Source organism: Rhodococcus sp. WY5, assembly GCF_018588185.1.
GTDB classification, from domain to species: domain Bacteria; phylum Actinomycetota; class Actinomycetes; order Mycobacteriales; family Mycobacteriaceae; genus Rhodococcus_F; species Rhodococcus_F qingshengii.
In genome coordinates, this window is record NZ_JAAMPR010000001.1 from 4,370,858 (window position 1) to 4,428,528 (window position 57,671).

Sequence of the window (57,671 nt, forward strand, 5' to 3'; positions counted from 1 at the left end):
TGATGTTGTCGTGGAGAAGTTTTCCGACGCCGGCCAACTTGTCGACGCTGCCGCCGCACGCCTGGTCACGACCATCGTCGATGCCCAGAAGGCTCGCGGGTTTGCGTCCATCGTGCTGACTGGCGGTGGAACCGGCATCGCACTTCTCGAGAAGTTGCGTGAAGCTCCCGGCGACATCGACTGGTCGCAGATCGATCTGTACTGGGGCGACGAACGGTTCCTGCCGTCCGGCGATCCCGAGCGGAACGAAGTGCAAGCACGTGAGGCGCTTCTCGATCATGTGCCGGTCGATCCCGACAGGGTACATGCGATGGCCGCATCCGACGGTATCTACGACGGTGATCCACACGGGGCGGCGACGGCGTACGAACAACTGCTGGGCGCCCAGGCACACGGGAATCAGGTTCCGACGTTCGACGTGCACCTGCTCGGTATGGGCGGCGAAGGACACGTCAACTCGTTGTTCCCGCATACCGACGCTGTTCGCGAAGAAGCGCGTTTCGTAGTCGCGGTGACGGACTCCCCCAAGCCGCCACCGGTGCGGATCACCCTCACGTTGCCTGCTGTTCGGCGAGCCAAAGAGGTCTGGCTGCTCGTCTCGGGTGCTGCAAAGGCCGAGGCCGTTGCCAAAGCCGTCGGAGGTGCTTCGGCCGACGACTGGCCGTCCGCCGGCGCCACCGGTTTGGTTGCGACACGTTGGTTCCTCGATTCGGACGCTGCCTCGCAGCTTCCCTGATCTGATTTCACAGATCTGATTTCACAGATCTGATTTCACACCGGTCGGGAATCGTCTTCGGGCGATTCCCGGCTTGGTGGTACGTCGACGACTTCCTCACCGTGGCGACTTTCGACTACCCGCCGAGTCCGGATCCGATGCGAATTTCCTTTTGACGGAACGGAACTCAATCCCGAGATCCCGTTTCTCCAACCAGCACTGCGCCCCACACAACGATCCATCTCTCCCCTACCTCCTTCATCCGAGTGATTACTACCTTGGACGCCGCGAAGTAAGGTTCGGTTCCGCAGATCGCGTTCACTCTTGAACGAAGCAATCCAGGCGAGAACAATCGAACAATGTCGTGGACACCGAATCCGGACGCACTTCGCGGGCGAGTGGCTGTAGTTGCCGGGGCGACGAGGGGCGCCGGACGCGGAATCGCCGCGGCCTTGGGCGAGGCCGGTGCAACCGTCATCTGCACTGGCCGGAGCACATCTGCCGGAATTCTTCAGTCGGACTATCCGCGCGGAGAGACAATCGAAGAGACGGCAGAGCTGGTCACCGAGCTGGGCGGCGTCGGCGTGCCGATTGCCGTCGATCATCTCAAGAGCAAACAAGTGGCTGATCTCGCCGAACGCTTGCGAATCGACTATCACCATATCGACATCTTGGTCAACGACATCTGGGGCGCGGAATTACTCAAGGGTGGGCCGGCGGAGTGGAACACGCCGGTATGGGAACACGATCTGGACAAGGGGTTTCACATCTTGCGTCTGGCAATCGACACCCACATCACCACGTCGCACCACCTCCTGCCGCTCATGACTGATCGGCCAGGCGGACTGGTCGCCGAAATAACCGATGGCACTACCGAATACAACGCATCGAACTATCGCATCTCGGTGTTCTACGACTTGGCCAAGGTGTCCGTGAACAGGCTCGCATTTTCGCAAGGCCACGAACTTGCCCCGTTCGGCTGTACTGCCGTCGCCATCACTCCCGGGTTCCTGCGATCGGAGATGATGCTCGAGAATTTTGGTGTCGGCGAATCGAATTGGCGTGACGCTTTGTTGCCGGAGCGGGATGGTCCGACTGCGCCCGCGGATTTCGCACGCTCCGAGTCACCGAGATTCATCGGACGTGCGATCGCGGCCATCGCTGCCGATCCGAATCGACAGCGATGGAATCAGCGATCGGTCAGTTCAGGCGAACTCGGAACGGAATACGGGTTCACCGACGCGGACGGCAGCCGCCCCGATTTCTGGCGGACCAAATGAATCCGGCTGCGATTATGATCCGCGCATGGCCGAATTCGCGACGATCGACGAATACATCGCTTCGATTCCCACCGACGTGCAACCAGCCCTCGAGAGTATCCGCGAGACGATTCACAACACGGTTCCAGGCCTCGATGAGACCATCAGCTATCAGATGCCGACCATGACGGTGAACGGAAAGAACCTGATTCACTTCGCAGGCTGGAAAAACCACATCTCGATGTACCCGCTCCCGGCGGGTGACGCCGAGTTCGAGAAGTCCGTCGACCCTTACCGGGCTGCGAAATCAACGGTGAAGTTCCCGCTGAACAAACCGATCCCTCTCGATCTCGTGGCTCGGATCGTCGAATTGCTCGCGCAGCGCCACTAACGTCCGTTCTCGTCGGAGCCTTGTGAGAATGTATGGCCGTGCAGAGACAACCCATCCGCCGCATCAAGGCCGGGCCATCGTCGGGCGCCGACGTAGGCAGCTGGCCGATGACGGTGCCTGTAGTCGCGCAGATCGTTCAGCACGGTCTCGAGCTTCCACCGGGTGTCACCATTCTGGTCGGCGAAAACGGAGCGGGAAAGTCGACCGTCATCGAAATTATTGCCGCCGTTCTCGGTCTCAACGCCGAAGGCGGGTCGACCAATACGCGGCATCAGACTCGATCGAGTGAACCGGGCGGCCTCGACCTTGTGATCGAGCGGAGTCCCGGAGCATCGAAGTGGGCGTACTACCTCCGAGACGAAACCCTGCACGGTTTGTACACGTACTTGGAGGACAACCCCAATCCCAAGCGACCTGAACCGCTTTACCATCACCTCTCCCACGGTGAGGCGCTGCTCGAGATCCTGTCGTCGAGGACCGCCGACGGCGGCTTCTATCTCATCGACGAACCCGATGCCGCACTCTCCTTCCAGGGGACCCTGACACTGGCGGCGCTGCTCGGCGAGCTGGTGGAATCCGGCGCGCAGGCGGTGATCGCGACGCACTCGCCGATCATCGCGGCGCTGCCGAACGCCAACCTGCTCGAGATCGGCGAATGGGGAATCCGAGCCTCGAGCTGGGAGGACCTCGATCTGGTCTCGAACTGGCAGCGGTTCCTTCACGACCCGCACACGTACCTGCGCCATCTGATCTAACCTGGAACTCCACCCCAGGAGGCCTCCATGGCATACGACAAAGCGCTGGCTGAGCGTATCCGCGATGCGCTCTCGGGCGAGGACGACGTCGAGGAAGTAAAGATGTTCGGTGGGCTGAGCTTCATGGTGAACGGGAAGCTGGCCGCCAGTGCGAACTCACACGGCAACATCATGGTTCGGTGTGACCCCGATCGAGTCGACGAGCTTCTGACGCACAAGGGTGCAAGTTGGCCCGAGATGCGGGGTAAGCCGATGAGCAAGGGATGGATCGTCGTCGACCGAACCGGGACGAGTTCGAACGTCGAATTCAACGCGTGGATCAAGGAAGCTCTGGACTTCGTTCACTGACAGCTGGGGTGCGTTGCCGAAGATATCTGACGAGACTGGTGTGGCCGCGGGCTCTCGCGTCGATGAGAGACTGAACCGTGCCCGATCGACCTGAGATTGTCTGTATCTGCGGCTCTGCGCGATTCGCTGAAGAGATGCGGGAGGCGAACCGCGACCTGACGTTCGCGGGCGTGATCGTCGTCGCGCCGGTTGAAGCAGACGAGGCGGTCTCTGTCGAGCAGAAGAACCTGCTCGACGCGCTCCATCTGCGCAAGATCGACCTCGCCGATCGGGTTCTGGTCGTCAACCCTCGCGGATACATCGGTGAGTCCACGCGCCGAGAGATCGCGTACGCGCGCGCCGCCGGCAAACCAGTGTCGTTCACGACGCCGTTTGATCAGTAAGCGCCTCGTCGGTGCGGGCCGCAACGAATATTCTCACGCCGAGTTGCTCGAGCCCTAGCGCCGGTTCGATCAATTTCGCTCGATTCGGCAAAAGTGAACTGGGCGGCCCTTAGACTCCGGAAAAGCATTGGATTGGGCGGCTCGACGCCGCGGAGGAAAGGTGGTCCGTCGCGTGACGTTCACACCCAACCAGCCGGATCACCAACGCGCCTTCGGGTTTCAGACGCCGTCGACCCGCGCAATTCCCTCCCTCATGCCCGACCGTTTCGGACCTAGCCTCATCGGATCGCTCTGGGCGTGCGCCGGGATCGTCGCCGGAAGCCTCGGCCCGTGGACGTCATCCTCCGCACTGGACCACAGTGGTATCGACGAATGCGGAGTGATCACTCTCGTCCTCGCTCTCTGCGCGGTGACCGCGCTGATCACCCTCATGGTTCGAGACGTCACGCCCGAGATCAAGAATCACTGCACCGGCCCTTTGGTCGGAATCGCGGTCTTGATCGTTGCCGTCGGAAACGCCGCGTCCATCGTGCGACGTAGTACCGAGTTCGCAGGGCACACTGCCGGACCGTCCATCGGGTGGGGACTGTGGGTGGTCATCGCGGCCGCAGTGATCCTGTGCATCACGTCGTCGACTGTCGCGCACATGATCAGGTTTCAGGCAGCAATGATCACAAGGTCTTGATCAGACCGCCGTCGATCACGAAATCCGCGCCTGTCACGTTCCCCGCACGATCGCTGGCGAGGAACAACACCAGGTCGGCAACCTCTTCGGGGAAGGTGAACCGCCCAGTCTCGGCTCCGGCCGCGGCGCTTTCGACGATGTCGTCGGCGGCTGATCCACTCGCCTTCGCCAGCGTCGAGGCCACTCCGTGCTTGCCGAGCCACAACTCCGTTTGCACCGGGCCAGGGCTGACGGTATTGACGCGGATCCCCTGCCCGCCCAGTTCTTTCGACAACGACTTCGAGAAGTTGGTCAACGCCGCTTTGGCGGCGCTGTAGTCGATCACCGTGGGGTCAGGTAAGAATGCGTTGACCGAACTGATCGTCACGATGCTCCCGCCACCTCGGCGGATCAACTCCGGCAGCGCAGCGCGAACAGTGCGTACAGCCGACAAGAACGTCAGATTGAACGACGCCGCCCACTCTTGGTCTGTGATGGCCGCGAAACCGCTCGTTCTCGGGGTGACGGCCCCGACGTTGTTGACCAGGATGTCGACGCCGCCCCTCACTGCTGCAACCTCGAGCAGTCGGGTTGATCCTTCGACACTCGCGAGGTCGACGCCGACAAAGGTGACGGCGCCGCCGGACTGCAGCGATTCGAGTTCCGGCGAGAGCGTCCGCGAGCCCGCGACGACGTGGACTCCCTCGGCCACCAAGGCCCGAGTGATCGCCAACCCGATACCTTTTCCCGCGCCGGTAACGACGGCAGTTCGTCCGTCCAATTGCAGATCCACTGCGGTCCCCGTTCGGTCCGGTGCGCAGCGTTGGGTGTGCGTGCGACAGCTCTAGAGTCGCCGCACGCACACCCTGGTAAACCTGCAGAACCAGCCGCTGTTACCTAGCCACTGTTACGAAGCGCAGTGGCCAGGCCGTTCATCGTCAGCTGGATACCCCGACGCACCTGATCGCTCTCGTCGCCGGAACGGTACCGACGGATCAGCTCGACCTGTAGATGGTTGAGAGGTTCGAGGTACGGGAACCGGTTGTGGACCGAACGCTCGAGGCCCGAGTTGTCGGCGAAGAGGTTCTCGTTGCCCGTGATTGCCTTGTACATGCGAATTGTGCGTTCGTGCTCGTCGGTGATCATTCCGAAGACTCGATCGCGCAGTTCGGCGTCGGGCACGAGGTCCGCGTACCGGGCCGCCAAACCGAGATCCGACTTCGACATCACCATGGCCATGTTCGAGAGCACGGTTCGGAAGAACGGCCACTTCTCGTACAGGGCCGTCAACGTGGCAAGCCGAGTGTCGTCTCCGTCGATCCATCGTTCGAACGCGGCGCCGGTTCCGTACCAACCCGGAAGCATCACGCGAGACTGACTCCACGAGAGCACCCAGGGAATCGCTCGCAGGTCGGAGATCGCCTTGGTCTGCTTGCGAGAGGCCGGACGAGAGCCGATGTTGAGTGCCCCGATCTCGGCGACCGGTGTCGACGCTTCGAAGTACTGCACGAATCCTGGTGTGTCGTGCACTAATTCGCTGTACGCGGTGCGGGCGAGGGCCGCGAGCTCGTCCAGTACCGCGTAGGCAGCGTCGGCATCGCTGCCGAGTCCTTCGACGTCGAGCAACGTCGACTCGATAGTCGCGGCGATGAGTGTTTCGAGGTTGCGATGTGCCAGACGCGGTTCGGCGTACTTGGCCGCAATCACCTCACCCTGCTCGGTGATTCGCAGAGAACCAGCGACTGCACCGGGAGGCTGAGCCAGAATCGCTTCGTAACTCGGTCCGCCGCCACGTCCGACGGTTCCGCCGCGGCCGTGGAAGAGCCTCAACCTGATTCCGCTCTTACGCGCGGCATCGACGAGGTCGAGTTCGGCACGGTACAGCGCCCAGTTGGCTGCCAGGTACCCGCCGTCCTTGTTCGAGTCGGAGTACCCGAGCATCACTTCTTGACTGTCACCACGGGAACGGACGATCGCACGATAGATCGGGATGTCGAGCGTCGCCAGCAATATGTCGGCGCCGCCCTGCAGATCCTCGATCGTCTCGAACAACGGCACGATGCCGATCGGGCACGAGGGCTCGCTACCAACGCCCGGATCGAGCACCCCGACCTCTTTGAGCAGCACTGCAGCCTCGAGCATGTCACTGACCGAGGTACACATGCTGATGATGTAGTTGGGTACCGCACCCGCTCCGAGAACCCGCACTGCCTTGGCACCGGCCGCCATGATGGCCAGTTCCTTGGTGGTCAATTCGCTGAACTCGGCGTCCGGCGAAGTCAGTGGTCGCCGCGTCGTCAACTCGGCCGACAGCAATTCGACTCGATCGGCTTCCGGCAAGGACGCGTAGTCCGGGTGAACTCCGGCCCACGCCAGAAGTTCTGCGACGACGCTTTCGTGTACCTCGGAGTTCTGCCGCATGTCCAGACCGGACAGGTGAAAGCCGAACACCTCCACCGCTTCTCGGAGCCGATCGAGTCGATCGTCGGCGATGGTCTCGTCACCGAAACGACGCAACGAGGTGTCGATGATTCCGAGATCCCGCTGCAACTGTGCCGGGTCGGTGTACGCCTCGAGTCCGTCGTCGGACCCGTGGGCGGGCAACTCCCCCAGTACCGTCAGTGCTGTGGCGCTCAAGCGCCCGCGGATACCGCGAATCGCGCGACGGTACGGCTCATCGGCCCTGAAGGCAGAGTCGTCGCCGGAGGTAGACGCCAGCAGATCGAGTTCGGGCGTGACGGAAACCAGCCGCGCCGACATCGACAGTTCACGCTCGAGATGTTCGAGTTCCTCGAGGTGATGCTCGAGAGCAGTCGCCGCAGCGCGCGACGTGGCGCGCTGGACGATTTCGCCGGTCACGTACGGATTGCCGTCTCGGTCACCGCCGATCCACGAACCCGGCCTCAGGATCGGTTCCGGCAGGAGCCCGGCGTCCGGCCAACGAGTGCGCAGAGCTTTGCGAACCTCGGCGTTGATCTTCGGAATCACCTCGAACAACGCTGCGTCGTAGTAGCGCAGGCCTACCTCGATTTCATCCTGGATACGGAGGCGGCTGAGCCGGATCAGTGCCGTCTGCCACAGGGTCAGGATCTGACGGCGCAATTGCAGATCGACATCAGCGATTTCTGCGACGCTCAGCGCCGTGCGCTCGCGGTATCGCATCAACTCGGTGATCCGACTCTGCGTCTCGAACACCGTACGGCGTCGAGTCTCCGTCGGGTGAGCGGTGATGACGGGTGAGACCAGGGCGCCCCGCAGCGCTTCTTCGACGGTGGCCGAATCGATATCGGCTGCATCAAGTTTGGTGTACGTGGCCGCGAGAGTGCTGTCGCGGGGCGGTTCCCCCGCATTGACGTGGATGGCCCGTCGACGCTCGCGATGGATGTCCTCGGCCAGGTTGGCGAGCAGTGCGAAGTGACTGAACGCCCGGATGACGGGAATGGCGTCGTCCGTACTGATTTCGGCGAACAGCGACACCAGTTCGGCGCGATCGATCTCCGAACGACGGACTCGGAACGACTCGACACGGGCTCGCTCGACCAGATCGAACACATTGTCGCCGGCTTGCTCTCGCACTATTTGTCCGAGTATTCCGCCGAGAAGCCGGATGTCTTCGCGCAGCGGCTCGGTGGCCTCTCGCGGTGTTTCTCGATGCGACGCGGTTTCAGTCATCACACAATTATCGACCGAAACAAAGAACCCCGCTCGATAGGCGGGGTTCCGTGTCTGAAATTCGTGTGTGAAAAACTACCGGCTGTAAGTCATGAGCCGAGAATCAGGCGAACTTGATCTCCAGGCCGATGCCGACGATCGAAATGAGCCAGATCAACGCGGTGAAGACCGTCAACCGGTCGAGGTTCTTCTCGACAACAGTCGATCCGGACAGGCTGGACTGGACACCGCCACCGAACAGACTCGACAAACCGCCGCCCTTACCGCGATGCAGGAGCACCAAGGCGATGAGGAGCAAGCTGGTGATGACCAGCAGGATATCCAGGAACAGTTTCATGTCTGTCTACGTCCACCAATCCAATAGGGACAACTACAACCGATAACACCATACAGGCGCGCGCAGATAGCCTGACCACATACCCGCCTCGCACATAACTTTGCACCCGGCCAGGCACGACTCTTGGTCAGTGGCATCGATCACACTGTCGAGATACCGATTCAGTAGTTTTTCAGTTGACGCGACTCTACCTCCGAAAGGCCGGCTCCATGCTTTCCGACACTGCCCTGCCCGACACACCACGTCTGGCTTCGATTCACAACTTCCGCGACGTGGCCGGCCCCGGGTACGTCACGACCAGCGGACAGGCGATGAGCCGCGGAGTCTTCTACCGTGCAAACGTACTGACGCCCTCGCCCGAGGATCTTGCAATCGTGGAATCGCTGGGGCTGACCGCCGTCTATGACGTGCGCTCCGAAACCGAGGCGAACGAAACTCCCGACATCGTGCCGGCGCCGGCGATGTACGCCCACATTCCCATCCTGTCCGGAAACATCCACGCCGAAGCGATGGCTCTCCGAACAGCGGACGCTGCAACAGCTTTCATGCAGAACATCAATCGCAGCTTTGTCGCAGACCCCGTCACTCGGAACGGATTTTCGCAGTTGTTCGCCGCCCTGGCGACCACCGAGGGGCCGCAACTCTTCCACTGCACGGCGGGCAAGGACCGAACAGGTTGGGCGGCAGCACTACTGCAGACACTCGCTGGTGTACCGCGCGAAACGATCACGGCGGACTACCTGCTCACGAACACGTACTCGGCCGAGTACATCGATGCAACAGTCGCGAAGATCGCCGCTGCCACAGATGCAGACAAGGGCGAGGTGATCCGGTTGCTGCTTTCCGTCGACGCGAGTTACCTGGGCGCTGCCTTCGAGCAGGTCGAGCACCACTACGGGACCGTCGAGAACTATCTGACCGCCGGGTTGGAGCTTGCTCCCGAACTCGTCGGCGCTCTGGAAACCAAACTGGTGAGCTGACTCGCGAACAAAAAACTGCGGGTGTGTGACCTACTCGGTCACACACCCGCAGTCTTAGTCTCGAGCAGTTTCAGCTCAATACCCGATCATCACGGGAGTGGACCGCCTGCAGCGATCGCAGACAGTGTCGCGAACTCGTCAGCCTTGAGTGACGCGCCGCCGACAAGAGCGCCGTCGACGTCGGTCTGGCCGACGATCTCTCCGACGTTCTTCGAGCTGACGCTACCGCCGTACAGAACGCGAACGCCGGCCGCGACCTCGGCGTCGGCAAGTTCGGCCACTGTTGCTCGTACCGCAGCACACACTTCCTGTGCATCGGCGGCAGAAGCGACACGGCCGGTGCCGATGGCCCAGACAGGTTCGTACGCGATGACGATCTTGGAGATCTCCTCCGCGCTCAGGCCCGCCAACGAACCCTTGAGCTGGTCGACGTTGTAGGCGACATGCTCGCCCGCTTCGCGGATCTCGAGGCCTTCGCCGATGCACACGATCGGCGTGAGGCCGTTCTTGAGAGCAGCCTTCGTCTTCGCGAGGACGGTCTCGTTGGTCTCACCGTGAAGGGTGCGACGCTCGGAGTGACCGACCACGACGAAGGTGCAACCGAGCTTGGCCAGCATGGAGCCGCTGATCTCGCCCGTGAACGCACCCGAGTCATGAGCCGAGACATCTTGCGCGCCGTACGTGAGGAGGAGCTTGTCGCCCTCGATCAGCGTCTGGACGCTTCGGATGTCGGTGAACGGCGGGATGACCGTGACGTCCACTTTGTCGAAGTACTTCGCAGGCAAGGAGAAAGCGATCTTCTGCACCAGGGCGATAGCCTCGAGGTGGTTCAGGTTCATCTTCCAGTTGCCGGCGATCAACGGCTTACGTGCCATGTCGGATCAGCCTTCCAGTACTGCGATGCCAGGCAGCTCTTTGCCCTCGAGGTACTCGAGGGAAGCGCCACCACCGGTGGAAATGTGCGAGAAGCCCTCGTCCGGGATACCGAGCTGACGAACGGCTGCTGCGGAGTCGCCGCCGCCGACGACGCTGAAGGCGCCCTTCTCGGTTGCCTCCACGATTGCCTCGGCGACACCGCGGGTGCCTGCCTCGAACTTCGGGAACTCGAACACGCCCATCGGGCCGTTCCAGAACACCGTCTTGGCGCCGGTCAGGATCGCGGCAAAGCGCTTGACCGACTCCGGTCCGATGTCCAGACCCATCCAGCCGTCGGGAATCTTGTCGAACGGAACGATCTTCGACTCGGCATCGGCCGAGAAGGAGTCCGCGACGACAACATCCTGAGGGATGTGGATGACGTCGGCGTACCGGTCGAGGAGATCCTTGCAGGTCTCGATCATGGACTCTTCGCACAGCGAATTGCCCACGGACACACCCTGAGCCGCGAGGAACGTGTAGAACATTCCGCCGCCGATCACCAGAGTGTCGACCTTCGGTGCCAGTGCCTCGATGACGGCCAGCTTGTCCGAGACCTTGGAGCCACCGAGCACCACCGCGTACGGACGCGCTGCGTCCTGCGTGAGCTTGGCGAGCACCTCGACCTCGGCGCCGACCAGGTATCCGGCGTAATGCGGGAGCAGCTTCGCGACGTCGAAGACCGACGCCTGCTTACGGTGAACAACACCGAATCCGTCGGAGACGAATGCGCCGTCGTCACCGACCAGCTCGACGAGAGCCTCGGCGAGCTTGACCCGCTCGGCTTCGTCCTTGCTGGTCTCGCGAGGGTCGAAACGGATGTTCTCGAGCATCAGGACGTCACCGTCGGTGAGTCCTTCGGAACGAGCCAGCGCGTCCTGTCCCACGACGTCACCGGCGAGTTGCACGTTGCGACCGAGGATTTCGGCCAACTTCGCGGCAACCGGTGCGAGGGAGAACTTGGGATCGGGCTGACCGTCGGGGCGCCCGAGGTGCGCGGTCACGATGACCTTCGCTCCACCCTCGGCGAGTGCCCGCAGGGTGGGAGCGGACGCGACGATGCGACCCGGGTCCGTGATTTCTCCGCCATCCAACGGGACGTTGAGGTCGGAACGCACCAGTACGGTGCGCCCCTCGACCCCAGCGTCCAGCAGATCCTTCAGCGTCTGAACTGCCACTGTTATCGAAACTCCGCTCAGAGAGACTTGGCGACGAGGCCGATGAGGTCGGCGAGGCGGTTGGAGTAGCCCCACTCGTTGTCGTACCAGGAGACGATCTTGACCTGGTCGTCGATGACCTTCGTCAGACCCGAGTCGAAGATCGACGAGTGCGGGTCGGTGACGATGTCCGAGGAGACGATCGGTGCGTCGGTGTACTTCAGGATGCCCTTGAGGGGTCCTTCGGCAGCAGCCTTCATCGCGGCGTTGATCTCGTCGGCGGTGGCCGACTTCTTCAGGTTCGCGGTGAGGTCGGTGACCGAGCCCGTGGGGATCGGCACGCGCAGTGCGTAGCCGTCGAGCTTGCCTAGCAGCTGCGGGAGAACCAGGCCGATTGCCTTGGCTGCACCGGTACCGGTGGGAACGATGTTGAGGGCAGCTGCGCGGGCGCGACGGAGGTCTGCGTGCGGAGCGTCCTGCAGGTTCTGATCCTGGGTGTACGCGTGGATCGTGGTCATCAGACCCTTGACGATGCCGAACTCGTCGTCGAGAACCTTGGCGATGGGGCCGAGGCAGTTGGTGGTGCACGACGCGTTGGAGATGATGTTCTGGCTGCCGTCGTACTTGTCGTCGTTGACGCCCATCACGATGGTGATGTCTTCACCCTTGGCCGGAGCCGAGATGATGACCTTCTTGGCGCCGGCTTCGAGGTGTCCCTTGGCCTTTGCGGCGTCGGTGAAGATGCCGGTGGACTCGACGACGACGTCGACGCCCAGCTCGCCCCAGGGAAGTTCGTTCAACGGGCCACGGTGTGCGAGGGCTTTGATGCGCTGATCGCCGACGACGATCGTGTCGTCACCGTCGAGCGACACGTCGTACGGCAAACGGCCGAGGATGGAGTCGTACTTCAGCAGGTGAGCGAGCGTCGCGTTGTCAGTCAGGTCGTTGACTGCCACGATCTCGATATCGGTGGTTCCGAGCGCCTTCTGCGCATCCACCGCCCTGAAGAAGTTACGTCCGATACGGCCGAAACCGTTTACGCCAACCCGGACAGTCACAATTCGCTCCTTTGACCATGATTCTGGTGTGCAACTTGACCCACGCATACTCCGAATCCGTGTGTGCACGACGCGGACGTGGGGTTCATCGGTCGATGTGACTCATACCCTAATGCGCGTGGCCCGAACGTGCGCAGCCCACCCTGACGGAGGGCAGGTCACCCCTCTTCGAGTAGCTCCACATTCACTGCGGATTCGGTGTCGGGTATGCCAGTTTCCTTGGCCTTGCGATCAGCCATCGACAGCAGGCGACGGATACGTCCGGCAACGGCGTCCTTGGTCATCGGCGGGTCGGCCAACTGGCCGAGTTCTTCGAGGGACGCCTGCCGATGCTCGACGCGCAGTGCACCCGCCGCCGCGAGGTGATCGGGCACGTCCTCACCGAGGATCTCCAACGCACGCTCGACGCGCGCAGCAGCCGCAACGGCAGCGCGAGCAGAGCGTCGCAGGTTTGCGTCGTCGAAATTGGCGAGACGATTGGCGGTGGCGCGGACCTCGCGTCGCATCCGCCTCTCCTCCCACACCAGACGTGTGTCCTGGGCTCCCATTCGGGTCAGGAGATCGCCGATGGCCTCACCGTCGCGGATCACCACACGATCCGTTCCGCGAACCTCACGTGCCTTCGCCGAGATCCCCAGACGCCGAGCAGCTCCAACCAGAGCAAGTGCGGCTTCCGGGCCCGGGCAGCTCACTTCGAGCGCCGACGAACGGCCGGGTTCGGTCAGGGAACCGTGCGCGAGGAACGCACCGCGCCACGCTGCTTCGGCATCGCCGACACTTCCGCCGACGACCTGCGCAGGCAAGCCGCGAACCGGGCGCCCGCGAAGATCGAGCAGTCCCGTCTGGCGCGCGAGGGCCTCACCCTCCTTCGCCACACGCACGATGTAGCGAGCGGACTTTCGAAGCCCGCCCGCACTGAGTACGTGCACATCGGCACTGTAGGTGAACAGGTCGAATATCTCCCGGCGCAGACGTCGCGCCGTGGAGCCCAGATCCACCTCTGCTTCGACGACCACCCGGCCGCCGACGATGTGGAGCCCACCGGCAAAGCGCAGCAACGCGGAGACCTCTGCCTTGCGGCAGCTGACCTGAGTCACCACTAACCGGCTCAGTTCGTCCTTGACCTCCGCTGTCATTGCCACGAAGCGTTCTCCCTCTGTTCTTCGGATTGCTGTTCTTGCAGGGAAGACTGTGTCGAATCCCCTACTGCCGCACTGCTCGACAGTTCAGCCAGTACATCGGCCAGTTTTGCCGGATCGTGTACATGCGCTGCGCCCGGTGAGGTGTCCGCGACATCCGCGTACCTGACTTCGGCTGAAAATTGATCCGCCGCACGCTGCAGATGTTCACGTTCACGCCCGGCCGGTACCGACGCCGAGTCGACCACCACGTAGTCGACCCGGAAATCGGGCACGTGTTGGGAGAGTACGTGCAGGTGACGCTCCGCGGAGAATCCGGCGGTCTCCCCCGGCTCGGGTGCGAGATTGAGCACCAGTACCTTTCGAGCCTTCGTCGACGACAGTGATTCGACGAGTTCGGGTACCAGGACGTGTGGGATCACGCTCGAGAACCACGATCCCGGGCCGAGAACCACGAGATCGGCCCGATCGATCGCAGTCACGGCATCGGGGCACGCGGGCGGATTGGACGGGAGCAGTCTCACACGCCGAACCTTGCCCGGGGTCGTCGCGACGGCAACCTGTCCACGAATGCAGCGGCTGACGCGGGGGTCCTCTTCGAGTCCCTGAACGTCGGCTTCGATCTCGAGCGCGATCGGCGACATCGGCAGCACACGGCCACGGATTCGCAGCAGTCGCGCCATCTCGTCGAGCGCGACGACCGGATCGCCGAGCACCTCGGTCAGTCCGGCCAGGATGAGATTGCCCACCGAATGCCCGGCAAGTGCGCCGACACCGCCGAAGCGATGCTGAATGGTCCGAGTCCAGTCGACTATCTCGGGTTCGTCCGACGCGAGAGCTGCCAGCGCCATCCGGAGGTCTCCAGGCGGGATGACGCCGAGTTCGGCGCGCAGCCGGCCCGACGAACCACCGTCGTCGGCGACCGTGACCACGGCGGTGACGTCGACCGTCAAGCGTCTGACGGCCTGGAGCGTGGCGAACAATCCGTGCCCGCCGCCGAGCGCGACGATGGCCGGCCCCTCGGGTGTCTCCCGCGAGCGATGTGTCGGTTCACTCATTCGCGCCCCAGATCCCGGTGCACGATGCTGACCGAGATGTCGTCCTCGGAACCCAAACGCCTCGCGAGAGCTTCGGACATGGCCACGCTTCGGTGCTTACCGCCGGTGCATCCGACCGCAATTGTCATGTAGCGCTTTCCTTCTCGTCGATATCCGGCGATCGTCAAATCCACCAGATGTCGGTAGGTGTCGAGATAGTCTTCCGCGCCCTCGCGCGACAACACGTAGTCGCGGACGTCGGCATCCTGACCGGTGTGCGGGCGAAGTTCAGGGATCCAGTGGGGATTGGGCAGGAAACGAACGTCACAGACGAGATCGGCGTCCATCGGCAGGCCGTACTTGAATCCGAACGACTGGACCGTCACCTTCATCGTGCGGTTGGCATCGTTTCCGAACGCCGTTTCGATCTTCTGACGCAGCTGATGCGCCTTCAGTGCCGACGTGTCGATGACCAGATCGGCGGCCGCCTTCACCACGGCCAACTGCCGACGCTCGGCTGCGATCCCTTCGGACAACGTGCCGTCGATGCCGTCGTTCTGCAACGGATGACTGCGGCGCACCTGTTCGAACCGTCGGATCAACACGTCGTCCGACGCTTCGAGGTACAGCACCCGAGTGTGGATCGGTTCCGCCTCGAGTTCGGTGAGCACCCACCCGAGATCGCCGGTGAAGAGTCGACTCCGCACGTCGATCACGGCGGCGAGACGATCGACCGGCGGATCGGAGGTCAAGCTCAGACCGACCATTCGGGAAATGAGCTCAGGTGGCAAATTATCCGCGACATACCAGCCGAGGTCTTCGAGCACCTTGGCAGCGGTACTCAAACCTGCTCCGGACAATCCCGTCACCAGCAGGAAATCCATCGTTCGACTGTCTTTGGCGCTGTCGGTAGTCACTGTGCACTCGGCCCCGTCGTCGGCATGGACAATTCTCGCGACTCGGAGCCCTCGTCATCGCTACCGGATTTGGCGCTGGGCGCGTCAGCAGACGTAACAGACGATTCGGATTCCGTGTCCAGCTCATCATCCCCTACCGCGGCTGGCAGCGCTCGAGCTTCAGCGCCCGCGTCGGCTGCAGCCGAATCCGTGCCGAGTGCGGCCAGAACTGCTGTGGCGGTGGTCTCACCGATACCGGGGACCTGCATGATCTCCTCGACCGTTGCCGTTTTCAGCTTCGCCACGGAACCGAAGTGAGCCACCAGAGCGGTTCGACGAGTTTCACCGAGCCCCTTGACCGAATCCAGAGCCGAAGCCGTCATCCGCCTCGAGCGTTTGCTGCGATGGAACGTGATCGCGAAGCGGTGGGCTTCGTCTCGGATGCGCTGCAGTAGGTACAACGACTCGCTCGTCCGAGGGAGGATGACCGGATCTTCTTCCCCCGGTACCCATACCTCTTCGAGTCTTTTGGCCAACCCGACTACCGCGACGTCAGTGACCCCCAGCTCGTCGAGGACCGCCGCTGCCGCCGTGACCTGAGGGGCGCCGCCGTCCACGACGAACAGATTGGGCGGATACGCGAACCGCCGAGGCCGGCCCGTCGCCGGGTCGATCGCCGCTTCGGGAGCCAGGTCCCCACCGTCCGAGTCCATGGTCGACGCCGACGCCGCGAGGACGCCCAGGTCGCGGTTGTGGCGCAGGAACCGCCGACGCGTGATCTCGGCGATACTCGCGACGTCGTCGGAATGACCGTCGCCGGCAGCTTCCTTGATCGCGTAATGGCGGTAGTCCGACTTACGCGGGAGCCCGTCCTCGAACACGACCAGTGACGCCACGACGTCGGTTCCCTGGACGTGACTGATGTCGATGCATTCGATTCGTAGCGGAGCCGAGTCCAGGTCCAGTGCTTCCTGGATGCCCTGCAGCGCCGCGGAACGCGAAGTGAAATCGCCGGCGCGCTTGAGCTTGTGCTGCGCCAGAGCCTCTTTCGCGTTTCGCTGGACTGTTTCGGCGAGGTCTTTCTTGTCGCCGCGTTGCGGAACCCGCAGTTGCACTTGCGATCCCCGAAGCTTGCTCAGCCACGCCTGGATCTCGGTCGCGTTTGCCGGCAGAACCGGCACCAGAACTTCCTTGGGAACTGCGCTGATCCCGGCCTCGGAACCCGCTCCCGGGTCGAGGGCCGCCTGCTCCCCGTAGAACTGGGTGAGGAACTGCTCGACCAGGATCGGCAGGTCGGACTCGGCGTCGAGTGCGGCCCAGTCGATGGCGTCGCCTGCCTTCTCCACGACCCATCCACGCTGACCCCGCACGCGTCCGCCCCGCACGTGGAACACCTGAACGGCGGCTTCGAGATCATCGGTGGCAAAGGCGACGAGATCGGCGTCGGTGCCGTCACCGAGTACGACGGCCTGCTTCTCGAGCGCCTTGCGCAAAGCCCCGATATCGTCACGCAGACGGGCTGCGGTCTCGAAGTCGAGATCCTCGGAAGCCTGCTGCATGCGCTTTTCGAGATCTTTGACCAACTTGTCCGTGCGGCCGGCGAGGAAGTCGCAGAAATCTTCGACGATCTGACGATGCTCCTCGGCGCTGACTCGCCCGACGCAGGGCGCCGAGCACTTGTCGATGTAGCCGAGCAGACACGGCCGGCCGATCTGGTTGTGTCGTTTGAAGACTCCGGACGAGCACGTTCGTGCGGGAAAGACTCGTAGCAGCAGATCGAGTGTTTCGCGGATGGCCCAGGCATGGGAGTAGGGACCGAAGTACCGGACACCCTTGCGCCGCGGACCGCGGTAGACGAACAAGCGCGGGAACTCTTCGTTGAGCGTCACAGCGAGAACCGGATACGTCTTGTCGTCGCGGTACCGGACATTGAACCGCGGATCGAATTCCTTGATCCAGTTGTACTCGAGCTGAAGCGCTTCGACTTCGGTACTGACGACGGTCCACTCGATGCTGCCGGCGGTGGTCACCATCTGCCGAGTACGGGGATGAAGTGTCGTGACGTCCGCGAAGTACGAGTTCAAACGTGAACGGAGGCTTTTCGCCTTTCCGACGTAAATGACCCGACCATGCGGATCGCGAAATTTGTAGACGCCCGGCGCAGCCGGAATGGTTCCGGTAGCGGGGCGGTAAGTCGAGGGATCCGGCACGGTTTCAGGTTAGTCGCCGCCACCGACCGACTCGGAAACGCGCAGGATGCGGGCACCGAACCGGTCGGAAGACGTCAGTTGCTCTTGTGCGCGACCGGTGCGTAGCGGTCGGCCAGTTCGCGGAACTTACCGACCGTGTCGACGGCGTACTCGCGGTCGTTGGACTGGATCGCCATCACTGCCATGTACTCGTCGTCGGGCAATTCGATGCGTGCCCAGGCGGCACCGTCGGGGAACGAGAGTCCATCGAACAGATCCCAGTCGACGATCTTCTCGCCCAGGATGTTTCGTACGGCAATACCCTGCTTGCCCACCTTGACCCGGGGACGCGTCAACATCAGCACACCGAGAGCCAGAATGGTGCCGATGCCTGCCATCGCGATCTGGTCCGCGGCACGGAAGTACACGCCGGTGGACCCCTGGCGAAGCAGGAGTGCCAGTGTGACGTGAACGATCACCAGGAGGACAGCAACTCCGATCGCGTATCGCGTCGACTTACGCGGTGACGCAATCAGTTCCCAGTTCTCGTTGTCGCCGGGTGTACTCATCGAAACGAATCCTCGGTCCATGGTGCTCGGAGATGGCGCAGGGTCACTGCGGTGTCCAGTGCGGCGGCGCAGGCCTGTGCGCCCTTGTCCTCGACGCTACCCGGCAGACCCGAACGGTCAAGAGCCTGCTGCTCGGTGTCGGTGGTCAGGACACCGTTCCCCACGGGGGTGCTTTCGTCGAGCGAGACGCGTGTGAGGCCCGCGGTAACCGCGTCGCACACGTACTCGAAGTGCGGCGTGCCACCGCGGATGACAACACCGAGAGCGACGACGGCGTCGTGCGTGCGCGCCAATGCCTGCGCAACGACCGGCAGTTCGATCGCGCCGGCGACACGGACCAGTGTCACGTCCTTGATCTGTGCCTCCTGCGCGACGCGCTGCGCGCCCGCGATCAGAGCCTCGGAGATCGTCGCGTGCCACTGCCCGGCAACGATCGCCAGCTTCAGATCCTTGGCCTCGGCGATCGCGAGCTGCGGCTGACCTTCCCCGCTCACAGTGCGGTTCCCGGCTGTGCGGTGTTCTGGTTCGCCTCGTACTCGTCCAGTCCGATCAGATCGTGCCCCATCCGATCGCGCTTGGTGCGCAGGTAGGTGAGGTTCTCCGCATTCGCGCGCAACGGCATCGGAACACGATCGGTGATCTGCAGGCCGTAGCCGTCCAGACCCACACGCTTGGCCGGGTTGTTGGTCAGCAGACGCATCGACGAGATCCCCAGATCGACGAGGATCTGGGCACCGATGCCGTAGTCACGGGCGTCCGCCGGCAGGCCGAGTTCGAGATTGGCGTCGACGGTGTCGGAACCGGCGTCCTGGAGCTGGTAGGCCTGCAGCTTGTGCATGAGGCCGATGCCACGACCCTCGTGTCCGCGCATGTACAGAACAACGCCGCGGCCTTCCTGGGCGACCATGTCCAGTGCGGCGTCGAGCTGCGGGCCGCAATCGCACCGCAGCGAACCGAAGACGTCGCCGGTGAGGCATTCGGAGTGAACGCGGACGAGTACGTCGCTACCGTCGCCGTCGGGGCCTGCGATGTCGCCGCGCACCAGCGCAACGTGCTCGACCTCGTCGTAGATGCTGGTGTAGCCGACAGCGGTGAACTCACCGTGGCGGGTGGGGATGCGGGCCTCGGCGATACGCAGCACGTGCTTCTCGTGCTTGCGACGCCACGCGATGAGGTCCGCGATCGAGATCAGAGCAAGGTTGTGTTCGTCGGCAAATACTCGCAGCTCGTCGGTCTGAGCCATCGCGCCTTCGTCCTTCTGGCTGACGATTTCGCAGATGACGCCGGCAGGACGCAGGTCCGCCATGCGGGCGAGGTCGACTGCAGCTTCCGTGTGGCCAGGACGACGCAGTACTCCGCCTTCCTTCGCGCGGAGCGGAACGACGTGACCGGGGCGAGTGAAATCGTTGGCACCGGATTCGGGGTTGGCGAGCAGACGCATCGTCGCAGCGCGGTCCGACGCCGAGATGCCGGTACCGATTCCCTCACGGGCGTCGACGGTGACGGTGTACGCCGTGCCGTGCTTGTCCTGGTTGGTGGCGTACATCGGGGGCAGGCCCAGCCGATCGCAATCGTCACCGTCGAGCGGCACGCACAGGTAGCCGGAGGTGTACCGGACCATGAACGCCACCAGTTCCGGGGTGGCTTTCTCGGCGGCGAAGATGAGGTCGCCCTCGTTCTCGCGATCCTCGTCGTCCACGACGACAACAGCTTTACCTGCAGCGATATCTGCTACTGCGCGCTCGATACTGTCGAACCTGGTCACGTGCTCGCACTCCAAAGTCTTGACTTTTCACATCATCGAATACAACAAGTGCATCCGACGGATGCACTGACAACCCTACGACCAATCGGACGGGTCCGATCAGCCTGGTCCTACCGACCGGCAGAGTGAAGCCGCTCGACGTACTTGGCGATCACGTCCACCTCGAGGTTGACCGGCGTACCGACCACAGCGGTTCCGAGCGTCGTCAACTCGAGCGTTGTCGGGATCAGCGAGATCTCGAAGTACTCGAACCCGCGGTCTCCGCCCAGCGCGGAGACCGTCAGCGAGACTCCGTCGACGGTGATCGAACCCTTCTCCACGACGTAACGGGAAATGGAGTCGGGCAGTGCGATCCGCACTACCTCCCAGTTCTCGGACGGCGAGCGGGAAATGACGTGGCCTGTTCCATCGACATGCCCTTGAACCAGGTGGCCGCCGAGTCGGCTGTTCAGCGCCGCGGCACGCTCGAGGTTGACGCGAGAGCCGACATCCAATTTCGCCAGGCTCGAGCGGTTCAGGGTTTCCTGCATGACATCTGCGGTGAACGAACCGTCGGCAAGCACGTCGACCACCGTCAGGCACACTCCGTTGACCGCGATCGAATCACCGTGGCCGGCGTCGGAGGTGACCAGTGGCCCGCGCACCGTGAAACGTGCAGCATCGACCAGTTCTTCCTTGGCGACGATTTCGCCGAGTTCTTCCACAATTCCTGTGAACACGCGCCCTACTCCTCGTTCCCCGGAGCAGAACTCTCCGGAACCAGACTCAACAAAATATCGGGGCCGATCGTTACCGCGGACTCCAAACGGAATCGGTGGGCGTCGGTGATGGTGTGCACTCCGGCATCGACGAGTGCGGAGGCGCCCGCGCCGAGCAGGATCGGAGCGATGTATGCCTCTATGACGTCGACATATCCGGCGGCAAGGAATGCTCCGGCCAGACGGGGCCCACCCTCGAGAAGTACGTCCGTGTACTCCCCCAACGCCTCGACTACTTCGTCGACGTTGTCGGTGTTGAGCACCAGAGTCGGTGCGGTGTCGTCGAGAATGCTTGCCGTCGAGGGTATTTCGCGCTTTCCGACGACGACACGAACGGGCTGGTGCGCCGCGAGCTCACCGGTGGGCTGACGTGCGGTCAGCCACGGATCGTCGGCGAACACGGTGCCGGTACCGACCACGATCGCATCGATCTGCGCTCGCTGCGCATGCACGCGCGCCCTCGCCTGCGGACCGGTGATCCACTGACTCGTTCCGTCCTCGGCGGCGCTGCGTCCGTCCAGACTGGCCGCGTACTTCCACGTGATGTGCGGGCGACCGGTGCGCTGTTTGTGCAGCCAGGCCCGCAGTGGACCAGCTTCCACCTCGGGTGCTCTCAGTCCGGCCGTGACGCTGATTCCAGCGCGCATGAGCGTCGCTGCGCCGCCGGAAGCCTCGGGATTGGGATCACCGACGGCGTAGACAACCGCCGAGACTCCGGCATCGATCAATGCCTGTGAGCAAGGGCCGGTTCGCCCCTGGTGATTGCACGGTTCCAGTGTCACCACTGCCGTACCGCCACGCGCTGCATCGCCGGCCTCGTCGAGAGCCACGACCTCCGCGTGCGGTCCACCGGGCGGTTGCGTCATACCGACGCCCGCGATGGTTCCGTCGGCAGCGAGGATGACCGCGCCGACCGGTGGGTTGGGGCTGGTGAATCCGCGCGCGGAATCAGCTGCGGCCAGCGCGATCTGCATCGCGGCGTCGAGATCAGCCGTCGACGCCTGTCCACCCTTTGCCATCGAGCGGCTCAGACCGACAGCGTCAGGTGCGGCGACGCCGAGGCGGCCTGCGCGCGCAGCTTGCGCACCGCCTCACCGGGATCACTCGCTCCGTACACCGCCGAACCGGCGACGAAGCAGTCGATCCCTGCTTCAGCGGCCTGCTCGATCGTGGAAGCGTTGATGCCGCCGTCGATTTCGACAAGGAGCGTCAGCTCACCCGAGTCGACGAGCTTTCGAACTGCGCGTGCCTTGTCGAGCACCTGAGGCATGAAGGACTGACCACCGAATCCGGGTTCGACGCTCATGATCAAGAGGGTGTCGAAGTCCTTGAGGATTTCCAGGTAGTCGTCGATCGGGGTTCCAGGCTTGATGCTCAGCCCCGCCTTGGCACCAGCTGCACGAATATCGCGGGCAACCGAACGCGGATCGTCGGTGGCCTCGGCGTGAAACGTGACGTTGTACGCACCGGCCTCGGCGTACGGCGGCGCCCAGCGCTCCGGATTCTCGATCATGAGATGGCAGTCGAGCGGAATATCCGTCGCCTTCAGCAGACTCTCGACCACCGGCAGACCCAGCGTGAGATTGGGAACGAAATGCGCGTCCATCACGTCGACGTGAAGCCAGTCGGAGCCGGACACGGCAGTCGCTTCATCAGCGAGTCGAGCAAAATCTGCGGACAGAATGGACGGTGCAATCATCGGGGAAGCCACGACGCCGAGTTTAGCTGTGTCTCATTGCCGACCGTGCATGCACATCGGAGCCGGTGCAATCAGATCAGTTCTTGACGACGGTGTGGAGCTTTCGCACCTTGGCCGGTGCCTTGATCCGCCACGCGTCTTCGAGCATCTCACCCAACTGCACCTCGTCGATCAGTTCGAGGTGCACGAGGATCGAGCCGTGCCCGTGATAGTGATCGGTGGTGAAGAAAGCCGCCTCGCCACTGGCGAGTAGCGCCTCCTTCTCGTCCAGACCGCACATCACGACCAAAGCGCCCTCCGCTTCGGTGCGGAGCCGCGCAAAAGTCTTACCTGCCACCTTGAGTGCCGGGGTGTTGTACGAGGTCGACTCTTCCACGGAGGGAAGAGCCGAACCCAGTACTACAACCTGTTCCCACGTAACCATGTAGGCACCATACGACTACCGATGCCCAGAAGTCATCCGATCAGGCCAGCGGCTTGCGCAAAGCGGCCATGAACATCGCATCGGTCCCGTGTCGGTGCGGCCACAACTGAACCGACGATCCGTCGCCGACGTCTGGGACACCTGGCACCAATTCCTTGGTGTCGAGTTCCACGACGCCGTGACGTCGCACTGCATCGGCGACCACTGCCAGCGTTTCCGACAAGTGCGGCGAGCACGTGGAGTACAGCACCACTCCGCCGGGGCGAACCAGTTCGATTGCGGCAGCGAGCAATTCACGCTGTAACTTCACGAGCGGAGCCACATCGGACGGCTGGCGACGCCAACGTGCCTCCGGGCGCCGACGCAGCGCACCCAACCCGGTGCAGGGAGCGTCGACGAGGATGCGGTCGTATCCGGGTTCGAGCCCGGATTCGCGGCCGTCCGCCACGTGTACGTCGACGGGAAGTTCGCGAGTGGTCTTGCGGATCAGTTCGGCGCGATGTTCGACGGGCTCGACGGCGTCGAGTCGACCACCTTCAATGCCGGCAAGAGCACCGAGAAGTGCCGCTTTTCCTCCTGGACCTGCACAGAGGTCGAGCCAGCGTCCGGAGTCTTCACCTTCGAGAGGAGCAATGCTGAGGGCGCGGGCCACCAGCTGACTGCCCTCGTCCTGCACGCCCGCCAAGCCTTGGCGGACCGCCTCGAGCTGTCCGGGGTCACCGCCGTCGAGATGCACGGCGTACGGCGAGTACGGCCCGATCTCGCCGCCGGTCACCAGTGCAAGCTCCTCGGCGGAGATCTCGCCGGGGCGGGCGACGAGGTGTACTGCAGGGCGGGCGTCGTCGGCGATCAGGACGTCTTCGAGTTCACCGGCAGCAGCGCCGAGCGAGTCGGCAAATACCTGCGCGATCCACAGGGGGTGAGCGTGCTCGAAGGCGAGCCGGCCGACCGGGTCCTTCGGGGCCAGCAGCTCGACCCACTCCTCCTGGGTGCGTTCGGAAACACGGCGCAGGACCGCATTGACGAATCCTGCTCGGCCCTGGCCGTTTTCGGCGCGGACCAGATCGACCGAAGTTGCGACGGCAGCGTGCGGTGCGACACGAGTGCGCAGCAATTGGTACGAGCCGAGTCGGAGAACATCGAGCAGCGTTCCGTCGATCTCTTCGATCGGCCGACCCGCTGCATGCGCGATCACCGCATCCAGCAGTCCCTGAGCACGTGCCGCGCCATACGCCAGTTCGGTTGCCAGCGCAGCGTCGCGTGCGTCGAGTTTGCGGTCACGCAGGAGCCCTGGCAGAACCAGGTTCGCGTACGCGTCACGCTCACGGACCGCGCGCAGGACGTCACGCGCCGCCAGACGCGGTTGATCGAGCCCGGCGGTTGCCGGATCAGGCCGCTTGGCCTGCTTCGGCTTGGTGTTCTTGGCGCCGCCGCCGGTCTTGGCTCCGGGACCCTGTGTCCGCCGTGCCGGTCGTCGTGATTCGGTCACTGTGCTCGTACCTCCGCGTCGAGTCGGGCACCGCGTGCCCAGTCCCCTGCCGACATCAATTTCTTGCCCGGGGGCTGAATCTGCCCGAGTCGCACCGCGGTGGTCGCGGTACCGATGTACAGACCATCCTTGCGTACCGAGATCTCACCGACTGCCAGGGTCTCGTCCGTGACTGTGATCGGGCCGACCTTGACTCGAAGATCACCGATCATCGTCCATGCCCCGGGTGCGGGTGTGACGGCTCGGATATGCCGGTCCACTGTGCGAGCGGGCAGTTCCCACCGCACGCGGGCCGCGTCCACCGTCACCTTGGGGGCATACGAGACGCCGTCGGCAGACTGCGGAACCGCGTTGATCTCGCCGGCCTCGAGTCCGTCGAGTACCGATTCGAGGAGGGCAGCGCCGTTTTCCGCGAGACGTCCGAGCAGGTCGCCCGCCGTATCGGTGTCGCGAATCCGCTCGGTCATCACTCCGTACACGGGGCCGGTATCCATCCCGGCTTCCAAACGGAACGCGCTCGCACCCGTCACCTCGTCACCGGCACTGATCGCGGCCTGCACCGGCGCGGCGCCGCGCCACGCGGGAAGCAACGAGAAATGCAGATTGACCCAACCGTATTTCGGAATGTCGAGGACGTTCTGTGGCAACAGGTTTCCGTAGGCGACGACGGGTGCACAGTCCGGTTCGAGGCGGGCGAGTTCGGCCGCGAAGTCGGGATCGGACGCCTTGGCCGGCGTCAGCACCGGGATGCCGTGCTCGTCGGCAAGCAGACCGATCGGCGATCGGGTGACTTTTCGACCGCGGCCCGCCACAGCGTCCGGACGCGTGACGACGGCTACCACTTCGTGGTTGGCGGATTCGATGAGCCGACGCAGTGAAGGAACCGCGGGTTCGGGTGTTCCGGCGAACACGACGCGCATGTCAGCTCTCCCGTTTCGTTGGGCTCTTCGGACTCTGATCAGCCGATCGGCCTGTCGAACGCGGTGGACTGCAACTCACGAAAATGCTCCCGGATGTGTCGGTGGGTGGAACTGTCAGTCTAAGGACTGCGAGAGCTACGACCTACCTCGCGCCGCACCGAACCACTTTCTCAGCAATTTCTTTGATCAGAACCCTGCACATTCACCGGTCCTGGGTATTGACTGTTTCTGTCGTCGCCACTCGGCGGAGGCTGATACGGGATACACCGATCACACGGAGGAACTTAGATGGCAGGCATCGACAGTAAGTTCGACAAGGCCTACGCAGGAAAGTCCGTCGAAGAATTGGCGGACGCCCCGGTCGCGGCACTCAACGGCGTAAGCGATTCGGACGCAGAACATTTGAAGGCAGCGTTCAACATCAAGACCGTCCGCGACCTCGGAACGAACAAGTTCTTCCTGTGGGCGCAGGCCACTGCCAAGCTCGCCGAGTAAACATCCCGACCCACGTGATCTCGGTGCTCACGAGTTAGCAGCTCACGAATTTGCAGCTCACGAATTTGCGTCGATGACCACTTGCGGAATATCCGTGCCGAGCGGCACCACGCTGCACGAAGCGTGCCGCTCGGCATCGGGGTCGAGGACCGTCCGGATGACGTCGATCACGTAGGGGTCGTACGGCATGCGGAAGTGGCCGGTCAGGTTAGACGGGCACAGATCCTGGAGGACGATGTTTTCTGCACCGGCATCGCGGAGCGCGATGTTCGAGGACGGCTGGATCATCTCGTCGACAGTGGACCCGATGGTCGTGTAGCGCACTCCGGGAACGGTGTCGCCTCCGGCGTTGAGGGCGTTCAACATATCCGACCCTTGCATCTGCTCGCGGACAGCTCGCGAAAAGACGTCTTCGACAAAGTCTTCTCCGCCGGGGATCGCACGGACAATGGGAACCAACCCGAACATCACCCCACCGTAGGTCGGCGAAGCCAAACCGACCCAATGATCGACGTAGGCGTCGCCGCCCATCTTGTTGACGTAGTACCGCGTCACCGTCGCGCCTTGGGAGTAGCCGATCACGTCGACCTTGTCCGCTCCGGTCGCGGTCAGCACCTGATCGACGAAAGAACCGAACGCGGTGGCACTACCGACTATGTCGCCGACGCCGTAGGTCTCGTGTGCGACGTCCCCGTCTACTTCTTTGATCGCACCGCCGTAATTGAGGGCGAAGACGCAGTAGCCGTCAGCTGCCAGTGCCGGCGACAGGGCCGCCCAATCCGCGTACGCCTCGGTGTCGGTTCCGTGGGCGAGTACAACCGGTCGGGGATGCGTGGCGGAAGGCTCACAGCCGAAATCGTTCGATCCGGCAGGTGCGGATGCTGGATGAGCATGCGCATATGCCGTAGCAACGGAACGGGTCGCCTGACCCGGACCGACGTCGAGAGGAACGTCCATCGCGTCGGCACTCGCAGACGGAAGCGTCGGTGCGGCACCCGATATAGCCGGCGGTGCTCCGATCAGCAGCGCCACTGCTACCGAAAATGTCAGTCCCACAGACCGTTTGACGCCAGACATTGTTCCTGCTCCTGCTCTGATCCTACGAGGGAGCTGACCGTAACACCAGAAACTTCGAGGCGCATACCCTACCGAACAGTAGGTATCCGACGTCTCAATTGCCGCCTTCATCGGCGTCATCACCGGCAAGCACTCGGTAGAGCGATTTGCGCGCCTCGACAAGCACGTCGGCTGCGGCCTTGACCTGCGCTGGTGTGCCTACAGCAGCCACTTGACCGGCCGCGCCCATCAGCTGGCCGATCAGTTCTCGAAGGTCCTGCTCCGGCTCCCCTACGCTGAGACGAACGTCATCCCACGGCGCCCCGAGATCGGCGCGATGTTCCTCGACGTACGCGACGCCTTCTTCTGTCAGCTTGGCGGTCTTGCGGCCGGCAACCTTTTCGATGATCACCAGTCCTTCGTCCTCGAGTTGGGACAGCGCGGGATAAATGGAGCCCGGACTCGGCTTCCAGACGCCGCCGCTGCGCTCGACGATCTGCTGAATCAATTCGTAGCCGTGCATCGGCTCTTCCGCGATCAACAGCAGAATCGCAGCGCGCACATCTCCTCGACGACCTCGTCCGCCACGTCCTCGCCCGCGACCGAACTGAGCGCCCGGACCGAAGCCGGGGCCGGGTCCGCCGTCTGGACCGAAACGCCCCCGCCGATGGCCTCTGCGTGGCATGTCACCGAAGCCCGGCCGCTCGTGCGGTCGACCGCGTCGTCCACCGTCTCGATCGCCGGGACCATCGCCCGACGCGCCGTCGTCCGTCGGCACCCACATCACAAATGGTGGCCGTTGCTCACGGCCGAAACCGCCGAAGAAACCGCGCCGGCCGAACATCCCCTCGTTCGGGAAACTTGCATCCATCGTCGAACCTCCATCACTATCGTTGATAGTTCGACGATATATCGTCATATCGGGTAGCGCAAGGATTCCTCCGACAACTCGAAACTCAGCCGATGCGGCGTGGGTCGATCTGAATGCGGACCGGACCCGAAGACTTCCGCGCACTGCGCGCGGCCCTCGCATGTGCCAGAGCGTCCGCAAGGCCGCGACCGTCCTTGCGTGGAACGCGGACCAGCATTCGCTCCGGCGCGACACCGCTCTCGTCCTCACCGGAATACGGAAGCCTCTCCCCCGCAGGCAGTTCCACTGGTCCGAGCAGTACAGCACTTGCCGGCAGATCAGCTGAATCCACCAACTCCGCAATTGCCGCGGATCCACCGTCGATCGCAGCCATGTGAACGGCCGGAGGAAAGCCGACCTCGTCTCGCTCCTCGAATTGAGACTGTGCGTGCCCCACTGGATCCCATCGGACCAACGCCTGCACCGTCGGGATACCCGAGTCTGCGACAACCACAACTTCACCGCCTTCGGACAGCGGAATCACCATGGCAGCAGCCGACATCCAGCGTCTGAGTGTTTCCTCGGCGGCGCGAAGATCGGGCCGGCCGAGTAGTGCCCAGCCGTCGAGCAAGAGCGCGGCGCCGTAGCCGCCGGTCATCACCGGCTCCGCACCCACTGTCGAGACCACCAACGCGGGCCCGTGTGGCAGTTCCTTGACCACATCACTGCCCCCGGACAGAACAACTTTCACACCGGGAAACGCCCGCCCGAGTTCTTCGGCGGTCCGGCCGGCACCGACCACCACCGCGCGCAGCGCTTTCGCCCCGCACGCGTGACATCGGTAGGCGGCATCGGCAACCCCGCACCAGCGGCACGCCGGTGTCCCGGCGCCGTCGGGACCTGCCGCAGCGGGAAGAGCCAGTGGGCCGTTGCACCGACGGCACCGTGCCGGGGCACGGCACTTTCCGCAGGCCAGGGTCGGTACGTACCCCCGCCGAGGCACCTGTACCAGGACTCCGTTGCCCTCACCCAGAGCGCGCCGGGCGGCCGCGAATGCAATAGCGGGCAAACGAGCCGCTCTGGCTCCCGGATCGCGGGCCAAGGCTTGATCGCTGTCGGCGAGCGCGGTGATCTTGGGTGCGTGGGCACGAACGACGTCCCGCGTAGCGACCAGATCGTGCGCCCATCCCGAGTCGACGAGTACCTGCGCTTCTGCCGTACGGGAGAACCCACCGATCACGACGGCGCACCCGGCGACGTAGCCACGCAGGACGGCAACTTCGCGGGCATGTGGATACGGCGACCGCGGCTCGGACAAGTTGTCGTCGCCATCGTCCCAGACGACGACAAGACCGGTCTCGGGCGTCGGCGCAAAAACAGCACTCCGTGTGCCGACGACGATCCGGGCGGTCCCGCGCAGTGCAGCGAGCCACCTCCGATATCGCATGGCCGGCCCCAGGCCCGCGGACAGACCTACCACCGCATCCGCTCCGGAGAGTTCGGTACAAGCGGCGACGACGCGGTCCAGGTCGCGTTGATCGGGCACAACCAGGATCGCGGATTTACCACTTGCCGCTACGGCCCCGGCCAGTTCGGCCAGGCGCAGTGGCCAGTTTTCACCAGGCAACGCCTGCCAGACCGCACGCGGGCTTTTCGACTCGCGAATGGCGGACAGGAAGGCGTCACCGAATCTGTAGAGATGCCAACCATTTTCGATCGCTTCAGGAGCGGACGGTGACTCGGCGGGCTCCCACGGTTCCGCCTCGACCTTCGCGTGGCGCGGCGGTACCGCCAAACGGAGAACATCGGCGCGGGTTCCGGCATAACGCTCCGCCACACGATCGACGACTTGCGCGATTTCGGCCGTCAAGACCCGCTCGGACGAGATGACGCGTTCGAGCCAGCCGAACTTCCCCTGATGGTCACTGGTCGCCTCGCGCGAGACGATGAAACCGTCCACCAGACGACCAGCGAAGCGGATGCGCACCCGGACTCCGGGCTGCGCATCCGCTTCGAGTTCACGAGGAACGAGGTAGTCGAATTCACGGTCGAGGTGAGCGAGCGGGAGCATCGGCAGCACCCGGGCGACCGGATCGACTTCTGCCGCTACTCTTTCCGCGCCCACCCGCGCCCCGTCTGTACGTCAGTGATCAGAGACCAGCTGCGCTACGCAGCTTGTCGGCGCGATCGGTGCTCTCCCACGGGAGGTCGATATCGGTGCGACCGAAGTGACCATATGCCGCCGTCTGCGCGTAGATCGGGCGCAGCAGGTCGAGGTCGCGGATGATCGCTCCCGGACGCAGGTCGAAGATCTCGGTGATCGCCTTCTGGATCCGTGCCGGATCGGTCTTCTCGGTGCCGAAGGTTTCAACGAAGAGTCCGACCGGAGCTGCCTTGCCGATGGCGTAGGCGACCTGAACCTCGATGCGGTCGGCCAGACCTGCGGCAACAGCGTTCTTGGCCACCCAGCGCATGGCGTAGGCAGCGCTGCGGTCGACCTTTGACGGGTCCTTGCCGGAGAACGCGCCGCCACCGTGGCGAGCCATTCCGCCGTAGGTGTCGACGATGATCTTGCGGCCGGTCAAACCGGCGTCACCCATCGGGCCACCGAGGACGAACTTGCCCGTCGGGTTCACCAGCAGACGAACATCGGAGGTGTCGAGATCGGTGAGGTTGACGTCGGTCAGCACCGAGTGAAGCACCTTCTCGCGAAGATCGGGCGTCAACAGGTTGTCGAGGTCGATGTCAGCGGCATGCTGGGTGGAGATGACCACGGTGTCGAGACGGACAGCCTTGTCACCGTCGTACTCGATGGTGACCTGGGTCTTGCCGTCCGGGCGCAGGTACGGCAGCACGCCGGACTTACGGACCTCGGTCAACCGGCGAGAGAGACGATGAGCCAGCGCGATGGGCAGCGGCATCAGTTCCGGCGTGTCGGTGGTGGCGTAGCCGAACATCAGGCCCTGGTCGCCCGCACCCTGACGGTCGATCTCGTCGTCGCTGATTCCGTCGACGCGAGCCTCGTGCGAGTGATCGACACCCTGCGCGATCTCGGGCGACTGGGCGCCGATCGCGACGTTGACGCCGCAGGAGTTACCGTCGAAGCCCTTTGCGGAGCTGTCGTAGCCGATTTCGAGGACCGTGTCGCGCACGATCTTCGGAATGTCCGCGTACGCAGTGGTCGTGACCTCACCGGCTACGTGAACCTGGCCGGTGGTGACCAGTGTCTCGACGGCCACGCGGGCGCGCGGGTCCTGGGTGAGCAGCGCGTCGAGGATCGAGTCGCTGATCGCGTCACAGATCTTGTCCGGGTGCCCCTCGGTGACGGACTCGCTGGTGAATAGCCGACTGCCGGACTTGCTCACAGATCTCCCTCTCGACGACTGAGTTCTTGACTACAGCTTATTGAAGTATCCGAATCACCGTTCGGTGACCGTTTTGTCATGCTTTGTTAGCTGGGGGCTGAGCCGACGATAACGGTTGGACCGCCTGCGCAACACCCTTGTACTCACCCGATTATCGTGGGGTAACTCTCACCACCGGGCGCGTGTCGCTACTCGGGAAAGAGCTTGACCAGGGCGTCGAGTACTCGACTGGCCATCAAAGCCTTGGATCCGTGTTCGAGAGCGGACTCCGAGCCGTCGGAACCGAGCAACCAACCGTCGTTGTGATCGACCTCGAACGCCTTGCCCTCGCCGACCGCATTGACCACGAGGAGATCGCAACCTTTGCGGGCAAGCTTGGAGCGGGCATAGGTGAGAACGTCACCATGGGCGTCACCGGTCTCAGCGGCGAATCCGACGATCACCGTTCGAGCATCCAAGTCGCCGTCACGACGCGCTTCGACGAGACCGGCGAGGATGTCGGCATTTCTGGTGAGGCTGATCGAGTCGGGTTCGTTTGCGCCCTTCTTGATCTTGCTGCCTTCGACGGTGGTGGGGCGGAAGTCCGCGACAGCCGCAGCCATGACGACTCCGTCGTGTCCCGGTGCGTGCTTTTCCACTGCCAACCGGAGATCTTCGGCCGTCTTGATGTGCACGACGTCGACAGCGGCGGGGTCGGCGAGATCAGCCGTGTACCCGGCGATCAGTGTCACGTGCGCGCCGCGTTGCGCGGCAAGACGGGCGAGCGCGTAGCCCTGCTTGCCCGAGCTGCGATTGCCGAGAAAGCGCACGGGATCGAGCGGCTCGCGAGTACCGCCGGCGGTGACCAGAATGCGGCGACCCTCCAGGTCGCGCGGCAACGCGTCCGAGCGCTCGAGGAGCAACGATGCCAACCCGACGATCTCGTCGGGTTCGGGAAGTCGACCGGCTCCGGTGTCTTTCCCGGTCAAACGCCCGGAGGCAGGTTCGATCACGTGGACGCCGCGCGAACGCAGTGTCGCCACGTTCGAGACCGTTGCGGGGTGCTCCCACATCTCGGTGTGCATTGCTGGGGCGAAGACAACCGGACAGCGCGCGGTCAACAAAGTGGCCGTCAACAGGTCGTCTGCGCGACCCATGACCGCTCGCGCCATCAGATCAGCGGTTGCCGGCGCGATGACGACCAGATCGGCTTCCTGTCCGAGACGGACATGCGGAACCTGCGGGACGTCGTTGAAGACGCCGGTGTGAACCGGGTTGCCGGAGAGTGCTTCGAACGTCGCGCGCCCGACGAACTCCAGAGCGGATTCGGTCGGAATCACGCGGACGTGATGACCGCTCTCGGTGAAGCTGCGGATGATCGAGCACGCCTTGTACGCGGCGATACCCCCACCGACACCGACGACAATGCGCTTACGTATCGATGTGGGCGCGTCGGACACTCCCCCGACACCCGAACGAGGTTCGGGTGCGGCAGATGTGGTGCTCACTCGCCTTCGGTGTGCTCGAGGAGATCAGCGTGGATTTCACGCAACGCGATGGACAGCGGCTTTTCCTGCAGACCGGGCTCGACCAGAGGTCCGACGTATTCGAGGATGCCGTCACCGAGCTGGTTGTAGTAGTCGTTGATCTGGCGCGCGCGCTTGGCTGAGTAGATGACCAGGGCGTACTTGGAAGAGGTGCGTTCGAGCAACTCGTCGATCGGCGGGTTGGTGATGCCGAGCGGGGTGTCGTAGGCAGGCAGAGCGCCCTGACCTGCTGCGGACGCGGCTGAAGTGCTGCTCACTCTTGTATCTCCTGAATTAGATCTTCATTGAAGAACTAGTTTTATCGATCCGGATATCTGAGAAACGGGGTGGAAATCGGTTCCCGAAGGGTGCGGAATCAGTTCCCAACCAACAAGGATACCAACTCATCGCAAGCACGGCTTACATCCTCGTTCACGATGACCGTGTCGAACTCGTCCTGTGCGGCCAATTCCACTCGGGCCGTCTCGAGTCGGCGCGCCACGACGTCTTCCGTTTCGGTTCCACGTCCGGTCAGCCGTTGCACCAGAACGTCCCAGCTCGGTGGAGCCATGAACACCAACAGAGCCTCGGGCATCGCCTTGCGGACAGCTCGTGCTCCGGCGAGATCGACCTCGACGAGAACGGGCTTTCCAGCTTCGAGCGCTTCTTCGACCGGAGCTGCGGGGGTGCCGGAGCGCTGCAGGCCGCCGTGGATTTCCGCCCATTCGAGAAGTTCACCGGAGTCGATCATCCGTTGAAATTCTTCACGGGAGGTGAATCGGTAGTCCTTGCCGTCCACTTCACCTGGACGGGGATCGCGAGTGGTCGCCGAAACACTGAAAACGAGTTCAGGCAACCGAGTTCTCAGCTCGCGAACGACGCTGGACTTACCGACAGCCGAAGGGCCGGCCAGTACAACCAGCCGACCCCTCCGCACTGCGGTCTTGCTCTCTGACACTGTTGCGTCAGCAATCATCAGACACTGCCGCGTCAGCAATCATCACTTGTCGGCTCAGGCCTCGAAGTCGAACTTGGTGAGCAGAGCCTTGCGCTGCCGATCACCGAGGCCACGAAGGCGACGGGTCGGTGCAATCTCCAGCTCGGTCATGATCTCCTGAGCCTTGACCTTGCCCACCTTGGGCAGCGCCTCGAGCAGTGCCGAAACCTTCATCTTGCCCAAGATTTCGTTGTCTTCGGCGTCCTTGAGGACCTGCTTGAGGTCGGTGCCGCCACGCTTCAGGCGCTCCTTGAGCTCAGCCCTGGCCTTGCGGGCAGCAGCTGCCTTCTCCAAAGCAGCAGCGCGCTGCTCATCAGTCAACTGGGGAAGGGCCACGGTTCCTCCGTCTCGTCGTGTGCAAATTTTGTCTATTCCGCTGATAACCAGCAGCGATAGCGACCGTACTCACGCCTGGCGCGAATTGCTAACCCACCCCCCGCGGTCCGATGCAGATCGCGGTGGGTTATGCGCGTCGAATCGATGTCACGGATCGTCACCGTTTTCGGCTGGATCGAGACGAATTCGACGCCACACGAACGTGCGTACAGTACCGAAATAGACTGTAACACAATGTATTTCGACCCATAGCGTGCGACACCCCCGTGCGAGTGTGCGAAATCGTTACCTGCGGGAATGAACGTGGTCGCCGACACATCCAAAATTTTCGAGCATTTTCGGCGCCTATGCGCGTGTCGCGGCCCGTTTTCAGGTCTGCAGCGACGATTTCGGATCGCCGGCGTCGACCGTCTCGGGTTCGATGCGACTCACGCCGGGGGCGGCCAGAGCGAGCACTACCGCGAGGCTCGCCCAGAGCAATGAATTCTCCAGCACGAAGCCGACTACCGGGATATCCGTGTCCGCGCCGACTCGAGGAAGCCGAAACAGCACTACGACAGCGGTGAGACCGATCGCGATCCAGGACCACACAGGGACCGATCGAGTGCCCTCCCCCACGCCCGACTTGATCGGAACGAGGAGTACACCCACCGCCGGCACCAACCACACGAAGTGGTGCGTCCAGGCAATGGGAGTCACGATTGCCGCCAGCAGAGCCACCACCGTGAAACCGGCGAGATCGCCCCGCAGGCGCTGAGCGCGCCGCGTCGCGACAATTCCGAGGACACCCAACACCGCACAGGCGACGAGCCAGGCCGGACCCACCAGGCCCTCGGGAAGTAGCCGCAAGGCCATTCCACGCACGGACTGGTTACCGAACACGGACGGGTCACCGACGGCGACGCGCCCCGAGAGTGAGGCGATGTCGCCGAAGTAGTCGATCGTCTGGCGTGGGAGAACCGCAAAGCCCAGAGCCGTGGCGCCGAGGAAGCCGGCGAGGCCGCCCCCAACTGCTTTCCAGCGCCCGGTGATCACGTAGTAACCGAAGTAGACGAGTGGCACCAGTTTGACCGCGCCGGCGATCCCCACCAGCACGCCCTCGGGAATCCACCGTGGTCGAGCCAGCACGTCGATCAAGCACAGGAGAGTCAGAAACAACCCGACCTGGCCGTACCCGAGGTGATCGGAGATCGGCGATGCCGCCGTCCACAGGACCAGGAAACCCACGTAGACGACGACTGGCCGCTTACGTGTGAACGGGACTTCGCGATAGCTGAGCACGATGATCGCGGCCAGCATCAGGAGGCTGACGAAACTCCATCCCCACTGGACCGCACCCCAGGAACCCAGGGCGACGGGAACGGCGACGAGCGCAGCGAAGGGCGGATACGTGAACGGCAGTCTCGCGTTGAACGACTCGTCGTACAGGTTCGAGCCGTCGAGGACGGCCTGACCCGCCGTCCGGTACACGGCGAGATCGTCGCCGTGTACGCCGGTGACGGATTGGAACCCGGTGGCCAGCAGCGCGCACGCCGCGACGAGAAGTCCGATCTGCCACCAACGATTCACCGACGGACGGTACCACCGGGTTCCACCGCTCGAACGAGCCTCGAGGTCACTCACGGATCAGTTCGCCAATGCGGCTTCGATCTCGTCTCGGTCACGCATTGCTGCCTCCCGAAGTGCCGATACCGAAGGACCATGCTTGAGCACCCCACGGGAAGTGTTCGGCAGCAGGAGCTCGGTCGATCCCGCGAAGATGTCTGCGAGATCCGCTGCCGTCGCACCCTGCGCGCCGAGTCCCGGAGCGAGAATCGGGCCGTTGAACTGCGACAGGTCCAGACCGTGGTCCCGAGTTGCACCGACCACCAGTCCGACGGTGTCACGGCCGTCGCCGTTCGCATCGACCGCAGCGTCGACGATCGACTGAGCCACGCTCACACCGTCAGTCGACGACTGTTGAAGTACGCCGCCTTCCGGATTGGAGGTTCGTGCCAGGACGAAGATCCCGCGGGCGTTCTGCCTTGCCAGTTCGAGTGTCGGAGTCAGCGCCCCGAATCCCAGGTACGGCGAAACGGTGACCGAGTCGGAGGCCAACGGCGAATCACCCAACCAGGCTTGCGCGTACGCGTCCATCGTCGAACCGATGTCACCGCGCTTGGCATCCGCGACGACCAGAGTTCCCGCATCACGAAGAACCGAGATGGTCCGCTCCAACACGGCGAAGCCGGCGCTGCCGTAAGCCTCGAAGAACGCGACCTGAGGTTTGACCAGTCCGACCTCACCGGTGAAGGCCTCGACGCAGATCTCGGCGAAAGTCTCGAGACCTTCGGCCGTACGCGGCAGTCCCCACGCGTCGAGAAGCGCGGGATGCGGGTCGATACCGACGCACAGCCGCCCCCGGTCCGCGATCGCGGACCGGAGACGCTGCCCCCAACTGTGACTCACGACTGCTGTGCCGGCTGACGAAGACCTGCGTGCAATTCCTGCAGGGAGTGAACTCCGATGTCGCCGCGAATGGCTGCTTCGATGCCCTGCACGGCAGCCGAGGCGCCCTGCACCGTCGTGATGCACGGGATGTTCGACGCAACCGCTGCGCTTCGGATCTCGTAGCCGTCGACACGCGGGCCGTTGTTGCCGTACGGCGTGTTGATGACCATGGCGACCTCGCCGCTGCGGATCTGGTCGACGATGGTCTCGGCACCGGCCGGAACATCTTCACCCGACTGCTTGTACACCTGCTTGCACTCGATACCGTTGCGCCGCAAAACATCTGCGGTTCCTTCGGTGGCAAGAATGGTGAATCCGAGGTCTGCCAGGCGCTTGACCGGGAAGATCAGCGAACGCTTGTCCTTGTTGGCGACCGAGACGAACACCGCGCCCGTGGTGGGCAACGAACCGTAGGCGGCAGTCTGCGACTTGGCAAAAGCCGTACCGAAGTCGAAGTCGATTCCCATGACTTCACCGGTGGACTTCATTTCCGGGCTGAGCAAGGTATCCACGCCGGTACCGTCGGCGCGGCGGAAGCGGTTGAACGGCAACACAGCTTCCTTGACCGCGATCGGTGCACCGGCCGGGGTGTTTCCGCCGTCGCCCTTCGCCGGCAGAATGCCGCTCGCACGCAGTTCCGCGATGGATTCGCCGAGCATGACGCGGGCGCATGCCTTGGCCAGCTGGACGGCCGTCGCCTTGGACACGAACGGAACCGTGCGGCTGGCGCGGGGATTTGCTTCCAGCACGTAGAGGATGTCGTCCTTGAGGGCGTACTGGACGTTGAGCAGGCCCTTGACGCCGATGCCCTTCGCGAGAGCCTCGGTGGAGCGGCGGACGTTCTCGAGATCCGCCCGGCCCAGAGTGATGGGCGGGAGCGCACACGCCGAGTCACCGGAGTGAATGCCGGCTTCCTCGATGTGCTCCATGACGCCGCCGAGGTACACCTCGGTGCCGTCGCACAGAGCGTCGACGTCGATCTCGACCGCGTCTTCGAGGAAGCGGTCGACCAGGACCGGACGATCGTCGGAGATCTCCGTGGCGCGCGAGATGTAGTCGGCGAGGGAAGCCTCGTCGTAGACGATCTCCATGCCGCGTCCACCGAGCACGTACGACGGACGCACCAGCACCGGGTAGCCGATACCTGCCGCGATCTCGCGGGCGCCGTCGAACGTGGTGGCGGTACCGAACTTCGGTGCGGGCAGACCGGCTTCGGTCAGTACGCGGCCGAATTCGCCGCGGTCCTCCGCCAGGTCGATGGCTGCGGGGCTGGTTCCCACGATGGGGACGCCGGCAGCTTCGAGACGCTTCGCCAGTCCGAGCGGGGTCTGGCCGCCGAGCTGGACGATGACGCCGGCAACGGTGCCCGACTGCGCCTCCGCGCGGTAGACCTCGAAGACGTCCTCGAACGTCAGCGGCTCGAAGTACAGGCGATCAGCGGTGTCGTAGTCCGTAGAGACGGTCTCGGGGTTGCAGTTGACCATGACGGTCTCGTACCCGGCCTCGGACAGCGTCTGCGCCGCGTGGACACACGAGTAGTCGAACTCGATACCCTGACCGATGCGGTTGGGGCCGGATCCGAGGATCAGAACCTTGGGTCGCTCGGTCTGCGGAGCAACTTCGGACTCGGCCTCGGGATCGAGCTCGTAGGTCGAGTAGTGGTACGGCGTCTTGGCCTCGAACTCTGCGGCGCAGGTGTCGACGGTCTTGTAGACGGGGCGCACGCCCAGCTGATCACGCAGAGCGCGAACGGCGTCCTCACCTGCGTGCGTGTCACCACCGAGTTCGGGGCGCAGAGCCGCGATCTGGCGGTCCGAGATGCCGTGGTACTTGGCCTGACGCAGGGAAGCCTCGTCGAAAGACTCTGCAGCGCGCAGCTTTTCACCGAGCTCGTGAATCTGCTGGAACTGGTCGAGGAACCACGGATCGATCTTGGTGGCGTCGAAGAGCTGCTCGACAGTTGCGCCGAGCGCGAATGCCTTCTCGATGCCGTACATGCGGCCGTCCTGCGGAACGCTCAGATCGGCGAGCAGTGCATCCAGGCTCTCCGTCTCGATGTCGGCACCGGTCCAGTAACCCGCACGCTTGGTCTCGAGCGAACGCATGACCTTGCCGAAAGCCTCGGTGAAGTTGCGGCCGATGCTCATGGCCTCGCCCACCGACTTCATCGTGGTGGTCAGAGTTCCGTCGGCACCGGGGAACTTCTCGAAAGCGAACCGCGGAGCCTTGACGACGACGTAGTCGAGCGTCGGCTCGAAGCAAGCCGGGGTTTCCTTGGTGATGTCGTTGACGATCTCGTCGAGCGTGTAGCCGATGGCAAGCTTGGCCGCCATCTTCGCGATCGGGTAACCGGTCGCCTTCGACGCCAGAGCCGACGAGCGGGAGACACGCGGGTTCATCTCGATGACGACCAGGCGGCCGTCCTTCGGGTCCATCGCGAACTGGATGTTGCAGCCGCCGGTGTCGACGCCCACCTCTCGCAGAATGTCGATGGAAAGGTCGCGCATCGCCTGGTACTCGCGGTCGGTCAGCGTCATCGCCGGGGCGACGGTGACCGAGTCTCCGGTGTGGACACCGACCGGGTCGACGTTTTCGATGGAGCAGACGATCACGACGTTGTCGCGACTGTCGCGCATGAGCTCGAGTTCGTATTCCTTCCATCCGAGGATGGATTCCTCGATCAGGACGTTCGCCGTCGGCGACGCGGCCAGACCGCCACCGGCGATGCGGTTGAGATCGTCGACGTCGTACGCCATGCCGGAACCGAGGCCGCCCATGGTGAAGGACGGACGCACGACAACCGGGTAACCGAGTTCGGCGACCGTGGCGTGTACTTCGTCCATCGTGTAGCAAACTGCGGACTTCGCGGATTCGCCACCGACCTTGGCGACGATGTCCTTGAACTTCTGGCGATCCTCGCCGCGCTGGATGGCGTCGAAGTCGGCGCCGATCAGTTCGACGTCGTACTTCTCGAGGATGCCCTGCTCGTGCAGCGCCACTGCGGCGTTGAGCGCAGTCTGACCGCCGAGCGTCGCGAGGACGGCGTCGATCTTGTTGCCCTGCAAGGCTTCCTTGGCGATGACCTTCTCGAGGAACTCGGCCGTGATCGGCTCGACGTACGTGGCGTCGGCGAACTCGGGGTCCGTCATGATGGTGGCCGGGTTGGAGTTGACCAGGCTGACGCGCAGGCCCTCCTCCTGGAGGACGCGGCAGGCCTGGGTGCCCGAGTAGTCGAACTCGCAGGCCTGACCGATGACGATCGGACCGGAGCCGATTACCAGGATGTGCTTGAGATCTGTACGGCGTGGCATTAGTTCTTGACTCCGGTTTCTTTCCGTGCGGAGAGCAGGCTGGTGAAGCGGTCGAAGAGGTACGCGGCGTCGTGCGGGCCGGCTGCCGCCTCGGGGTGGTACTGCACCGAGAAGGCCGAATCGTCCAGCAGGCGAACACCTTCGACGGCTCCGTCGTTGGCGCAGGTGTGGCTGACCACCGCGCGGCCGAACGGGGTGTCGAATTCCTGACCGGCCTCGCCTTCGAGCGCGAAGCCGTGGTTCTGAGCGGTGATCGCGATGCGACCGGTCTGATGCTCGATCACCGGGATGTTGATGCCGCGGTGGCCGAACTTCATCTTGTAGGTGCTCAGGCCCAGGGCGCGGCCCAGGATCTGGTTGCCGAAGCAGATACCGAACAGCGGCAAGCCCTGTCCGATGACCTCTTTCGTGAGGTGGACTGCGCCGTCGGCGGTGGCCGGGTCACCGGGACCGTTGGAGAGGAACACTCCGTCGGCCTTCAGGTCGAGGATCTGTTCGAGACTCGCGTTGGACGGCAACACGTGGACGCGGATACCGCGCTCGGCGAACATGCGCGGGGTGTTGGTCTTGATACCGAGGTCGATGGCGGCAACCGTGTACAGCGCCTCCCCGCCCTTCGGCTCGACGACGTAGCCGCTGGTGGTGCTGACCTCACCGGCAAGATCGGCGCCGAGCATGGTCGGCTGATCCTGAACCCGTCGGACCAGTTCGTCATCGGCGGCGATGGCTTCACCGGAAAAAATTCCGGCCTTCATCGAACCGCGAGTACGCAGGTGGCGAACCAGGGCGCGGGTGTCGATCCCGGCGATTCCGACGATGCCCTGCTCTTCGAGCTTGGCCTGGAGCGAACCGGTTGCACGCCAGCTCGAGGTGACGCGCGAGGGGTCACGAACGACGTACCCGGCAACCCAGATCTTGGCGCCGGCACGCTCGCCGGTCGGTCCGACCGACTCGTCGTCTTCGTCGTTCCAGCCGGTGTTGCCGATCTGCGGTGCGGTGGAGACGACGATCTGGCGGTGGTAGCTGGGATCGGTGAGCGTTTCCTGGTAGCCGGTCATTCCGGTGCTGAACACCGCTTCGCCCAGGGTCTGTCCAACCGCACCGAAGGTGGTTCCGCGGAACACCCGTCCATCTTCGAGGACCAGTACTGCGGGGCTGTTGTCAAAGCCGCTCATGCGTTCTTTCCGTTCTGCTCGATGTCGCCAGAGCTTGCGTCTTCGTTGTCATTCGTCTTGTTCGAAGCGGTCTTGTTCGAAGCAGTCACCGGCTTGACCCAGTCCGGATAAACCGTCTTGTCGTCACCGCGCACGCCCGTGTCGATCTCGGTTCCGCTCGGCAATTCCCAGCGAATCACCAGGACGCCGTCCTTGCTCATGACCTTGCCGGCAAGACCATTCTCCGTGCGGATCGCGCGGATCGACTTCTCCGGAATCCAGATCGCCGACGCGCCGTCACGCTCGACCAGAATTCCGCCGCTGTAGCGGCTGATCTCGCAGGTGGCGCGGAAACCGAGGTCGCCGACGGCGATTCGGTCCTGCCAACTGGGTGCGATGGTGCTGCCGACGTACAGGCCGGTGGTCGGCAGGACGAGCAGTTCACCCAGGGTTGCCGGTACCGTCGGCAGTTCGCCGATCTTGTCTTTCTGGCGTCGAGCGCGTCCACGCCAGCCGACGTACATCAGGCCGATCATCGCGACCCAGAAGATCGCCAGACCGATGATCCACAGTGCTCTGTCCATGACGCGCTACTCCTCGCTACTCCGCAGCCGCACATTCCCGTCGTGTGCGGTGATGCGGCCACGTAACAGTGTGGTCGTGACCCGAGCGGGCAATGTCATCGACTCGTACGGAGTGTTATGCGCGACACTCGCCAGGTCGGGACCGTGGACCGTCCACTCGGCCGACGGATCGACCAATGTCAGGTTCGCGGGCTCCCCCACCTCGATGGGACGGCCCTGATCGTCGAGGCCGACGATTGCCGCGGGGCGCTCGCTCATGACCCGGGCAACACCGCGCCAGTCCAACAGGCCGGGCTGGACCATCGTCTGCACGATGATCGAGAGTGCGGTCTCGAGGCCGAGCATTCCAGGGCGAGCGGCTGCGAACTCGCAGCACTTGTCCTGCTCGGCGTGCGGAGCATGGTCGGTCGCGACGCAGTCGATGATTCCCTCGGCCAGACCCTTGCGCAGCGCGGCAACATCACTGGCCTCACGCAAGGGCGGGTTGACCTTGTTGATCGCGTCGTACGTCTCGAGCCGTGAATCGTCGAGGAGCAGGTGATGCGGGGTGACCTCGGCGGTGATCGAAATCCCTTGGCTGCGAGCCCACTTCACGAGTTCGACGGTTCCGGCGGTGGAGGCGTGGCAGATGTGAACGCGGGCGCCGGCGTCACGCGCGAGCAGTGCGTCGCGGGCCACGATCGATTCTTCGGCTGCTCGCGGCCATCCGGCCAGGCCGAGACGCGCGGCCGTGGGGCCCTCGTGGGCGACCGCACCGACGGTCAAACGCGGCTCTTCCGCGTGCTGGGCGATCAGGACGCCCAGTGAACTGGAGTATTCGAGCGCGCGACGCATGATCAGTGGGTCGTAGACGCAGTGGCCGTCGTCGGAGAACATCTTGACCTTGCCGACGCCTGCGGCCATGGTCGCCATCTCGGCGAGTTGTTTGCCTTCCAGGCCCGCTGTGACCGCGCCGACGGGGTGGACGTCGACGAGGCCGACTTCCTGCCCGCGTCGCCAGACGTGATCGGTGATGACCACCGAATCGGCGACGGGACTCGTGTTGGCCATCGCGAAGACCGCGGTGTATCCACCCAGAGCCGCTGCCGAGCTTCCGGTTTCGATGGTCTCGGTGTCTTCGCGGCCGGGCTCACGCAGATGTGTGTGCAGGTCCACGAAGCCGGGAAGCAGGATCTGCCCGCCGGCATCGATCACCTCGGATGCCGTGGCCGGATCGAGGTCCACGCCGATCTCGAGGATCGTGCCGTCGCCGACGAGTACGTCGGTGGGCTCACCTTCTCCGTAGATCAGGACTCCGCGGAGCAGGACACTCACGGGTGATTCTCCGTTCTCGTTTCTGGTCACAGCGCACCGTCCTCCGACCCGACCAGCAGTCGGAACAAGACAGCCATGCGCATGTGTACGCCGTTGGTAACCTGTTGCAGTACAGCAGTTTTGGAGGAATCGGCAACGGCGGATGCAATCTCCATGCCGCGCAGCATCGGGCCGGGGTGCAGGACCACCGCGTGATCGGCCAGCATCGCCAGCCGCTTCTCGGACAGGCCGTAGTTGATCGAGTACTCGCGCTGCGACGGGAAGAAGCCACCGTTCATGCGTTCGGCCTGAACCCGCAGCATCAGCACCGCGTCGAGTCCGGGCAGTTCCGCGTCGAGCGAATGCGAAACCGTGACCGGCCACGTGTGCGCACCGACCGGCAGCAGTGTCGGCGGCGCAACAAGAACAACCTCGGCACCGAGCATCGAGAGCAGCAGTGCGTTGGAGCGGGCGACACGGCTGTGCAGGATGTCGCCGACGATGGCGATCCGCTTGCCCTCGATGTCGCCGAGACGCTGGCGAAGGGTCAAAGCGTCGAGAAGCGCCTGAGTGGGGTGCTCGTGCGTGCCGTCACCTGCGTTGATGACTGCCGGGCCACCGTCGTCGGCCGCTCCGGTCCACTTTGCGATCTGGTGGGCGGCGCCCGAAGCCGGGTGGCGCACGATGAGTGCGTCGGCACCGGCCGCGCGCAGGGTCATCGCGGTATCGCGCAGGGATTCACCTTTGGACACCGAGGAACTGGATGCGCTGACATTGATGACGTCGGCACTCATCCATTTGCCTGCCACCTCGAAAGACACCCGGGTGCGCGTCGAGTTCTCGAAGAACACCGTCATGACCGTGCGTCCGCGCAGCGTCGGGAGCTTGCGTACCTCTCGTCCCAGAAGTGCCTGCTCGAACCGTTCTGCCTCGTCGAGAAGTTCTACCGCGGACTCACGATCGAGGTCCGCGATGGAAAGTAGGTGCTTCACGCGCTCTTACCCCCGGAGATGACTACCGCTTCCCTGCCGTCGTGCTCCTGGAGGAGAACCTTGACGTCCTCGGACCTCGCGGTCGGGACGTTCTTGCCGACGTAGTCGGCGCGCAGCGGGAGTTCGCGGTGACCACGATCCACGAGCACTGCGAGTTGGACCGCGCGGGGGCGGCCCAGATCGCGCAACGCGTCAAGTGCCGAGCGCACGGTGCGACCGGAGAAGAGGACGTCGTCCACGAGAACGACCAGCGCATTGTCGACGCCACCTTCGGGGACGGACGTGCGCTCGAGCGGGCGGTGCGGCTTGTTCCGGAGATCGTCGCGGTAAAGGGTGATGTCGAGAGATCCGATGGGAAGTCGCACACCGGAGAATTCTTCGATCTTGGCGCGCAGTCGCGTGGCGAGGGTGGTTCCACGCGTCGGGATCCCGATCAGGACCACACGAGGGGCAGTTCCCTCGGGTCCGTCGAGTGCGGTCTTCTCGATGATCTCGTGAGCGATCCGCGCGATGGTCCGGCCCACATCCTGGGCGGACAACAATTCGCGGGTTTCGCTACCTGCCTCGGCACCGACCGGCGCCTTCGAGTTACCTGGACCTGCAAGATCGGATGGGCGAGACCCTTCGGGCACGCTCATGCAGCGACCTCCTTCTCCGCCTCACTGGACGGATCGTTAAAGGATGTCTGACGGTCCCCACCCTATCAGCCGACAGACCTGATCCCGCCGTGCGAGCAGCGACTCCGACCGGTTGTGTGCAGACACACAACGCGCACGGTGACACTCGCACGGCGGTGGTGGAACAAAACTTGCTACTCGGTACCCGAATCCGATTCCTGCGCGCGCTGGGAGGTCGCGGCCGCAGCCCATCGAACCTGCGGCGCAACAAGAACGACCTGGCCGAGGATTCCGTTGACGAATCCCGGAGAGTCGTCCGTCGAGAGCTGCTTCGCGAGTTCGACGGCCTCGTCCACGGCGACAACCGGCGGAACGTCCGTCGCGTGGAAGAGCTCCCACACGGCGATACGCAGAATCGCACGGTCGACGGCGGGCAGACGCTCGAGCGTCCAGTCCTGCAGATGCGAGGAGATGACCTGATCGATCCGGTCCAGATTCTCCGCAACGCCGGACACCAACGTGACGGTGTAGGCCGCGACGGGTGCTACCGCGTCGTCCTTGACGGACAGATCAGAACGCTCCGACGCCAGTGCGACCGGATCGAGGTCACGTGCCTCGGCTTCGAAGAGGAAGTCGACGGCACGCTTGCGCGCCTTGTGGCGTGCACCGAGTTTCTTATGTGTGCCGGACACTCAGGAATTCACACGCCCGAGGTAGTTGCCGTCACGGGAATCGACCTTGAGCTTGTCACCGGTGTTGATGAAGAGCGGGACGTTGATCTCGGCACCGGTCTCGAGGGTGGCAGGCTTGGTGCCGCCGGTGGAGCGGTCGCCCTGCAGGCCCGGATCGGTGTGCTTGACGACGAGCTCGACGGTGACCGGAAGCTCGACGAAGAGGGGAACGTCTTCGTGGGTCGCGACCTGGACTGCCATGTTCTCGAGCAGGAAACGCGACTGGTCGCCGACGGTGGACTCGCTGATCGACACCTGGTCGTAGGTGTCGCCGTCCATGAAGATGTAGTCGCTGCCGTCGTGGTACAGGTACGTCATGTCACGACGGTCGACCGTGGCGGTCTCGACCTTCACACCGGCGTTGAACGTCTTGTCCACTACCTTGCCCGAGAGCACGTTCTTGAGCTTGGTGCGCACGAAGGCAGGGCCCTTGCCGGGCTTGACGTGCTGGAACTCGATGATCGTCCACAGCTGGCCTTCGATCTGCAGAACCAGACCATTCTTGAAATCACTGGTGGAAGCCACTTGCTTCGCGTCTCCTAGGGGTCGGGAAACCGTCTCAGACGACGGTAAGGTCTTTTGCGGTCAGTGTGAGCAGCTCTGGCCCCTGCTCACGAACAACGAGCGTGTCCTCGATCCGTACACCTCCGCGCCCGGAGAAGTACACGCCCGGCTCGACGGTCACCGCCGCGCCGGAAAGAAGTGTACCGGTGCCGAGCTTGCCGATCCCCGGTGCTTCGTGGATTTCGAGCCCCACACCGTGGCCGAGGCCGTGCAGGAACAACTCGCCGTAGCCTGCATCGTCGATCACCGCACGGGCGACGGCGTCGACTGCCGCACATTCGACACCCGGCGCGAGCGCGTCGCAACCGGCAGCTTGCGAACGCGCGACGAGCTCGTAAATCTCCCGTTGCCAATCGGAAACGGACTCGAGCACGTAGGTCCGTGTCATGTCCGAGTGGTACCCACCGACCTGGGCGCCGAAGTCGAGTTTCACAAAGTCACCCGACGCCAGGATCGCGTCGGTCGGTCGGTGATGCGGAATCGCCGAGTTGGCGCCGGCCGCCACGATCGTCTCGAAGGAAATACCGTCCGCCCCGTTGTCGAGCATCAGATTTTCCAGCTCGCGGCCGACCTCTCGTTCCGTTCGGCCAGGTCGCAGACCGCCGCGAGCGATCAACTGCGCCAACGCGACATCGGCTGCGGTGCACGCGGCTCGCAACAACTCCACCTCGTACTCGTCCTTGACCATGCGCAATTGTTCGACGAGTCCACTCACCGGTTCGAACCGGATCTTCGGCGCTGCTTCGGTCCAAGCCCGATGTTCGGCGAACGTCGCCACATGTGACTCGAACGCGAGAACGGGCGCCGTGGACTTCTCGATCAAGTGCGCAGCACTCGAACGGGCGATTTCGGCCCGAAGGTCCGGCACCTGCTCTGACACCTGCGTCACGTAGCGGCCGTCGGTGCAGATCACCGTCTCACGCTCGTCGGACGCTGAATCGGATGCACTGACGACGAGCGCCGCATTGGAACCGGTGAAACCGGTGAGGTATCTGATGTTGAGGAGATCTGTGACGAGAATCGCGTCGAGTTCGCGCTCCGAGAGGAGGCGTCTGAGGGATTCACGGCGTGTTCTGAAGTCGACCGGCATCCCTCGAACCTACCGCCCGCGCAGACCTGCCGATCAACTCGAAACTCGCGGTTACAGCAATAAGTGTGGGTTAGGCCACAAGGTGTAATGGGTTCTAGTTAGGCTGTACCCATGAATGCGTGGTTGGTACGTGGCCTCGGCATGGCCCTGATACATGTTGTGTTTCGTGCGTTGCTCGGTGCAGCGATCGCACAGTGGCCACTTCAGGGGTCCACCCTGCGCTGGCTGTCCCTGTTGATCGTCATCGTCTTCGCCGCGATCTGGGGTGGTATCGACGGCATTCGTGACCGCCGGAACTTCCCCGAACCCGAGGACGGCGCCGATCTGACCATGCTGTGGCTCAAGGCCGCATTGGTCGGCGGGTTCGTCGCCGGCGCTGCCAGCTGGGCACTCAGCCTCGTCCCCTCCCTCGAACTGACCCAGCAGGGCTTGTTCTTCGAGGTGACCTCCGGTGCGGCGTTCACGATCCTTCTCATCTTCGTCCCCGCCATGATCGCCATCACTGTCGGACGCTTCTTCGTCAGCCGTGAACAGCGCAAGAACGGAACAGCTCCGCAGACCCCGTCCCACGAGCGTCACCACGAACCGGTGCCCGTCAGCGAGGGCTACGACTCCCCCACCGAGCAGCACGCATACAGCGGAGCCGCCATGTCCGTCGAGGAATCCGACGCCGATACCGCGGTCTTCCCAGCGATCGATCTGGGCAAGCGCGAGCAGTAACGCCCGCCGTACACACAACCGAATGCGGCCCCGAGGATATTCTCCTCGGGGCCGCATTCGTGTGACTGTTTTTTCGACTTGCCTCGTTCAGCCTCGCTCGGCGAGGAACCTGATCGCCAGCGGATACGCGGCGACGCCGAGTCCGACGATCACTCCGGTCGCAATCGGACTCAGGTAGGAGTGGTGCCGAAACTCTTCTCGCGCATGAACGTTCGAGATGTGTACCTCGACGAGACCTGCGGTCAGTTCGGCGCATGCATCTCGCAGGACCACCGACGTGTGCGTCAAGCCACCGGCATTGAGGATCACCGGTTCCCCCGCGTCCGCCGCGTCGTGGATCCAACCGAGCAGATCGCCTTCGTGATCGCTCTGACGGACGATCACCTCGACGCCGAGCTCCTTGCCTGCCGCGACGCACAATTCGATCAGATCGTCGTGTGTGGTCGCGCCGTAGACCTCGGGCTGACGCTTACCCAGACGCCCCAGATTGGGTCCGTTGACGACGTTGATCCTCACAGCAGGACCGTTCCGCCGGCCGGCCTCGCATCGCGGGCAATCGCGGAGTACGCCGCAACCAGCAGACTCGGATCCGGCCCCTCGAGGCGACCCGGCTTGGCCAGTCCGTCGAGGACCACGAAACGCAGCAGCCCGGCACGGTTCTTCTTGTCGGTCTGCATTCCCTTCATCAGATCGCCGAACGCATCACCGTCGTACGACGTCGGCAGCCCGACGAGATCGAGGATCGACTTGTGACGATCCGCGGTGGCGTCGTCGAGTCGGCCCGCGAGCCGTCCGAGTTCGGCAGCGAAGACCAGGCCGACGGAGACAGCGGCACCGTGGCGCCACTTGTAGCGCTCACGACGTTCGATCGCGTGGCCGAGGGTGTGGCCGTAGTTGAGGATTTCGCGCAGATCCGACTCGCGCAGATCCGCGGCCACGACTTTGGCCTTGACCTCTACGGAGCGCCGAATCAACTCGGGCAGAACAGTTCCCGACGGATCGAGAGCTGCCTTGGGATCGGCTTCGATGAGATCCAGGATCACCGGGTCGGCGATGAATCCGGTCTTGATGACCTCGGCCATGCCTGCAACGATCTCGTTGTGCGGCACAGTCTCGAGCGTCGCGAGATCGATGAACACCGCTCCCGGTTCGTGGAACGAACCGACGAGGTTCTTGCCCGCTTCGGTGTTGATACCGGTCTTGCCGCCCACTGCTGCGTCGACCATCGCGAGCAAGGTGGTGGGGACGTGAACTACCTTGACACCGCGCATCCACGTAGCCGCGACGAAGCCGGTGAGGTCGGTCGCCGCTCCCCCGCCCAAGCTCATGATCGCGTCGCTGCGAGTCAGGCCGATCCGGCCGAGCACGTCCCAGCAGAAGCCCGCCACAGCAAGATCCTTGCCGTCCTCGGCATCGGGGATCTCGATACGGTGGGCGTCGATTCCCTTCTCCGCCAACGCAGCCCGTACGGCCTCCGCGGTCTCTGCCAGCGGCGGCTGATGGAAGATCGCGACAGTGCGCGCGCCGTCGAACTCGGCAACGAGATCACCGAGCAGGCCGCGGCCGATCACGACCGGGTAAGGACTTGCGGTCTTCACCTCTACACGTACGGGTTCGGTCACTGCTCCACTACTCCGCTCCGGTTGTTCATTTGTCTTGAAGTTTCGACACCAGTTGCCCGACGACACGCGCCGGACTTCGGCCGTCGGTCCGAATCCGAATCGTGGCCGAACGCCGGTACAGCGGACGACGACGCCTCATCAACTCCTGGTACTTGACCTTGGGATCTCCGCCGGCCAGCAGCGGGCGATGATTGTTCGCCCCCGTGCGGCGAAGCCCTTCGGCGACACTGATCTCGAGGTAGATGACCGTGTGCCCCTGGAGCAGTTCGCGCGTGCGATCGGAGAGGATCGCACCACCGCCGAGCGAGACGATTCCGTCGGTGGACTGCAATGCTTCGCGAACCACCGATTCCTCGATTTCACGAAACCGAGGCTCTCCGTCATGGGTGAAGATCTCCGGGATCGTCCTACCCGTGGTCCGTTCGATCTCGGCGTCGGTATCGACCAACTCGAGTTCGAGTGCCTGCGCGAGACGTCGACCGATGGTCGATTTGCCGGCACCGGGCGGACCGATGAGTACAGCCTTCGGCTTCATCGATACGTGAGTCCTATCGAGGCGGTCGGGCTGCGATGCCCTCGGCGTAACGACGGTAGTTGGCAGTGGTTTCAGCAATGGAATCACCACCGAACTTTTCGAGTGCGGCCTGAGCCACGACGAGCGCGACCATCGACTCGGCGACGACGCCGGCGGCCGGAACCGCGCACACGTCGCTGCGCTGGTGGATGGCAACCGCTTCCTCGCCGCTCTCCATGTCGACCGTCGCCAGAGCGCGCGGAACCGTCGAGATCGGCTTCATCGCGGCGCGAACTCGAAGAGCCTCACCATTGGTCATGCCACCTTCGATACCGCCTGCGCGGTTCGTGGAGCGCACGATGCCGTCCGGGCCCGGACGGATCTCGTCGTGAGCTTCGCTGCCACGACGGCGCGCGGTCTCGAAGCCGTCACCGACCTCGACACCCTTGATGGCCTGAATTCCCATGAGAGCAGCTGCAAGTCGTGAATCGAGACGCTCGGCGCCGCTGACGAAAGTGCCGAGTCCGACCGGCAGGCCGTGGATGACGACCTCCACGACGCCACCGAGGGTGTCGCCGTCCTTCTTCGCCGATTCGATTTCGGCGATCATCGACTCTTCTGCAGCCTTGTCGAATGCGCGGACCGGGCTCGCGTCGATCGCGTCGAGATCCTTGCCCTCAGGCACGGGTCCGACGTACGGCTCGGAAGCACCGATGGAAATAACGTGTGAAACGACCTCGGCACCGAATACCTGACGCAGGAAGGACCGTGCGACGGTTCCAGCGGCCACGCGGGCTGCGGTCTCGCGAGCGCTGGCGCGCTCGAGGACGGGACGCGCGTCGTTGAAGCCGTACTTGAGCATGCCGCTGTAATCGGCGTGTCCGGGACGCGGGCGCGTCAACGGGGCATTGCGAGCCTGATCGGCGAGCAGGTCCGGGTCGACCGGGTCGGCGGACATGATGGTTTCCCACTTGGGCCACTCGGTGTTGCCGATCTCGATGGCCACGGGGCCACCGAGCGTAAATCCGTGGCGGACACCGCCGATGATGGTGACCTTGTCGGCCTCGAACTTCATCCGTGCGCCACGGCCGTAACCGAGTCGACGACGGGCAAGTTCGGACGAGATGGCCTCAGAGGTCACTTCGACCCCCGCGACCATGCCCTCGAGCATCGCGACGAGGGCGGGACCATGGGATTCTCCGGCAGTTATCCAACGCAGCACGCCGACCATCTTTCCACGTCGCAGACCTCAGTTGTCACAGTGGTCCTCCCGGTGAACACAGATGGCCCACACGCACGAGGCGTGTGGGCCATCTCAGGGGTGCCTGTGGGTCTAGAACAGGCGGAATCCTCCACCGTTTGCGTTGATGTCAGCCAAACCGATGTTGATGTCCGCCGAGTTGTCGGGAGCGTGGAACGGCGGCGGAAGCGGCTCGAAGCAGTACGGCGGGTAGCCGTTGCTGATCAAGCCCACCAGGCGGTCACCGACGACGAGCGGTCCACCGGAATCACCGGGAATCGAGCACGTGTGCTCGACGATCTCACCGTAGACGGAGTCGTAGCCCCAGGTGATACCGCACGTGTTGCCGGTCGAACGGCCTTCCTTGCACACGATCGTGCCCGGTGCCGGCGGGGCGCCGATTCCGTTGATCGTCGTGCCGCCGACGGTACGCAGCGGAGCTACCTTGGCGTCGTCGAGATCGATCACGGCGATGTCCGAGACCGGACTCGAGTAAGAGAACCGACCGATGGGTCCGGCCTCGGGCAGGTACTCGGCGAACACCCGGTCCCCGACAACTCCGCAGTGTCCGGCGGTGAGTGCCACGAGAGAACCGGCGTTGTCGTAGCCGACCGCGGTCAACGTGCATGCTGCAACTCGGTCAGGATCGGAGTGATCCACGTCCGGCAGCAGGATGCCTGAGCCCCCGCCCAGTGCCACCGATGAAGGTGCAGGCGCGGCGCCGGCGACGCCCGCTCCTGCAGCCACAGCCGCCAAACAGGCTGCCGCAGCGACGAAAAGCCTTGTGCGCATAGGTTCCCCCGATAATCGAGTGCGAAACGAGATTCGTTTTGTCCCATTTCCGAAACCTCAGTGAACGTCAGGGTGTGGACATTCGGCAAGTCCGACTCGCCGCATACTGGGACCGCGCGCTGGCAATACCCGCATTTATGAAACCGACGGTTACGTCTTTCCTGCAGTTCACCGTCCGTCGTTGAACGGTCAATAACGCCAGACTTCTCGCGGATGTTGCACTCGTCACGTCAGCCAGGCAAACGCAATCGAACCGCAGGCTGCCAGGCACATCGAGGGTCCGTGCGCAATGGGCGAATTATGGGCTACCGGCCCTCGTCTTCGCAGTTCCAGCGCGGTGCCCAGCGTTGCGGTGAGCACCGACGCAGACACCAACGACCACAGCCAGGCGTCCGCTCCCACCAATCCGGTCACGGCGCCCAGAGGAAGCGAGAGCTTCACATCGCCGACACCCATGGAACCAGGCGACATCACGTGCGCCAGGAGGTGGATTCCGGCGAGCAGTGCCGACCCCACCGCCGCCACCCACACCGTTCCCGACACCGTCGCGTAGACCATCACGACGGCGTAGCCCGGCAGCGTGAAACTGTTGGGCAGCCGACGCACAGCCAGGTCGACAGTCGAGATCGCGACGCACCACCACACCACGGCGAGACCGGAAAGTAACTGCACCACCGAGGTATTCAGCGCACCGACGACAACCCAGCCTGTTGCGACGGCGCACTGCGGCACACAACAGAAAGTCACGACTGGTCGATAACCGTATCGCCGCAACCAACAGTCGACGATCGCCTGAGCACCGAAACCAGCGATTACCCCAGCGCCTGCCAAGACCACCAACGTCCACATGGTTTCGAGCTTGGCGTCTGGCGTTCACCAGCGGCAGACTACGAATTGTCTTGTGGACTACCTCGACACTGTGAACAGAGCTAGGCGATAGCGGCTGCCATCGCCTCTCGCGGAGCGGGCTTGCCCGTGAACTGCTCTACCTGCCCGAAGGCCTGATTGAGCAACATCTCGAGGCCGCCGATCACCGTGCCATCGGCCGCCTCGACAACCGAAGCAAGTGGCGTCGGCCAGGGGTTGTAGATCGCGTCGAGGACAAATCGCGCCTTCCCCAATTGCTGGGCAAAGGGCGCTGCCGCTTCCGCGGGAACGGTACTGACCAAGACCGAGGATTCGGCGCAGATCCCGCCTAGCCGTGCGTCGTCGAAGGCGACCAGATCAATGTCCAACCCGACCGCGCCGCCGCATTCGATGGCACCGGATGCGCGCCCCGGATCACGCGCGACCACGGTGACTGTCCGAACTCCCATGTCGGCCAACGCGACCAATGCCGGCCGCGCGGTGCCGCCCGCGCCGACAACTACCGCCGAAGTGCCGCTGAGATCGCCGACACCGCCGGCGATCAACGCACCGCTGACTCCGTCGACGTCCGTGCAGTCGGCACGCCAACCGCCGTCGATGCGAACCAGGGTGTTGGCCGAGCCGATGGTCACCGCTCGCGGTGTGCGTTCGGTGGCATATTCGAGTGCTGCGATCTTGCCCGGCATCGTCACCGAGAGGCCGATCCATTCGGGGCCGAGTGAGTCGACGAGGGCAGGCAACTGCTCGCCGGTGCATTCGATCCGCTCGTAGGTCCAATCGCTCAGCCCCAAAGCCGCGTACGCCGCAAGATGCAGCAACGGGGACTTCGAGTGAGCGATCGGGCTTCCGAGAACTGCCGCCTTACGTGGCGTCGCGAGCGAAGTCGCGGTACTACCGTCCACTGTCGAGAATCCCACTTTGCTGTGCCAGTTCGATGTTGGCCAAATGCTCCTCGTAGCTCTTGGTGAAGAGCGTCTGGCCTTCCTTGTTGATTGTGACGAAGTACAACCAGTCACCGGCCGCCGGCGATTCCACGGCCTTCAGCGCGTCGATGCTCGGCGAAGCGATGGGCGTTGCAGGCAGACCCGGCATTGCGTACGTGTTCCACGGCGTGACGCGCTCACGGTCGGCATCCGTGGTTGCGACCTCGGTGGTGTCGAGTGAGTAGTTGACCGTGGAGTCGAACTGCAGAGGCTGATCGACTGCGAGTCGGTTGACGATCACCCGCGCGACCTTGGCCATGTCTGCGGGCAACGCCTCACGCTCGACCAGCGACGCTGCCACCAACAACTGGTACGGAGACATTCCGACCCCGCTGCCGGCTGTCAGAATTCCCGTGGCCTCGTACTTGGCGGCGCTACCCTCGACCAACGACCGCAGGATCTCGGTGGGCGTCGCGGTGGGATCGAAATCCCAACTGCTGGCGGCGATCAGGCCTTCGAGCTGACGGTCCTTGTCCGGCACGCTCTTGACCGACGACATCGCCCATTCGGGCACGCCGAGCGAAGCCAGATCGGAAGATGCTCCCGCAGTGTTCAATTCGTCTGTCGAGACACATTTCTGAGCGGAAACCGGGCCGACACAACTCGCCTCGGAAATGAGGTTGTAGATGCCCTTCTTGAGCGAGCCGGTCTGCGCGTCCGAACTGTCGTGCAGCTGACGCCCTTCGGCGATGACAACACTGCCGACTCGGGAGTCCGGGGCAACCAAGGTGTCGAGTGCGCTCGCGGCGCTACTCTGCACCGGCACCTGGTAGAAGCCGGGTTGCACCTTCTGGATCTCAGACGGATTGGCGATCGCCGCGTTGTAGAAAGCAGCGGAACTCGCGACGACGTTCTTCGCCTCGAGCGTCGCACCGATCTCCGATGCGGTTTCTCCACTGTTGATCTGGATGACCACGGGTGCGCCGCCGGGGCCGGCAAAATCCTCCGCGGTCTTGTTGCGATCCATGTACCAGAGAGCGCCGTATGCACCGACACCGAGGACTGCGATCACCAACACCAGCAGGGCGAGAACGCCGACCTTCTTGCCACGCTTGGCGCGCTTGTTGCGCGCTTCGCGTTGCTTGCGTGCCTCGGCTCGCGACATATGCGGCGGATCGATGTTCTGCGGCAGTGCACGCATGACCATGGTCTCGTCGTTGTCGAAGTCGAACGAACTGGTGGGCCGGCTTCCGCCGCCCTCATCCCACCGCGCGTTCACAGATCGCCCTCCAGTGCAGCGTCCTTCGACGACTCCCCTGGTTTCACAGCTCTACTCCGCTCGTCCAGCCAGCCTTGCAGGATTTCCACCGCCGCAGCCTGATCGATCATCGGTCGCTGGCCGCGTGCCTTGACTCCACTTTCGCGGAGATTGCGCGCAGCCGTGACGGTCGTCAGTCGTTCGTCGGACAGTCTCACCGGGATCGGTTCGACGGCCCGCTGCAGTCGTTTGGCGAATGCAGTCGCGATACCGGCGGCCTTACCTTGCTCACCGCGCAGCGTCTGTGGCAGTCCGACGATAACCTCAACGGCCTCGTATTCGGACACGATGGCGATAATGCGCCGGATATCCGGCGCGTCGGGCCCACGCTCCTTCGAGCGTGGAACCGTTTCCACCGGTGTCGCGAGGATGCCGTCGGGGTCGCTGGACGCGACGCCGATGCGAACACTGCCCACGTCGATGGCGATGCGCCGCCCGCGACCAGGGTCGTCGATGCCGGGGCGATCGGGACCCTGCTGCGTAGCCATCACCGTCAGCTGCCGCCCGCCAGCTCTCCGACTCTGTCCCGGATCGCATCGAGCGCCGCCGGGATTCCTGCGGAGTCCGAACCCGAACCCTGGGCCATGTCGGGCTTTCCGCCGCCGCGGCCGCCGATCTTGGGACCGAACGACGCGACCAGCTCACCGGCCTTCACACCGAGACCTTGAGCTGCCTTGCTCGAGGCGACCACGAACGGAACCTTGCCGTCGACGTCACCGAGCAGAGCTACGACGGCAGGTTCGGAGCCGAGGCGACCCTTGATGTCCGTGACGAGGCTGCGCAGGTCGTTTCCGCCGACTCCGGCGGGAGCAGGCTCGGCGATGACGAGGACACTGCCGATGCGCTTGGCCTTGGCGACGTACTCGCCTGCTGACGCCAGCACTGCCTTGGCCTTTGTCTGTTCGAGTTCCTTCTCGGCCACCTTGAGTCGCTCGACGAGCGCCTCGACGCGGGCGGGCACCTCTTCCGAAGGAACCTTCAGCGAGGAGGAGAGTCCGGCCAGGAGCGCGCGTTCCTTGGCGAGGTAGCGGTAGGAGTCCAAACCGACGTACGCCTCGACGCGTCGGATTCCGGAGCCGACCGACTGTTCACCGAGCAGCGTTACCTGACCGATCTGTGCGGAGCTTCCGACGTGAGTGCCACCGCACAGTTCCATCGAGAACGGGCCGCCGATTTCGACGACACGAACCTCGTCGCCGTAGTTCTCACCGAAGAGTGCCATCGCACCCATCGCCTTGGCCTTGTCGAGATCCGTGACAAATGTGTTGACCGCGTAGTTCGACGCCACGGCTTCGTTGGTGAGTGCCTCGATGTCCTGCTTCTGGGAGTCGGACAGCGCGCCCTGCCAGGAGAAGTCGAAGCGGAGGTAACCCGGCTTGTTGAGCGAGCCTGCCTGCACCGCGTTGGGGCCGAGCACCTGACGCAGCGCCGCGTGCACCATGTGGGTACCGGAGTGCCCCTGGGTTGCACCCTTGCGCCACTCGGCGTCGACGTGCGCGAGCACGACGTCGCCCTCGGTGATCTCGCCCTTCTGCACCGTCACCTTGTGCGTCCAGACCTTCTTGGCGATCTTCTGTACGTCGTTGACCTTGGCTTCGAGGCCCGGCGCGGTGAGCGAACCGATGTCGGCGATCTGTCCACCGGACTCTGCGTAGAGCGGGCTGCGGTCGAGGATGACCTCGACGTCCTGACCGGCCTTCGCGACCGGGACACGGACGCCGTCGACGATCAGTGCGAGGACGTGAGCCTCGGAGACCAGCTCGTCGAAACCGGTGAACTCGGTGGCTCCTCGGTCGAGCAGTTCCTTGTAGACCGTGAGGTCGGCATGGGCGTGCTTGCGCGCTTGAGCGTCGTCCTTGGCGCGCTTGCGCTGCTCGGCCATGAGCGTGCGGAAGCCGTCCTCGTCCACGGTGAGACCGGCCTCGGACGCCATCTCGAGCGTGAGGTCGATCGGGAAGCCGTAGGTGTCGTGCAGTGCAAACGCCTGATCGCCGGCGATGACCGACTTTCCGGACGACTTGACCGTCTCGGCAGCATTCTCGAACAGAGCAGAACCCGAAGCCAGCGTCTTGAGGAACGCGGTCTCCTCGCCGACGGCAACGTTCTCGATGCGCGTGAAGTCGGTTTCCAGAACCGGGTACGACGGCGCCATCGTGTCGCGGACGACGACCATGAACTCGCGCATGGTGGGCTGCTCGCTGCCGAGCAGTTTGGCCGAACGCACGATGCGACGCAGCAACCGGCGCAGGACGTAGCCGCGGCCGTAGTTGCCGGGGTTCACACCGTCGGCGATCAACATCGCTGCGGTGCGTGCGTGGTCGGCGATGACGCGGAAACGGACGTCTGAAGTGTGGTCGGTCCCGTAGACACTGCCGGTCAGTTCGGCGGCCTTGTCGATGACGGGGCGGAGAAGATCTGTCTCGTAGACGTTTTCGACGCCCTGCAGGAGGAACGCAACGCGCTCGACGCCCATGCCGGTGTCGATGTTCTTCTTCGGCAACGGTCCGAGGATCGGGTAGTCGCCCTTGTTGGTGCCCTCGCCGCGCTCGTTCTGCATGAACACGAGGTTCCAGATCTCGATGTAGCGATCCTCGTCGGCTTCGGGGCCACCCTCGACGCCGTATTCGGCGCCGCGGTCGTAGAAGATCTCCGAGCAGGGGCCGCACGGCCCGGGAATGCCCATGGACCAGTAGTTGTCCTTCATGCCTCGGCGCTGGATGCGCTCT

At 63.8% G+C, this 57,671-nt stretch carries 59 protein-coding genes (3 of these 59 only partly in view); 11 read left to right on the plus strand and 48 right to left on the minus strand.

The window, feature by feature from the left end:
• A protein-coding gene (opcA, locus tag G4D79_RS20065) for a glucose-6-phosphate dehydrogenase assembly protein OpcA (RefSeq protein WP_003944921.1) crosses the window boundary here: on the plus strand, window positions 1-3 show its end. It extends 906 nt beyond the left edge of the window; 3 of the gene's 909 nt are visible here — the last part of the coding sequence; its start codon lies off the left edge, out of view; its stop codon occupies window positions 1-3.
• Window positions 1-736, plus strand: partial view of a 6-phosphogluconolactonase gene (pgl, locus tag G4D79_RS20070; protein ID WP_030536405.1) — the 3' portion only. Its footprint begins 5 nt before the window's first position; only the last 736 of its 741 coding nucleotides appear in the window; the start codon falls outside the window, past its left edge; its stop codon occupies window positions 734-736. Before opcA ends, pgl begins: the two co-directional genes overlap by 8 nt.
• 338 nt (window positions 737-1,074) lie before the next feature.
• Window positions 1,075-1,995, plus strand: a complete 921-nt coding sequence (locus G4D79_RS20075; RefSeq protein ID WP_030536406.1) for an SDR family oxidoreductase — start codon at window positions 1,075-1,077, stop codon at window positions 1,993-1,995.
• Window positions 1,996-2,020: 25 nt separating this feature from the next.
• A complete protein-coding gene (locus G4D79_RS20080) occupies window positions 2,021-2,365 on the plus strand; it encodes an iron chaperone (RefSeq protein WP_165639252.1) in 345 nt (114 codons plus the stop codon).
• 32 nt (window positions 2,366-2,397) lie between these two features.
• Entirely contained in the window at window positions 2,398-3,120 is a 723-nt protein-coding gene (locus tag G4D79_RS20085; RefSeq protein WP_165639251.1) for an AAA family ATPase, read from the plus strand.
• A 27-nt stretch (window positions 3,121-3,147) separates the two neighbouring features.
• Complete coding sequence (locus G4D79_RS20090; RefSeq protein WP_003944891.1) at window positions 3,148-3,468, plus strand: TfoX/Sxy family protein; 321 nt, start codon at window positions 3,148-3,150, stop codon at window positions 3,466-3,468.
• 134 nt (window positions 3,469-3,602) lie between these two features.
• Entirely contained in the window at window positions 3,603-3,851 is a 249-nt protein-coding gene (locus tag G4D79_RS20095) for a hypothetical protein (protein ID WP_207624530.1), read from the plus strand.
• A gap of 172 nt (window positions 3,852-4,023) precedes the next feature.
• Complete coding sequence (locus tag G4D79_RS20100; RefSeq protein ID WP_225320373.1) at window positions 4,024-4,536, plus strand: hypothetical protein; 513 nt, start codon at window positions 4,024-4,026, stop codon at window positions 4,534-4,536.
• On the opposite strand, the gene G4D79_RS20105 is transcribed toward G4D79_RS20100, so the two are convergent.
• From G4D79_RS20105 to secG, 3 genes are all read right to left on the minus strand, one after another.
• Complete coding sequence (locus G4D79_RS20105; protein ID WP_116056749.1) at window positions 4,523-5,308, minus strand: oxidoreductase; 786 nt, start codon at window positions 5,306-5,308, stop codon at window positions 4,523-4,525. The genes G4D79_RS20100 and G4D79_RS20105 overlap by 14 nt on opposite strands.
• A gap of 104 nt (window positions 5,309-5,412) precedes the next feature.
• Window positions 5,413-8,187, minus strand: a complete 2,775-nt coding sequence (ppc, locus tag G4D79_RS20110) for a phosphoenolpyruvate carboxylase (protein ID WP_214514304.1) — start codon at window positions 8,185-8,187, stop codon at window positions 5,413-5,415.
• A 103-nt stretch (window positions 8,188-8,290) separates the two neighbouring features.
• On the minus strand, window positions 8,291-8,524 hold the full coding sequence (secG, locus tag G4D79_RS20115; protein WP_003944946.1) for a preprotein translocase subunit SecG: 234 nt from the start codon (window positions 8,522-8,524) through the stop codon (window positions 8,291-8,293).
• Window positions 8,525-8,733: 209 nt separating this feature from the next.
• On the opposite strand from secG, the gene G4D79_RS20120 reads away from it, so the two are divergent.
• A complete protein-coding gene (locus G4D79_RS20120) occupies window positions 8,734-9,504 on the plus strand; it encodes a tyrosine-protein phosphatase (protein ID WP_214514305.1) in 771 nt (256 codons plus the stop codon).
• An 89-nt stretch (window positions 9,505-9,593) separates the two neighbouring features.
• Here G4D79_RS20120 and tpiA read toward each other — a convergent pair whose 3' ends face one another.
• The 16 genes from tpiA to fmt form a co-directional block, all read right to left on the minus strand.
• Window positions 9,594-10,379, minus strand: a complete 786-nt coding sequence (gene tpiA, locus G4D79_RS20125) for a triose-phosphate isomerase (RefSeq protein WP_042445664.1) — start codon at window positions 10,377-10,379, stop codon at window positions 9,594-9,596.
• 6 nt (window positions 10,380-10,385) lie between these two features.
• Window positions 10,386-11,597 (minus strand): phosphoglycerate kinase, encoded by a 1,212-nt coding sequence (gene pgk / locus G4D79_RS20130; protein ID WP_116056751.1) that lies wholly within the window; start codon window positions 11,595-11,597, stop codon window positions 10,386-10,388.
• A gap of 17 nt (window positions 11,598-11,614) precedes the next feature.
• Complete coding sequence (gene gap / locus G4D79_RS20135; protein ID WP_003944851.1) at window positions 11,615-12,634, minus strand: type I glyceraldehyde-3-phosphate dehydrogenase; 1,020 nt, start codon at window positions 12,632-12,634, stop codon at window positions 11,615-11,617.
• Between the two features lie 158 nt (window positions 12,635-12,792).
• Window positions 12,793-13,770: a DNA-binding protein WhiA gene (gene whiA / locus G4D79_RS20140; RefSeq protein ID WP_021344225.1), complete on the minus strand. Its 978-nt coding sequence runs from the start codon at window positions 13,768-13,770 to the stop codon at window positions 12,793-12,795.
• The gene (gene yvcK / locus G4D79_RS20145; RefSeq protein ID WP_003944943.1) at window positions 13,767-14,831 is read right to left on the minus strand and encodes a uridine diphosphate-N-acetylglucosamine-binding protein YvcK; all 1,065 of its coding nucleotides are present in this window, start codon (window positions 14,829-14,831) and stop codon (window positions 13,767-13,769) included. Before yvcK ends, whiA begins: the two co-directional genes overlap by 4 nt.
• The gene (gene rapZ / locus G4D79_RS20150; RefSeq protein ID WP_214514306.1) at window positions 14,828-15,727 is read right to left on the minus strand and encodes an RNase adapter RapZ; all 900 of its coding nucleotides are present in this window, start codon (window positions 15,725-15,727) and stop codon (window positions 14,828-14,830) included. The genes yvcK and rapZ overlap by 4 nt, the downstream gene beginning before the upstream one ends.
• Window positions 15,724-17,916 (minus strand): excinuclease ABC subunit UvrC, encoded by a 2,193-nt coding sequence (gene uvrC, locus G4D79_RS20155; RefSeq protein WP_214514307.1) that lies wholly within the window; start codon window positions 17,914-17,916, stop codon window positions 15,724-15,726. The genes rapZ and uvrC overlap by 4 nt, the downstream gene beginning before the upstream one ends.
• 74 nt (window positions 17,917-17,990) lie before the next feature.
• A complete protein-coding gene (locus G4D79_RS20160) occupies window positions 17,991-18,464 on the minus strand; it encodes a PH domain-containing protein (protein ID WP_214514308.1) in 474 nt (157 codons plus the stop codon).
• A complete protein-coding gene (gene ribH, locus G4D79_RS20165) occupies window positions 18,461-18,958 on the minus strand; it encodes a 6,7-dimethyl-8-ribityllumazine synthase (RefSeq protein ID WP_003944999.1) in 498 nt (165 codons plus the stop codon). The genes G4D79_RS20160 and ribH overlap by 4 nt, the downstream gene beginning before the upstream one ends.
• A complete protein-coding gene (locus G4D79_RS20170) occupies window positions 18,955-20,229 on the minus strand; it encodes a bifunctional 3,4-dihydroxy-2-butanone-4-phosphate synthase/GTP cyclohydrolase II (protein ID WP_003944833.1) in 1,275 nt (424 codons plus the stop codon). Before G4D79_RS20170 ends, ribH begins: the two co-directional genes overlap by 4 nt.
• Window positions 20,230-20,339: 110 nt before the next feature.
• The gene (locus G4D79_RS20175; RefSeq protein WP_003944892.1) at window positions 20,340-20,948 is read right to left on the minus strand and encodes a riboflavin synthase; all 609 of its coding nucleotides are present in this window, start codon (window positions 20,946-20,948) and stop codon (window positions 20,340-20,342) included.
• Between the two features lie 5 nt (window positions 20,949-20,953).
• Window positions 20,954-22,006, minus strand: a complete 1,053-nt coding sequence (gene ribD, locus G4D79_RS20180; RefSeq protein WP_003945026.1) for a bifunctional diaminohydroxyphosphoribosylaminopyrimidine deaminase/5-amino-6-(5-phosphoribosylamino)uracil reductase RibD — start codon at window positions 22,004-22,006, stop codon at window positions 20,954-20,956.
• 8 nt (window positions 22,007-22,014) lie between these two features.
• Entirely contained in the window at window positions 22,015-22,698 is a 684-nt protein-coding gene (rpe, locus tag G4D79_RS20185) for a ribulose-phosphate 3-epimerase (RefSeq protein ID WP_019748384.1), read from the minus strand.
• Window positions 22,699-22,762: 64 nt separating this feature from the next.
• Window positions 22,763-23,110, minus strand: coding sequence for an MmcQ/YjbR family DNA-binding protein (locus G4D79_RS20190; RefSeq protein WP_003944924.1), 348 nt, complete (start codon window positions 23,108-23,110; stop codon window positions 22,763-22,765).
• A 40-nt stretch (window positions 23,111-23,150) separates the two neighbouring features.
• Window positions 23,151-24,599, minus strand: a complete 1,449-nt coding sequence (locus tag G4D79_RS20195; RefSeq protein WP_042445671.1) for an RsmB/NOP family class I SAM-dependent RNA methyltransferase — start codon at window positions 24,597-24,599, stop codon at window positions 23,151-23,153.
• Window positions 24,596-25,519, minus strand: coding sequence for a methionyl-tRNA formyltransferase (gene fmt / locus G4D79_RS20200; protein ID WP_007727991.1), 924 nt, complete (start codon window positions 25,517-25,519; stop codon window positions 24,596-24,598). The genes G4D79_RS20195 and fmt overlap by 4 nt, the downstream gene beginning before the upstream one ends.
• 288 nt (window positions 25,520-25,807) lie before the next feature.
• Between fmt and G4D79_RS20205 the strand changes: the two genes are divergently transcribed.
• Window positions 25,808-26,014, plus strand: a complete 207-nt coding sequence (locus tag G4D79_RS20205; RefSeq protein WP_003944900.1) for a hypothetical protein — start codon at window positions 25,808-25,810, stop codon at window positions 26,012-26,014.
• A 57-nt stretch (window positions 26,015-26,071) separates the two neighbouring features.
• Here the strand turns inward: G4D79_RS20205 and G4D79_RS20210 are convergent, their stop codons facing one another.
• The 19 genes from G4D79_RS20210 to G4D79_RS20300 form a co-directional block, all read right to left on the minus strand.
• Window positions 26,072-27,091, minus strand: a complete 1,020-nt coding sequence (locus G4D79_RS20210) for a triacylglycerol lipase (RefSeq protein ID WP_030536419.1) — start codon at window positions 27,089-27,091, stop codon at window positions 26,072-26,074.
• A gap of 94 nt (window positions 27,092-27,185) precedes the next feature.
• Window positions 27,186-27,854 carry a PadR family transcriptional regulator gene (locus G4D79_RS20215; RefSeq protein WP_370852745.1) on the minus strand — a complete coding sequence of 223 codons (669 nt, stop codon included), beginning with the start codon at window positions 27,852-27,854 and terminating at the stop codon, window positions 27,186-27,188.
• 172 nt (window positions 27,855-28,026) lie between these two features.
• Window positions 28,027-30,045: a primosomal protein N' gene (locus tag G4D79_RS20220; protein WP_082900998.1), complete on the minus strand. Its 2,019-nt coding sequence runs from the start codon at window positions 30,043-30,045 to the stop codon at window positions 28,027-28,029.
• Window positions 30,046-30,070: 25 nt separating this feature from the next.
• On the minus strand, window positions 30,071-31,285 hold the full coding sequence (gene metK, locus G4D79_RS20225) for a methionine adenosyltransferase (protein WP_003944827.1): 1,215 nt from the start codon (window positions 31,283-31,285) through the stop codon (window positions 30,071-30,073).
• Window positions 31,286-31,473: 188 nt separating this feature from the next.
• Window positions 31,474-32,772 carry a bifunctional phosphopantothenoylcysteine decarboxylase/phosphopantothenate--cysteine ligase CoaBC gene (gene coaBC / locus G4D79_RS20230; protein ID WP_003944888.1) on the minus strand — a complete coding sequence of 433 codons (1,299 nt, stop codon included), beginning with the start codon at window positions 32,770-32,772 and terminating at the stop codon, window positions 31,474-31,476.
• Window positions 32,769-33,068: a DNA-directed RNA polymerase subunit omega gene (rpoZ, locus tag G4D79_RS20235; RefSeq protein WP_003944996.1), complete on the minus strand. Its 300-nt coding sequence runs from the start codon at window positions 33,066-33,068 to the stop codon at window positions 32,769-32,771. Before rpoZ ends, coaBC begins: the two co-directional genes overlap by 4 nt.
• A 98-nt stretch (window positions 33,069-33,166) precedes the next feature.
• On the minus strand, window positions 33,167-33,766 hold the full coding sequence (gmk, locus tag G4D79_RS20240; protein WP_003944801.1) for a guanylate kinase: 600 nt from the start codon (window positions 33,764-33,766) through the stop codon (window positions 33,167-33,169).
• Window positions 33,767-33,802: 36 nt separating this feature from the next.
• Window positions 33,803-34,123, minus strand: a complete 321-nt coding sequence (gene mihF / locus G4D79_RS20245; RefSeq protein WP_003944825.1) for an integration host factor, actinobacterial type — start codon at window positions 34,121-34,123, stop codon at window positions 33,803-33,805.
• Window positions 34,124-34,492: 369 nt separating this feature from the next.
• On the minus strand, window positions 34,493-35,692 hold the full coding sequence (locus tag G4D79_RS20250) for a glycosyltransferase 87 family protein (protein WP_308252595.1): 1,200 nt from the start codon (window positions 35,690-35,692) through the stop codon (window positions 34,493-34,495).
• Window positions 35,693-35,749: 57 nt separating this feature from the next.
• Window positions 35,750-36,571, minus strand: coding sequence for an orotidine-5'-phosphate decarboxylase (pyrF, locus tag G4D79_RS20255; protein WP_007728008.1), 822 nt, complete (start codon window positions 36,569-36,571; stop codon window positions 35,750-35,752).
• Window positions 36,568-39,924: a carbamoyl-phosphate synthase large subunit gene (gene carB, locus G4D79_RS20260; RefSeq protein ID WP_003945010.1), complete on the minus strand. Its 3,357-nt coding sequence runs from the start codon at window positions 39,922-39,924 to the stop codon at window positions 36,568-36,570. The genes pyrF and carB overlap by 4 nt, the downstream gene beginning before the upstream one ends.
• Entirely contained in the window at window positions 39,924-41,099 is a 1,176-nt protein-coding gene (gene carA / locus G4D79_RS20265; RefSeq protein ID WP_007728009.1) for a glutamine-hydrolyzing carbamoyl-phosphate synthase small subunit, read from the minus strand. The genes carB and carA overlap by 1 nt, the downstream gene beginning before the upstream one ends.
• The gene (locus G4D79_RS20270; RefSeq protein ID WP_003944773.1) at window positions 41,096-41,662 is read right to left on the minus strand and encodes a transporter; all 567 of its coding nucleotides are present in this window, start codon (window positions 41,660-41,662) and stop codon (window positions 41,096-41,098) included. The genes carA and G4D79_RS20270 overlap by 4 nt, the downstream gene beginning before the upstream one ends.
• 6 nt (window positions 41,663-41,668) lie before the next feature.
• Window positions 41,669-43,006 (minus strand): dihydroorotase, encoded by a 1,338-nt coding sequence (locus tag G4D79_RS20275; protein WP_007728012.1) that lies wholly within the window; start codon window positions 43,004-43,006, stop codon window positions 41,669-41,671.
• The gene (locus G4D79_RS20280) at window positions 43,003-43,947 is read right to left on the minus strand and encodes an aspartate carbamoyltransferase catalytic subunit (protein ID WP_003944883.1); all 945 of its coding nucleotides are present in this window, start codon (window positions 43,945-43,947) and stop codon (window positions 43,003-43,005) included. Before G4D79_RS20280 ends, G4D79_RS20275 begins: the two co-directional genes overlap by 4 nt.
• Entirely contained in the window at window positions 43,944-44,585 is a 642-nt protein-coding gene (gene pyrR / locus G4D79_RS20285) for a bifunctional pyr operon transcriptional regulator/uracil phosphoribosyltransferase PyrR (protein ID WP_003944977.1), read from the minus strand. The genes G4D79_RS20280 and pyrR overlap by 4 nt, the downstream gene beginning before the upstream one ends.
• A gap of 173 nt (window positions 44,586-44,758) precedes the next feature.
• Window positions 44,759-45,256 (minus strand): transcription antitermination factor NusB, encoded by a 498-nt coding sequence (gene nusB / locus G4D79_RS20290; RefSeq protein ID WP_214514310.1) that lies wholly within the window; start codon window positions 45,254-45,256, stop codon window positions 44,759-44,761.
• Window positions 45,257-45,820 (minus strand): elongation factor P, encoded by a 564-nt coding sequence (gene efp / locus G4D79_RS20295; protein ID WP_003944958.1) that lies wholly within the window; start codon window positions 45,818-45,820, stop codon window positions 45,257-45,259.
• A 34-nt stretch (window positions 45,821-45,854) separates the two neighbouring features.
• A complete protein-coding gene (locus G4D79_RS20300; RefSeq protein WP_003944812.1) occupies window positions 45,855-46,949 on the minus strand; it encodes a Xaa-Pro peptidase family protein in 1,095 nt (364 codons plus the stop codon).
• Between the two features lie 111 nt (window positions 46,950-47,060).
• On the opposite strand from G4D79_RS20300, the gene G4D79_RS20305 reads away from it, so the two are divergent.
• Window positions 47,061-47,669 (plus strand): B-4DMT family transporter, encoded by a 609-nt coding sequence (locus tag G4D79_RS20305; protein ID WP_019748369.1) that lies wholly within the window; start codon window positions 47,061-47,063, stop codon window positions 47,667-47,669.
• Between the two features lie 87 nt (window positions 47,670-47,756).
• On the opposite strand, the gene aroQ is transcribed toward G4D79_RS20305, so the two are convergent.
• The 10 genes from aroQ to alaS form a co-directional block, all read right to left on the minus strand.
• Entirely contained in the window at window positions 47,757-48,185 is a 429-nt protein-coding gene (aroQ, locus tag G4D79_RS20310) for a type II 3-dehydroquinate dehydratase (RefSeq protein WP_003944916.1), read from the minus strand.
• On the minus strand, window positions 48,182-49,291 hold the full coding sequence (aroB, locus tag G4D79_RS20315) for a 3-dehydroquinate synthase (protein ID WP_003944873.1): 1,110 nt from the start codon (window positions 49,289-49,291) through the stop codon (window positions 48,182-48,184). The genes aroQ and aroB overlap by 4 nt, the downstream gene beginning before the upstream one ends.
• Before the next feature lie 25 nt (window positions 49,292-49,316).
• Window positions 49,317-49,826 (minus strand): shikimate kinase, encoded by a 510-nt coding sequence (locus G4D79_RS20320; protein ID WP_003944778.1) that lies wholly within the window; start codon window positions 49,824-49,826, stop codon window positions 49,317-49,319.
• Between the two features lie 13 nt (window positions 49,827-49,839).
• Window positions 49,840-51,027 (minus strand): chorismate synthase, encoded by a 1,188-nt coding sequence (gene aroC / locus G4D79_RS20325; RefSeq protein WP_003944974.1) that lies wholly within the window; start codon window positions 51,025-51,027, stop codon window positions 49,840-49,842.
• A gap of 111 nt (window positions 51,028-51,138) precedes the next feature.
• Window positions 51,139-51,837, minus strand: coding sequence for a S1 family peptidase (locus G4D79_RS20330; protein ID WP_007728030.1), 699 nt, complete (start codon window positions 51,835-51,837; stop codon window positions 51,139-51,141).
• A 225-nt stretch (window positions 51,838-52,062) separates the two neighbouring features.
• Window positions 52,063-52,686, minus strand: a complete 624-nt coding sequence (locus G4D79_RS20335; protein ID WP_050794071.1) for an A24 family peptidase — start codon at window positions 52,684-52,686, stop codon at window positions 52,063-52,065.
• 80 nt (window positions 52,687-52,766) lie between these two features.
• Complete coding sequence (locus G4D79_RS20340; protein ID WP_003944839.1) at window positions 52,767-53,606, minus strand: shikimate dehydrogenase; 840 nt, start codon at window positions 53,604-53,606, stop codon at window positions 52,767-52,769.
• Entirely contained in the window at window positions 53,596-54,906 is a 1,311-nt protein-coding gene (mltG, locus tag G4D79_RS20345) for an endolytic transglycosylase MltG (protein ID WP_042445689.1), read from the minus strand. Before mltG ends, G4D79_RS20340 begins: the two co-directional genes overlap by 11 nt.
• The gene (ruvX, locus tag G4D79_RS20350; RefSeq protein WP_156519475.1) at window positions 54,903-55,436 is read right to left on the minus strand and encodes a Holliday junction resolvase RuvX; all 534 of its coding nucleotides are present in this window, start codon (window positions 55,434-55,436) and stop codon (window positions 54,903-54,905) included. Before ruvX ends, mltG begins: the two co-directional genes overlap by 4 nt.
• Before the next feature lie 2 nt (window positions 55,437-55,438).
• Window positions 55,439-57,671 carry the 3' portion of an alanine--tRNA ligase gene (gene alaS / locus G4D79_RS20355; protein WP_030536427.1) on the minus strand. It continues 440 nt past the right edge of the window, so only the last 2,233 of its 2,673 coding nucleotides appear in the window; its start codon lies beyond the right edge, outside the window; the stop codon is at window positions 55,439-55,441.

Excerpts from the sequence above, each read along its gene's own strand:
- G4D79_RS20075 (WP_030536406.1), top strand. The coding sequence starts at position 1,075 with ATGTCGTGGACACCGAATCCGGACGCACTTCGCGGGCGAGTGGCTGTA.
- G4D79_RS20080 (WP_165639252.1), top strand. The coding sequence starts at position 2,021 with ATGGCCGAATTCGCGACGATCGACGAATACATCGCTTCGATTCCCACC.
- G4D79_RS20085 (WP_165639251.1), top strand. The coding sequence starts at position 2,398 with ATGGCCGTGCAGAGACAACCCATCCGCCGCATCAAGGCCGGGCCATCG.
- G4D79_RS20090 (WP_003944891.1), top strand. The coding sequence starts at position 3,148 with ATGGCATACGACAAAGCGCTGGCTGAGCGTATCCGCGATGCGCTCTCG.
- G4D79_RS20095 (WP_207624530.1), top strand. The coding sequence starts at position 3,603 with ATGCGGGAGGCGAACCGCGACCTGACGTTCGCGGGCGTGATCGTCGTC.
- ppc (WP_214514304.1), bottom strand. The coding sequence starts at position 8,187 with ATGACTGAAACCGCGTCGCATCGAGAAACACCGCGAGAGGCCACCGAG.
- secG (WP_003944946.1), bottom strand. The coding sequence starts at position 8,524 with ATGAAACTGTTCCTGGATATCCTGCTGGTCATCACCAGCTTGCTCCTC.
- G4D79_RS20120 (WP_214514305.1), top strand. The coding sequence starts at position 8,734 with ATGCTTTCCGACACTGCCCTGCCCGACACACCACGTCTGGCTTCGATT.
- tpiA (WP_042445664.1), bottom strand. The coding sequence starts at position 10,379 with ATGGCACGTAAGCCGTTGATCGCCGGCAACTGGAAGATGAACCTGAAC.
- whiA (WP_021344225.1), bottom strand. The coding sequence starts at position 13,770 with ATGACAGCGGAGGTCAAGGACGAACTGAGCCGGTTAGTGGTGACTCAG.
- yvcK (WP_003944943.1), bottom strand. The coding sequence starts at position 14,831 with ATGAGTGAACCGACACATCGCTCGCGGGAGACACCCGAGGGGCCGGCC.
- G4D79_RS20160 (WP_214514308.1), bottom strand. The coding sequence starts at position 18,464 with ATGAGTACACCCGGCGACAACGAGAACTGGGAACTGATTGCGTCACCG.
- ribD (WP_003945026.1), bottom strand. The coding sequence starts at position 22,006 with ATGGCAAAGGGTGGACAGGCGTCGACGGCTGATCTCGACGCCGCGATG.
- G4D79_RS20190 (WP_003944924.1), bottom strand. The coding sequence starts at position 23,110 with ATGGTTACGTGGGAACAGGTTGTAGTACTGGGTTCGGCTCTTCCCTCC.
- fmt (WP_007727991.1), bottom strand. The coding sequence starts at position 25,519 with ATGCGCGTCGTGTTCGCCGGAACACCCGAACCCGCGGTTCCTTCACTG.
- G4D79_RS20205 (WP_003944900.1), top strand. The coding sequence starts at position 25,808 with ATGGCAGGCATCGACAGTAAGTTCGACAAGGCCTACGCAGGAAAGTCC.
- G4D79_RS20210 (WP_030536419.1), bottom strand. The coding sequence starts at position 27,091 with ATGTCTGGCGTCAAACGGTCTGTGGGACTGACATTTTCGGTAGCAGTG.
- G4D79_RS20215 (WP_370852745.1), bottom strand. The coding sequence starts at position 27,854 with ATGTGGGTGCCGACGGACGACGGCGCGTCGGGCGATGGTCCCGGCGAT.
- gmk (WP_003944801.1), bottom strand. The coding sequence starts at position 33,766 with ATGATTGCTGACGCAACAGTGTCAGAGAGCAAGACCGCAGTGCGGAGG.
- carB (WP_003945010.1), bottom strand. The coding sequence starts at position 39,924 with ATGCCACGCCGTACAGATCTCAAGCACATCCTGGTAATCGGCTCCGGT.
- carA (WP_007728009.1), bottom strand. The coding sequence starts at position 41,099 with ATGAGCGGCTTTGACAACAGCCCCGCAGTACTGGTCCTCGAAGATGGA.
- G4D79_RS20270 (WP_003944773.1), bottom strand. The coding sequence starts at position 41,662 with ATGGACAGAGCACTGTGGATCATCGGTCTGGCGATCTTCTGGGTCGCG.
- pyrR (WP_003944977.1), bottom strand. The coding sequence starts at position 44,585 with ATGAGCGTGCCCGAAGGGTCTCGCCCATCCGATCTTGCAGGTCCAGGT.
- G4D79_RS20300 (WP_003944812.1), bottom strand. The coding sequence starts at position 46,949 with ATGCCGGTCGACTTCAGAACACGCCGTGAATCCCTCAGACGCCTCCTC.
- G4D79_RS20305 (WP_019748369.1), top strand. The coding sequence starts at position 47,061 with ATGAATGCGTGGTTGGTACGTGGCCTCGGCATGGCCCTGATACATGTT.
- G4D79_RS20320 (WP_003944778.1), bottom strand. The coding sequence starts at position 49,826 with ATGAAGCCGAAGGCTGTACTCATCGGTCCGCCCGGTGCCGGCAAATCG.
- G4D79_RS20330 (WP_007728030.1), bottom strand. The coding sequence starts at position 51,837 with ATGCGCACAAGGCTTTTCGTCGCTGCGGCAGCCTGTTTGGCGGCTGTG.
- G4D79_RS20335 (WP_050794071.1), bottom strand. The coding sequence starts at position 52,686 with ATGTGGACGTTGGTGGTCTTGGCAGGCGCTGGGGTAATCGCTGGTTTC.